At 73.9% G+C, this 53,851-nt stretch carries 59 protein-coding genes (2 of these 59 cut by a window edge); 34 read left to right on the top strand and 25 right to left on the bottom strand.

Translation table 11 applies throughout. The features are described from left to right. From ABEB00_RS08695 to ABEB00_RS08680, 4 genes are all read right to left on the bottom strand, one after another. Positions 1-746: the 5' portion of a DUF1206 domain-containing protein gene (locus ABEB00_RS08695; protein WP_345618479.1), read on the bottom strand. 94 nt of this gene lie to the left of the window's left edge; 746 of the gene's 840 nt are visible here — the first part of the coding sequence; its start codon is at positions 744-746; the stop codon falls past the left edge of the window. A 248-nt stretch (positions 747-994) separates the two neighbouring features. Next, the gene (locus tag ABEB00_RS08690) at positions 995-1,303 is read right to left on the bottom strand and encodes a DUF5133 domain-containing protein (protein WP_345618478.1); all 309 of its coding nucleotides are present in this window, start codon (positions 1,301-1,303) and stop codon (positions 995-997) included. Positions 1,304-1,323: 20 nt separating this feature from the next. Beyond that, a complete protein-coding gene (locus ABEB00_RS08685) occupies positions 1,324-2,232 on the bottom strand; it encodes an RNA polymerase sigma factor SigF (RefSeq protein ID WP_345618477.1) in 909 nt (302 codons plus the stop codon). A 173-nt stretch (positions 2,233-2,405) separates the two neighbouring features. Next, positions 2,406-2,849: an ATP-binding protein gene (locus ABEB00_RS08680; protein ID WP_345618476.1), complete on the bottom strand. Its 444-nt coding sequence runs from the start codon at positions 2,847-2,849 to the stop codon at positions 2,406-2,408. Positions 2,850-3,017: 168 nt separating this feature from the next. Between ABEB00_RS08680 and ABEB00_RS08675 the strand changes: the two genes are divergently transcribed. Both ABEB00_RS08675 and ABEB00_RS08670 read left to right on the top strand, forming a co-directional pair. After that, on the top strand, positions 3,018-3,260 hold the full coding sequence (locus ABEB00_RS08675) for a hypothetical protein (RefSeq protein ID WP_345618474.1): 243 nt from the start codon (positions 3,018-3,020) through the stop codon (positions 3,258-3,260). A 308-nt stretch (positions 3,261-3,568) separates the two neighbouring features. Continuing rightward, the gene (locus ABEB00_RS08670; protein WP_345618472.1) at positions 3,569-4,024 is read left to right on the top strand and encodes a cyclic nucleotide-binding domain-containing protein; all 456 of its coding nucleotides are present in this window, start codon (positions 3,569-3,571) and stop codon (positions 4,022-4,024) included. 65 nt (positions 4,025-4,089) lie between these two features. Here ABEB00_RS08670 and ABEB00_RS08665 read toward each other — a convergent pair whose 3' ends face one another. After that, complete coding sequence (locus ABEB00_RS08665; protein ID WP_345618471.1) at positions 4,090-5,391, bottom strand: MFS transporter; 1,302 nt, start codon at positions 5,389-5,391, stop codon at positions 4,090-4,092. Positions 5,392-5,494: 103 nt separating this feature from the next. Then, positions 5,495-6,118, bottom strand: coding sequence for a LysE/ArgO family amino acid transporter (locus ABEB00_RS08660; protein ID WP_345618470.1), 624 nt, complete (start codon positions 6,116-6,118; stop codon positions 5,495-5,497). Positions 6,119-6,187: 69 nt separating this feature from the next. On the opposite strand from ABEB00_RS08660, the gene ABEB00_RS08655 reads away from it, so the two are divergent. Together ABEB00_RS08655 and ABEB00_RS08650 are read left to right on the top strand one after the other, a co-directional pair. Then, complete coding sequence (locus ABEB00_RS08655; protein ID WP_345618515.1) at positions 6,188-7,096, top strand: LysR family transcriptional regulator ArgP; 909 nt, start codon at positions 6,188-6,190, stop codon at positions 7,094-7,096. A gap of 189 nt (positions 7,097-7,285) precedes the next feature. Beyond that, positions 7,286-7,537 (top strand): WhiB family transcriptional regulator, encoded by a 252-nt coding sequence (locus ABEB00_RS08650; RefSeq protein ID WP_345618468.1) that lies wholly within the window; start codon positions 7,286-7,288, stop codon positions 7,535-7,537. 116 nt (positions 7,538-7,653) lie between these two features. On the opposite strand, the gene ABEB00_RS08645 is transcribed toward ABEB00_RS08650, so the two are convergent. Beyond that, positions 7,654-9,327: an FAD-binding dehydrogenase gene (locus ABEB00_RS08645; RefSeq protein ID WP_345618466.1), complete on the bottom strand. Its 1,674-nt coding sequence runs from the start codon at positions 9,325-9,327 to the stop codon at positions 7,654-7,656. A gap of 16 nt (positions 9,328-9,343) precedes the next feature. Continuing rightward, positions 9,344-10,012, bottom strand: coding sequence for a TetR/AcrR family transcriptional regulator (locus ABEB00_RS08640; protein WP_345618514.1), 669 nt, complete (start codon positions 10,010-10,012; stop codon positions 9,344-9,346). Positions 10,013-10,215: 203 nt separating this feature from the next. Between ABEB00_RS08640 and ABEB00_RS08635 the strand changes: the two genes are divergently transcribed. The 3 genes from ABEB00_RS08635 (at position 10,216) to ABEB00_RS08625 (ending at position 12,933) form a co-directional block, all read left to right on the top strand. Beyond that, complete coding sequence (locus tag ABEB00_RS08635; RefSeq protein WP_345618465.1) at positions 10,216-10,842, top strand: alpha-ketoglutarate-dependent dioxygenase AlkB; 627 nt, start codon at positions 10,216-10,218, stop codon at positions 10,840-10,842. A gap of 114 nt (positions 10,843-10,956) precedes the next feature. After that, positions 10,957-11,703 carry an MBL fold metallo-hydrolase gene (locus ABEB00_RS08630; RefSeq protein ID WP_345618464.1) on the top strand — a complete coding sequence of 249 codons (747 nt, stop codon included), beginning with the start codon at positions 10,957-10,959 and terminating at the stop codon, positions 11,701-11,703. 9 nt (positions 11,704-11,712) lie between these two features. Further along, on the top strand, positions 11,713-12,933 hold the full coding sequence (locus ABEB00_RS08625; RefSeq protein ID WP_345618462.1) for a DUF4032 domain-containing protein: 1,221 nt from the start codon (positions 11,713-11,715) through the stop codon (positions 12,931-12,933). A 13-nt stretch (positions 12,934-12,946) separates the two neighbouring features. Here ABEB00_RS08625 and ABEB00_RS08620 read toward each other — a convergent pair whose 3' ends face one another. After that, positions 12,947-13,819: a universal stress protein gene (locus ABEB00_RS08620; RefSeq protein WP_345618460.1), complete on the bottom strand. Its 873-nt coding sequence runs from the start codon at positions 13,817-13,819 to the stop codon at positions 12,947-12,949. A 194-nt stretch (positions 13,820-14,013) separates the two neighbouring features. Between ABEB00_RS08620 and ABEB00_RS08615 the strand changes: the two genes are divergently transcribed. The 7 genes from ABEB00_RS08615 (at position 14,014) to ABEB00_RS08585 (ending at position 20,910) form a co-directional block, all read left to right on the top strand. Further along, the gene (locus tag ABEB00_RS08615) at positions 14,014-15,690 is read left to right on the top strand and encodes an NAD(P)/FAD-dependent oxidoreductase (protein ID WP_345618458.1); all 1,677 of its coding nucleotides are present in this window, start codon (positions 14,014-14,016) and stop codon (positions 15,688-15,690) included. After that, positions 15,687-17,141, top strand: coding sequence for an ATP-binding protein (locus ABEB00_RS08610; protein ID WP_345618456.1), 1,455 nt, complete (start codon positions 15,687-15,689; stop codon positions 17,139-17,141). Before ABEB00_RS08615 ends, ABEB00_RS08610 begins: the two co-directional genes overlap by 4 nt. Then, positions 17,138-17,491 carry a UBP-type zinc finger domain-containing protein gene (locus ABEB00_RS08605; protein WP_345618454.1) on the top strand — a complete coding sequence of 118 codons (354 nt, stop codon included), beginning with the start codon at positions 17,138-17,140 and terminating at the stop codon, positions 17,489-17,491. The genes ABEB00_RS08610 and ABEB00_RS08605 overlap by 4 nt, the downstream gene beginning before the upstream one ends. A gap of 88 nt (positions 17,492-17,579) precedes the next feature. After that, entirely contained in the window at positions 17,580-18,257 is a 678-nt protein-coding gene (locus ABEB00_RS08600) for an AIM24 family protein (RefSeq protein ID WP_345618453.1), read from the top strand. A gap of 102 nt (positions 18,258-18,359) precedes the next feature. Beyond that, positions 18,360-19,319 (top strand): threonine/serine dehydratase family protein, encoded by a 960-nt coding sequence (locus tag ABEB00_RS08595; protein WP_345618451.1) that lies wholly within the window; start codon positions 18,360-18,362, stop codon positions 19,317-19,319. 57 nt (positions 19,320-19,376) lie between these two features. Then, the gene (locus tag ABEB00_RS08590; protein ID WP_345618450.1) at positions 19,377-20,354 is read left to right on the top strand and encodes an LLM class F420-dependent oxidoreductase; all 978 of its coding nucleotides are present in this window, start codon (positions 19,377-19,379) and stop codon (positions 20,352-20,354) included. Positions 20,355-20,487: 133 nt separating this feature from the next. Further along, positions 20,488-20,910, top strand: coding sequence for an SsgA family sporulation/cell division regulator (locus ABEB00_RS08585; protein WP_345618448.1), 423 nt, complete (start codon positions 20,488-20,490; stop codon positions 20,908-20,910). Between the two features lie 56 nt (positions 20,911-20,966). Here ABEB00_RS08585 and ABEB00_RS08580 read toward each other — a convergent pair whose 3' ends face one another. Next, positions 20,967-21,467: a hypothetical protein gene (locus ABEB00_RS08580; protein ID WP_345618447.1), complete on the bottom strand. Its 501-nt coding sequence runs from the start codon at positions 21,465-21,467 to the stop codon at positions 20,967-20,969. Between ABEB00_RS08580 and ABEB00_RS08575 the strand changes: the two genes are divergently transcribed. Then, positions 21,457-21,804: a hypothetical protein gene (locus tag ABEB00_RS08575; protein ID WP_345618446.1), complete on the top strand. Its 348-nt coding sequence runs from the start codon at positions 21,457-21,459 to the stop codon at positions 21,802-21,804. The genes ABEB00_RS08580 and ABEB00_RS08575 overlap by 11 nt on opposite strands. 33 nt (positions 21,805-21,837) lie before the next feature. Here ABEB00_RS08575 and ABEB00_RS08570 read toward each other — a convergent pair whose 3' ends face one another. From ABEB00_RS08570 to ABEB00_RS08560, 3 genes are all read right to left on the bottom strand, one after another. Beyond that, on the bottom strand, positions 21,838-22,821 hold the full coding sequence (locus ABEB00_RS08570) for an aldo/keto reductase (protein WP_345618444.1): 984 nt from the start codon (positions 22,819-22,821) through the stop codon (positions 21,838-21,840). A 32-nt stretch (positions 22,822-22,853) separates the two neighbouring features. Then, positions 22,854-24,053: an FAD-dependent monooxygenase gene (locus ABEB00_RS08565; RefSeq protein ID WP_345618443.1), complete on the bottom strand. Its 1,200-nt coding sequence runs from the start codon at positions 24,051-24,053 to the stop codon at positions 22,854-22,856. 86 nt (positions 24,054-24,139) lie between these two features. Further along, positions 24,140-24,841, bottom strand: a complete 702-nt coding sequence (locus ABEB00_RS08560) for a ribonuclease H family protein (RefSeq protein WP_345618442.1) — start codon at positions 24,839-24,841, stop codon at positions 24,140-24,142. A 371-nt stretch (positions 24,842-25,212) separates the two neighbouring features. Between ABEB00_RS08560 and ABEB00_RS08555 the strand changes: the two genes are divergently transcribed. The 3 genes from ABEB00_RS08555 to ABEB00_RS08545 are packed head-to-tail and all read left to right on the top strand — an operon-like array spanning position 25,213 to position 28,668. Next, the gene (locus tag ABEB00_RS08555) at positions 25,213-26,676 is read left to right on the top strand and encodes a family 2B encapsulin nanocompartment shell protein (RefSeq protein ID WP_345618441.1); all 1,464 of its coding nucleotides are present in this window, start codon (positions 25,213-25,215) and stop codon (positions 26,674-26,676) included. A gap of 19 nt (positions 26,677-26,695) precedes the next feature. Continuing rightward, entirely contained in the window at positions 26,696-27,751 is a 1,056-nt protein-coding gene (locus tag ABEB00_RS08550) for a family 2 encapsulin nanocompartment cargo protein terpene cyclase (RefSeq protein ID WP_345618440.1), read from the top strand. A 47-nt stretch (positions 27,752-27,798) separates the two neighbouring features. Next, positions 27,799-28,668: a geranyl diphosphate 2-C-methyltransferase gene (locus ABEB00_RS08545; RefSeq protein WP_345618439.1), complete on the top strand. Its 870-nt coding sequence runs from the start codon at positions 27,799-27,801 to the stop codon at positions 28,666-28,668. 27 nt (positions 28,669-28,695) lie between these two features. On the opposite strand, the gene ABEB00_RS08540 is transcribed toward ABEB00_RS08545, so the two are convergent. Continuing rightward, positions 28,696-29,178 carry a VOC family protein gene (locus ABEB00_RS08540; protein WP_345618438.1) on the bottom strand — a complete coding sequence of 161 codons (483 nt, stop codon included), beginning with the start codon at positions 29,176-29,178 and terminating at the stop codon, positions 28,696-28,698. Positions 29,179-29,404: 226 nt separating this feature from the next. Between ABEB00_RS08540 and ABEB00_RS08535 the strand changes: the two genes are divergently transcribed. After that, positions 29,405-30,058 carry an ATP-dependent Clp protease proteolytic subunit gene (locus ABEB00_RS08535; RefSeq protein WP_345618436.1) on the top strand — a complete coding sequence of 218 codons (654 nt, stop codon included), beginning with the start codon at positions 29,405-29,407 and terminating at the stop codon, positions 30,056-30,058. Between the two features lies 1 nt (position 30,059). Then, complete coding sequence (locus ABEB00_RS08530) at positions 30,060-30,662, top strand: ClpP family protease (protein WP_345618435.1); 603 nt, start codon at positions 30,060-30,062, stop codon at positions 30,660-30,662. A gap of 69 nt (positions 30,663-30,731) precedes the next feature. On the opposite strand, the gene ABEB00_RS08525 is transcribed toward ABEB00_RS08530, so the two are convergent. Next, positions 30,732-31,145, bottom strand: a complete 414-nt coding sequence (locus ABEB00_RS08525) for a helix-turn-helix domain-containing protein (protein WP_345618434.1) — start codon at positions 31,143-31,145, stop codon at positions 30,732-30,734. A gap of 257 nt (positions 31,146-31,402) precedes the next feature. Here ABEB00_RS08525 and ABEB00_RS08520 point away from each other — a divergent pair, with 257 nt between their 5' ends. Further along, positions 31,403-32,257, top strand: coding sequence for a SigB/SigF/SigG family RNA polymerase sigma factor (locus tag ABEB00_RS08520; RefSeq protein WP_345618433.1), 855 nt, complete (start codon positions 31,403-31,405; stop codon positions 32,255-32,257). A gap of 48 nt (positions 32,258-32,305) precedes the next feature. Here ABEB00_RS08520 and ABEB00_RS08515 read toward each other — a convergent pair whose 3' ends face one another. Then, on the bottom strand, positions 32,306-32,761 hold the full coding sequence (locus ABEB00_RS08515; RefSeq protein WP_345618432.1) for an ATP-binding protein: 456 nt from the start codon (positions 32,759-32,761) through the stop codon (positions 32,306-32,308). A 177-nt stretch (positions 32,762-32,938) separates the two neighbouring features. Between ABEB00_RS08515 and ABEB00_RS08510 the strand changes: the two genes are divergently transcribed. Genes ABEB00_RS08510 through ABEB00_RS08500 form a run of 3 tightly spaced genes read left to right on the top strand, consistent with a single transcriptional unit; the run spans position 32,939 to position 34,080 of the window. Then, the gene (locus ABEB00_RS08510; RefSeq protein WP_345618431.1) at positions 32,939-33,085 is read left to right on the top strand and encodes a hypothetical protein; all 147 of its coding nucleotides are present in this window, start codon (positions 32,939-32,941) and stop codon (positions 33,083-33,085) included. Then, positions 33,082-33,660, top strand: coding sequence for a PRC-barrel domain-containing protein (locus ABEB00_RS08505; RefSeq protein ID WP_345618430.1), 579 nt, complete (start codon positions 33,082-33,084; stop codon positions 33,658-33,660). Before ABEB00_RS08510 ends, ABEB00_RS08505 begins: the two co-directional genes overlap by 4 nt. 3 nt (positions 33,661-33,663) lie before the next feature. Then, positions 33,664-34,080: a PRC-barrel domain-containing protein gene (locus ABEB00_RS08500; protein ID WP_345618429.1), complete on the top strand. Its 417-nt coding sequence runs from the start codon at positions 33,664-33,666 to the stop codon at positions 34,078-34,080. Positions 34,081-34,145: 65 nt separating this feature from the next. Here the strand turns inward: ABEB00_RS08500 and ABEB00_RS08495 are convergent, their stop codons facing one another. After that, the gene (locus tag ABEB00_RS08495) at positions 34,146-34,556 is read right to left on the bottom strand and encodes a hypothetical protein (protein WP_345618428.1); all 411 of its coding nucleotides are present in this window, start codon (positions 34,554-34,556) and stop codon (positions 34,146-34,148) included. A 307-nt stretch (positions 34,557-34,863) separates the two neighbouring features. Then, entirely contained in the window at positions 34,864-35,856 is a 993-nt protein-coding gene (mgrA, locus tag ABEB00_RS08490) for an L-glyceraldehyde 3-phosphate reductase (RefSeq protein ID WP_345618427.1), read from the bottom strand. 140 nt (positions 35,857-35,996) lie between these two features. On the opposite strand from mgrA, the gene ABEB00_RS08485 reads away from it, so the two are divergent. After that, the gene (locus ABEB00_RS08485; protein ID WP_345618426.1) at positions 35,997-36,881 is read left to right on the top strand and encodes a LysR family transcriptional regulator; all 885 of its coding nucleotides are present in this window, start codon (positions 35,997-35,999) and stop codon (positions 36,879-36,881) included. A gap of 25 nt (positions 36,882-36,906) precedes the next feature. Next, entirely contained in the window at positions 36,907-37,422 is a 516-nt protein-coding gene (locus ABEB00_RS08480; protein ID WP_345618425.1) for a mycothiol transferase, read from the top strand. On the opposite strand, the gene ABEB00_RS08475 is transcribed toward ABEB00_RS08480, so the two are convergent. The 4 genes from ABEB00_RS08475 to ABEB00_RS08460 all read right to left on the bottom strand — a co-directional run bounded on the left by ABEB00_RS08475 (position 37,404) and on the right by ABEB00_RS08460 (position 40,719). Further along, positions 37,404-38,498: an adenosine deaminase gene (locus ABEB00_RS08475; protein ID WP_345618424.1), complete on the bottom strand. Its 1,095-nt coding sequence runs from the start codon at positions 38,496-38,498 to the stop codon at positions 37,404-37,406. The genes ABEB00_RS08480 and ABEB00_RS08475 overlap by 19 nt on opposite strands. Positions 38,499-38,535: 37 nt before the next feature. Next, complete coding sequence (locus ABEB00_RS08470; RefSeq protein ID WP_345618422.1) at positions 38,536-38,931, bottom strand: VOC family protein; 396 nt, start codon at positions 38,929-38,931, stop codon at positions 38,536-38,538. 158 nt (positions 38,932-39,089) lie between these two features. Next, positions 39,090-39,977, bottom strand: a complete 888-nt coding sequence (locus tag ABEB00_RS08465; protein ID WP_345618421.1) for a glycoside hydrolase family 19 protein — start codon at positions 39,975-39,977, stop codon at positions 39,090-39,092. Positions 39,978-40,551: 574 nt separating this feature from the next. Further along, a complete protein-coding gene (locus tag ABEB00_RS08460) occupies positions 40,552-40,719 on the bottom strand; it encodes a hypothetical protein (protein ID WP_345618420.1) in 168 nt (55 codons plus the stop codon). A gap of 227 nt (positions 40,720-40,946) precedes the next feature. Between ABEB00_RS08460 and ABEB00_RS08455 the strand changes: the two genes are divergently transcribed. Both ABEB00_RS08455 and ABEB00_RS08450 read left to right on the top strand, forming a co-directional pair. Further along, positions 40,947-42,494 (top strand): SDR family oxidoreductase, encoded by a 1,548-nt coding sequence (locus ABEB00_RS08455; protein ID WP_345618418.1) that lies wholly within the window; start codon positions 40,947-40,949, stop codon positions 42,492-42,494. A 194-nt stretch (positions 42,495-42,688) separates the two neighbouring features. Beyond that, complete coding sequence (locus ABEB00_RS08450) at positions 42,689-44,062, top strand: cryptochrome/photolyase family protein (RefSeq protein ID WP_345618417.1); 1,374 nt, start codon at positions 42,689-42,691, stop codon at positions 44,060-44,062. A gap of 43 nt (positions 44,063-44,105) precedes the next feature. On the opposite strand, the gene ABEB00_RS08445 is transcribed toward ABEB00_RS08450, so the two are convergent. Further along, positions 44,106-45,080: a MerR family transcriptional regulator gene (locus ABEB00_RS08445; protein WP_345618416.1), complete on the bottom strand. Its 975-nt coding sequence runs from the start codon at positions 45,078-45,080 to the stop codon at positions 44,106-44,108. 195 nt (positions 45,081-45,275) lie between these two features. Between ABEB00_RS08445 and ABEB00_RS08440 the strand changes: the two genes are divergently transcribed. Together ABEB00_RS08440 and ABEB00_RS08435 are read left to right on the top strand one after the other, a co-directional pair. Beyond that, a complete protein-coding gene (locus ABEB00_RS08440; RefSeq protein ID WP_345618415.1) occupies positions 45,276-45,716 on the top strand; it encodes an SPW repeat protein in 441 nt (146 codons plus the stop codon). A gap of 102 nt (positions 45,717-45,818) precedes the next feature. Continuing rightward, positions 45,819-46,310 carry a nucleoside deaminase gene (locus tag ABEB00_RS08435; protein WP_345618414.1) on the top strand — a complete coding sequence of 164 codons (492 nt, stop codon included), beginning with the start codon at positions 45,819-45,821 and terminating at the stop codon, positions 46,308-46,310. 154 nt (positions 46,311-46,464) lie between these two features. On the opposite strand, the gene ABEB00_RS08430 is transcribed toward ABEB00_RS08435, so the two are convergent. Beyond that, complete coding sequence (locus ABEB00_RS08430; protein ID WP_345618412.1) at positions 46,465-47,172, bottom strand: chaplin; 708 nt, start codon at positions 47,170-47,172, stop codon at positions 46,465-46,467. A gap of 340 nt (positions 47,173-47,512) precedes the next feature. Between ABEB00_RS08430 and ABEB00_RS08425 the strand changes: the two genes are divergently transcribed. The 4 genes from ABEB00_RS08425 to ABEB00_RS08410 all read left to right on the top strand — a co-directional run bounded on the left by ABEB00_RS08425 (position 47,513) and on the right by ABEB00_RS08410 (position 53,118). Beyond that, on the top strand, positions 47,513-49,099 hold the full coding sequence (locus tag ABEB00_RS08425; RefSeq protein ID WP_345618410.1) for an alpha/beta hydrolase: 1,587 nt from the start codon (positions 47,513-47,515) through the stop codon (positions 49,097-49,099). Between the two features lie 104 nt (positions 49,100-49,203). After that, the gene (locus tag ABEB00_RS08420) at positions 49,204-50,298 is read left to right on the top strand and encodes a baeRF3 domain-containing protein (protein WP_345618409.1); all 1,095 of its coding nucleotides are present in this window, start codon (positions 49,204-49,206) and stop codon (positions 50,296-50,298) included. Positions 50,299-50,450: 152 nt separating this feature from the next. Beyond that, on the top strand, positions 50,451-51,482 hold the full coding sequence (locus ABEB00_RS08415) for a Gfo/Idh/MocA family protein (protein WP_345618408.1): 1,032 nt from the start codon (positions 50,451-50,453) through the stop codon (positions 51,480-51,482). Between the two features lie 271 nt (positions 51,483-51,753). Next, the gene (locus ABEB00_RS08410) at positions 51,754-53,118 is read left to right on the top strand and encodes a SpoIIE family protein phosphatase (protein WP_345618406.1); all 1,365 of its coding nucleotides are present in this window, start codon (positions 51,754-51,756) and stop codon (positions 53,116-53,118) included. A gap of 8 nt (positions 53,119-53,126) precedes the next feature. Here the strand turns inward: ABEB00_RS08410 and ABEB00_RS08405 are convergent, their stop codons facing one another. Continuing rightward, a protein-coding gene (locus ABEB00_RS08405) for a DNA-binding protein NsdB (RefSeq protein ID WP_345618405.1) crosses the window boundary here: on the bottom strand, positions 53,127-53,851 show its end. Its footprint extends 760 nt past the window's final position; 725 of the gene's 1,485 nt are visible here — the last part of the coding sequence; the start codon falls outside the window, past its right edge — the gene reads right to left on this strand; its stop codon occupies positions 53,127-53,129.

The following is a 53,851-nucleotide window of genomic DNA, read 5'->3' as shown; positions in this document are numbered from 1 at the left end:
GTGTCGGCGAAGGAGCGGAGCGTGTCGTCGAGGCCCTTGGCCTGGTCCGGCCGGTAGTCGACGGCGGCCCGCACGGCGAAGGCGCCGGCGGTGGCGAAGACCAGCCCGCGGGCGACTCCTCCGGCGACGCCGGTGACGTCCACCAGCCGCCGGGACCACGGGGCCAGCTCGCCCATCTTCAGCTTCTTGTGGTACTTGCGGCGGGCCGCCTGCACGCCCATCACCACGCCGGCGACGACGATGCCGACCCCCACGGCGCCGACGAGCCACCGGCCGGCGGGGACATCCATGACGCGGGCGGTGACGTCGCGGGACTGCTGGTCGCTCGATCCGCCCGATCCGTTCGCCGGGCTCACCGCGAAGGCGAGCACGGTGTAGGCGACGAAGGCGTAGAACACGCAGCGGGCCGCGGACGGCAGCCGCTTCTTCGCCTTGTGGCCGTCCTCGCCCACGGCGCCGAACAGCGCCTCCGACAGCCGCCACAGGGCCATGCCCACCAGGCCGATGCCCAGGGCCCACAGCAGGACGGCGCCGAACGGCTGGTCGGCCAGTTCCTGGAGCGCGCCGGACCGGTCGGCCTCCCGGTGCCCGGCACCGAAGGCGATCTGCAGCGCCAGTACTCCGACCAGCAGGTAGATCACACCCCGGGCGGTCAGCCCGGCCCGTGCGGCGCCCTCACGGGCCGATCCGCCTGCCGCCGCGCGGGCCCGGCCGCGGCCGGCTCCCGCAAAAACTCGCGTGGTCATCTCTGCCTCCCCTTCGCGACACCGGATGCCCCTGCTCGCCCGGCGCACACCCGGCGAGCGGACCCGGCCGGGAGCACTCCTCCGGGCCGCCCGGCAGGCCGGAGCAGGCAGGCCACGCACGGCGCCACCCCGGCACCTGCCACCGCCCCGGGCGCGCGCCGTGCGAGGGGCGGTGCCGTACGGGTGGGTCAGGTGCCGGGGTGGCGGCGGGCCAGGTGCGGGCGGGGCGTCCCGCGGCGGCGGACCGGTCAGTCGGCGACCGCCAGGGCCTCGGGGGCGGGAGCGGCCGTCACGGCCTCGGAGGCGGGGGCGGCCGGGGGACGGGGCGTGGGGACGGGGACGGCGGTGGGAGGCGGCACCGCGGCCGGCGTGAGCCAGTCGCGGGCCGCTTGCAGGGCCAGCCGTATGTCACGGGTTCCGGTGGACACGCAGAGGGTGTACGCCAGGTCCCGGGCCCGCGGATCGGGATCGGCCGTGCCGTCGGCCGGCCGGCGGGCCGCGGCCGCTTCGTACTCCTCCACGAGTCTGCGCAGTTCGGCGGGGTGGGGCCTGAGCATGGGGGTCCGTTCCTCTTCCGTCATGCCGCGTGCCGGCCGGGTCCCCGACGGCCCGTCCGCCGCCCCAGCGCCTCGTCGCGCACCCGGGCGCAACTGCGGCTGATGAGACGCGAGACGTGCATCTGCGAGATACCCAGTTGGTCCGCTATGCGGCTCTGTGTCATGTCCTCGAAAAACCGCATGTAGAGGATGGTGCGCTCGCGCTCGGGGAGCCGGCGCAGTCCCTCCTTGGCGGACTCGCGGTCCACCACGATGTCGAACGAGCCGTCCGAGGTGCCGAGCGTGTCCGCGAGGCTGTACCCGTCGTCGCCGGCCGAGAGTTCGGCGTCCAGCGAGAGGGTGCTGAAGCTCTCCAGCGCCTCCATGCCGGCCGTGACCTCCTCCTCGGTCAGCCCGGTGTGGGCGGCGAGGTCGGCCACGGACGGTTCCGGGCTGCCCGGGTTCTGGGTGAGGTCGCGGCGCGCCACGCGCACCTTGTTGCGCAGTTCCTGGACCCGGCGCGGGACCCTGAGGGCCCACATCCGGTCGCGGAAGTGCCGCTTGACCTCACCGGTGATGGTGGGGACGGCGTAACTCTCGAAGGCACCGCGCTCGGGGTCGAAGCGGTCGATGGCCTTCACCAGGCCGAGCGCCGCCACCTGGCGCAGGTCCTCGATGGACTCGCCGCGGTCGCGGAAGCGTCCGGCGATGCGGTGGGCCATGGGCAGCCAGGCGGTGACGAGTTCGTCCCGCAGCGCGTCGCGCTCGGGCCCGTCCGCCAGCTCGGCCAGCCGGGTGAACCGGCTCAGGGTGTCGGGGGCGTCGTCGTGCCGGCGCCGGGTGGCCGCGGCCACGGGGTCGGCGGTGGCCACCGGGTCGGTGGCCGGGTTCTCGGCGGTGGTCGTGGACTCGGTCGCTGCGGGACGGCCGGTGGGCGTGTCGATGAGCATGCGGATCCGCTCCTGAACGGTGGATACAGGGGACATTCCACGGGAACGGTGCCGTCCGGATCACCTGGAGTCCGAAGCAGCCGTACCGCTCCCGCTGCTGCGCCTCCGGTCCGAAGCACGAAACTGCGACTGCCCTCGCCCGGGGGGAACAAACTCCGCTTTTCGAAAAGTACTCAGGACAGCGGTATGAGAACGCTGATGCGCTTGCCTCCGGTGGGCAGACACGCCACGCTCACGTCGCGGGCCAGCCGGCAGATGATCGACCAGCCGTGGCCGCCCACCCGCCGGCGGCCCTTGGGGTCGGCGGGCGGCGCGGGCGCGGGCAGTTCGTCGCTGCGGTCGCTCACCGAGAGGCGCACCCCGGGGCCGACCACGTCGACCCGGAAGTCGGTGACACCGCCGCCGTGCAGGATGGCGTTGGTGGTCAGCTCGGAGGCGACCAGCACCGCGTCCGACAGCGCGTGCGTGTCGCAGACGGCGCGGCCGTCGCCGTAGCCCTCGGTGACCGCGCGTTCCACGGCCCGGCGCGCCTCGGCGGGTTTGCTGGGCCGGTCCTGAGCGGCCCGGCCGGCGCCGGGTCGCTCGACGGGGAAGGGGGTTTCGTGCCTCTCACGCATCCGTCGGCTCCCTGATCGATCGGTCGGTACGGACGAACCGGTCCGGGCCCGCGCCCACGGCCCCGGCCGTTCTCCCCTTCCGGCTGACCACTGCGCGCACCCTGAAACCTCGCGCCCTCCGTACGGACGAACGGTCATTCGGGCGGCGTCGCGGGGTACGCGGTGCGCATGACGGATGTGGTGGACGCGGACGAGCTGCTGCGGCGGATGCGACGGGCGAGGGCCCGGGCGGCCGAGGAGGAACGGTCGTGGCGGACGCGGCGGGGGGAACTGACACCGACCGATCCGGAGGCGGCCCGGGAGGCGGCGGTACGGGCGGTCGCCTACGAGGCGGTCCTGCACGTACTGGACGAGGTCCTGACGCCCGGCCGCCGGGGCGACCGGACCGGTGACCGGGGGCCGGCCGGGTGAAGCGGGCGGCCCGGTGCCGTCGCCGACGGGTGAGACGGGTCACGCGGGCCGCGTCCGGTGCCCGGGAACCTCCGCTGATGGTTTAGCGTTCAGGCATACGTGGTGACGGAGTCGAACCTCCGAGTCCTCCGCCGCCACCGCACAACGGCCCTGGCTGGTCTCCCCCGTCCAGCCAGGGCTTTTTCACGCTCTCACGGAAATCCACCCCGGATCCGGCGCTCCGTCGAGGTGCCCCGGGTGGCGGCAGCCGCTGAAATGGACGTAGGGAACGTGCCCAGGGCCGAATCGCCGGTGAGGAGCCCCGTGCCATGACCAAAGCGATCAAACTGCTGACCGCCCTGCCGCCGCCGCAGCGGGAACGGCTCACCGCCCTGGCCCGGGAGGTCTCCTTCCCCGAGGACACCCGCATCTTCGAGGCGGGCGACACCGCCGACCGCTTCTGGGTGGTCCGCTCCGGCGCGGTGTCGCTGACCCAGGAGGTCACGCCCCAGCAGCGGGTGACCGTCGCGAGCCTCGGCGCCGGTGACCTGCTCGGCTGGTCCTGGCTCTTCCCGCCGTACCGGTGGGACTTCGGCGCGGAGGCGTTCAGCCCGGTGCGCGCCCACGAGTTCGACGCGGCGGAGGTGCTCCGGCTGTGCGAGGAGGACGCGCGGCTCGGCGTGGTGCTGGTGCGGTCGGTGGCCGAGATCCTCGCCCACCGGCTGGAGACGACCCGGGGCAAGCTGCTGGACCAGTACACGCTGCACCGGGGCAGCGCGATCTGAACTCCGGCGGCGGGACCCCCCGGTGCGCCGCCGCCGTCGGCCGACGCGGCGGGGCCGGGCGCCGTTCAGACGCGGTAGCGGCGCAGGGCCGGCACCGTGCAGGCCAGGGTCAGCATCACCACGACGACCAGCAGGCCGCCCCCGGTGACTGCCGTGCGGGCGCCGAACGCCGAGCCCGCCGTGCCGTGCAGCACATCGGCCAGTCGCGGGCCGCCCGCGACGACGACCGTGAAGACGCCCTGCATCCGGCCGCGCATCTCGTCGGTCGCGGCGGAGAGCAGGATCGCGCCGCGGAACACCATGGAGACCATGTCGGCGACGCCCGCGAGGGCGAGGAAGAGCACCCCGAGCCAGAGGTTGCCGCTCAGCCCGAACGCCGCGACGGCCGCGCCCCAGGCGGTGACCGAGCCGATCACCATCCAGCCGTGCCGCCGGGCCCGGGAGAAGGTGCCCGAGAACAGCCCGCCGGCCACCGCCCCGATGGGGATCGCCGCGAAGAGCAGGCCGAGCGCGAGACCCTCGCCCCAGGGGGCGTACGTCTCGGCGGCGAGCTGGGGGAAGAGGGCGCGGGGCATGCCGAACACCATCGCGACGATGTCGGCGAGGAAGGACAGCAGCAGCACCGCGTGCCCGGCGATGTAGCGGAAGCCCGCGACCACCTCGCGCAGACCCGCGAGCCGTTTCGCCCCCGCGGTCAGCGGCAGCAGCGCGGGCAGCTTGTACACCGCCCACACGGTGACGCACAGGGCTACGGCGTCGATGAGGTATAGCTCGGGCAGGCCGATGACCGGGATGAGCACACCGGCGAGCAGCGGCCCCACCACCTGGCCCGTCTGCATGACGGTGGAGCCCAGGGCGTTGGCGGCGGGCAGTTCCTCCTCGGGGACCAGCCGGGCGATGGAGGCGCTGCGGGCGGGCGAGTTCAGACCCCAGAACGCCTGCTGGAGGGCGAGCAGCACCATCAGCGCGGCCACCGACTCCAGGCCGGCGGCGGCCTGGAGCCAGAAGAGCAGCGAGGTCACGGCTATGCCGACGTTGGTGATCAGCAGCAGCTTGCGGCGGTCCATGCTGTCGGCGACCGCGCCGCCCCACAGGGCGAACACGATCAGCGGCAGCAGTCCGGCGAGGCTGGCCGCGCCCACCCAGGCCGAGGAGCCGGTGATGTCGTAGATCTGCTTGGGCACGGCGACGGCCGTGAGCTGGCTGCCGACGGCCGTGACGATGGTGGAGGACCACAGCCTGCGGTAGGCGGGATGCTGCAGGGGGCGGGTGTCCATCGCCCAGCGGCGCCGGCCGGGCGGCGGCTCCGTGGCGCCGGCGCCGAGGGTCTTCGCCGGGGGTTCGGTACTGCTGTCGTTCGTGTCCACGCGTTCCTACTTGGTCGCTACATCTTTCGAGTCCGGGCCTCACTATGGCAGGACGGCGTGAGAACGCGGTGTGACCGGCTTCGGGATACCCGCGAGGTAGCCCCTAGGCACCCTGGCCTCCGGTGAGGAGGGTCACACCGAGGGCGATCATGGTGGCGGCGACCAGGCCGTCCAGGACCCGCCAGGCCGCCGGACGGGCCAGGAAGCGGCCGAGGAAGCGGGCGCCGAAGCCGAGCGCGGCGAACCAGACCAGGCTCGCCAGCGCCGCGCCCAGGCCGAAGGTCCAGCGCAGCGAGCCGCGGTCGGCGGCGACGGAGCCGAGCAGGAAGACCGTGTCCAGGTAGACGTGCGGGTTGAGCCAGGTCAGCGCGAGGCAGGTGAGCACCGCGCGGCGCCGCGACCCGGTGGTGTCGCCCTCGGTCCGCAGCGCGCCGGCCGGCCGCAGCACCCGGCGCGCGGCCAGGGCGCCGTAGCCCAGCAGGAAGAGGCCGCCGATCCAGCCGACCGCGGTGAGCGCGCCCGGCCAGGCCACCACCAGGGCGCCGACCCCGCCGACGCCCAGCGCTATCAGCAGGGCGTCGGAGAGCGCGCAGATGCCGACCACGGCGAGGACCGCGTCGCGTCGGATGCCCTGCCGCAGGACGAAGGCGTTCTGGGCGCCGATGGCGACGATGAGTGAGAGGCCGGTGCCGAATCCGGCGGCCGCGGCGGTCAGGGAGTGGGTCATGGAGTCGACGCTAAACGGGCGGTCTCCGCGGGTACAGCTAAAGATTCTTACGTATCCTTAGCGGCTGTGATGACGGACGTGATGGGTGATCTCCCGCTGGACCAGGTGCGCACGCTGCTGGCGGTGGTGGACGAGGGGACGTTCGACGCCGCCGCGGCGGCGCTCCATGTGACGCCGTCGGCGGTGAGCCAGCGGGTGAAGGCCCTGGAGCAGCGCACCGGACGGGTTCTGCTGCTGCGCACCAAGCCGGTGCGGCCGACCGGGTCCGGCGCGGTGCTGGTCCGGCTGGCCCGGCAGGTGGCGCGGCTGGAGCGGGACGCCCACGCCGAACTCGGGCTGAGCGACGCGGGCGAGCCGACCCAGGTCTCCGTCGCCGTGAACGCCGACTCGCTGGCCACCTGGTTCCTCGACGCGCTCACGCGCGTGCCGCGCGATCCGCCGCTCTGCTTCGACCTGCGCCGCGAGGACGAGGGCCACACCGCGGCCCTGCTGCGAGAGGGCGCGGTGATGGCCGCGGTGACCTCGTCGCCGGAAGCGGTGCCGGGCTGCTCGGTGCGGCGGTTGGGCCGGATGCGGTACCTGCCCGTGGCCGGACCCGGTTTCGCCGCCCGGTACCTGGCCGGGCCGCTGCGCGAGGTGCTGGCCGGGGCGCCGGTGGTGGTCTTCGACCGGCTGGACGACTTCCAGGACGGCTACGTCCGCCGGCTCGGCGGCCCGCACGGCGCCGCGAGCCCGGCGCGGCACCACATCCCCACCTCGGAGGGTTTCGTCGCGGCCGTCGCCGCGGGCCTGGGCTGGGGGATGGTGCCCGAACCGCAGGCCGAGCCGCTGCTGCGCACCGGCCGGCTCACCGCGCTCGCCCCCGACCTGCCGGTCGACGTACCGCTGTACTGGCAGCAGTGGAAGCTCGACTCCCCGGCGCTGGCGGCGGTCGCGGCGGCGGTGACCGAGGGCGCGGCCCGGGCGCTGCGCCAGTAGCTCCCCGCGGGTGCGCACGAGAGCATCCCGCGCGTGCGCACCCGCCGCAGAGGGACCGGGGAACGTCCTCGGCTGCTGCCGTCCGTTTCGACGATTCCGTGTTTCGCCGTTTCGCCTTGGATCAACAGGTCACCCGGGATCGCGTAAGCCATTCTCGAGGGCGCGATACGACGATCGCAGGTGACTTTCATGGACAACTGGCGTGAACACGCGGCCTGCCGCGAAGAGGACCCCGATCTGTTCTTCCCGATCGGCACCACCGGCCCGGCCCTGTTGCAGACCCGGCAGGCGAAGGCGGTGTGCGGGCGGTGCCCGGTGCGGGAGCAGTGCCTGGAGTGGGCGCTCGACACGGGGCAGTCCCTCGGCGTCTGGGGCGGGACCGACGAGAACGAGCGGCGCTCGCTGAAGCGGCGCCTCGCCTCCCGCCGGCGCACGGGCTGAGGCCGCGCGGCGGCCTCACCAGGCGCCCCAGACGTCCCGGGGCGCCCTCGTAAGCGCGGGTTGTGCGCGGGTGGTGCGCGAGGCAGCGCTCGGACGGTCCGGCCCAGGCGGTCCGCTCAGGCGGTCTGCCGGGCCGCCGCCCGGCCCGCCGCGCGGCCGGAGAAGAGGCAGCCGCCGAGGAAGGTGCCCTCCAGCGCGTTGTACCCGTGCACTCCCCCGCCGCCGAAGCCGGCCACCTCGCCCGCCGCGTACAGCCCGTCGACGGCAGAGCCGTCGGCGCCGAGGGCGCGGGAGTCCAGGTCGGTCTGGATGCCGCCGAGCGTCTTGCGGGTGAGGACGTGCAGCTTGACCCCGATCAGGGGGCCCGCCGCCGGGTCGAGGACGCGGTGCGGGGAGGCCACCCTGCCCAGCTTGTCGCCGAGGTAGCGGCGCGCGTTGCGGATGCCCTGGACCTGGGCGTCCTTGGCGAACGGGTTGGCCATCTGCAGGTCGCGGGCCTCGATCTGGCGGCGGATCGCGGCGGCGTCCAGGAGCGGTCTGTCGGTCAGCGCGTTCATCCGGTCCACGAGCTGTTCCAGGCCGGGGGCGGTGACGAAGTCCGCGCCCTCGCGCAGGAAGGCGTCGACCGGCCCCGGAGCGCCCTTGCCGAGGACGCGCTCGCGCAAGAACGCCTTGCGGTCCTTGGCGGTGATGTCGGGGTTCTGCTCGGAGCCGGAGAGCGCGAACTCCTTCTCGACGATCTTCCTGGTGAGGATGAACCAGGAGTGGTCGTGCCCGGCGAGGTCCTCGGCGGTGCGCAGGTGCCTGAGCGTGCCGAGAGTGTCGTAGCCGGGCAGGTAGGGGCTGGGCAGGCGACGGCCGAGGGCGTCGAACCACATCGAGGACGGGCCGGGCAGGATGCGGATGCCGTGGCCGGGCCAGACGGGGTCCCAGTTGCGCACGCCCTCGGTGTAGTGCCACATCCGGTCGCGGTTGACCAGGCGGGCGCCGGCGGCGGCGCTGATGTCCAGCATCCGTCCGTCGACGTAGGCGGGGACGCCGGTGACCATCCTGGCGGGCGGGGTGCCCAGGCGGGCCGGCCAGTGGCGGCGGACGATGTCGTGGTCGGCGCCGATGCCGCCGGAGGTGACGATCACGGCCTGGGCGGTCAGTTCGAACTCGCCGACCGCGTCGCGGCTGGAGGCGACGCCCCGGGCCGAGTGGTCCTCGGCGAGCACCGTGCCGCGCACCCCGCGCACGGCTCCGTCCTCGACGACCAGGGCGTCGACGCGGCGGCGGTGGTGGAAGGTGAGCAGCCCGTCGCGCACGGCCTGCCGGGCATACCGTACGAAGGGCTCCACGACGCCGGTCCCGGTGCCCCACGCGATGTGGAACCGGGGTACGGAGTTGCCGTGGCCGCCGGCGGTGAGGTCGCCGCGCTCGGCCCAGCCGACGGTGGGCAGCAGTTTGATGCCGTGTCCCTCCAGCCAGGACCGCTTCTCCCCGGCCGCGAACTCCACGTACGCCCGCGCCCAGCGCACCGCCCAGGAGTCCTCGTCCTCGGTCCGGTCGAAACCGGCGCTGCCCTGCCAGTCGTTCCAGGCGAGGTCGAGGGAGTCCTTGACGCCGAGGCGCCGCTGCTCGGGCGAGTCGACGAGGAAGAGCCCGCCGAACGACCAGAAGGCCTGGCCGCCGAGGTTGGCGGCGTTCTCCTGGTCGACGAGGGCGACCCGGCGGCCCCGGGCGGTCAGTTCGTGCGCGGCGACCAGTCCCGCGAGGCCCGCTCCGACGACGATGACGTCGGCGTCCATGGCGATCGTCCCCTTCTCATTCCGGTGTGCGGCTGCCGTCGGTGAGCAGCGCGGTGAGCAGTTGTCCCAGCCAGGCGCGGGCGTGCTCCACGTCCCGGTCCAGGAGCAATTGGACGGTGACCCCGTCGTACGCGGCGACGACCGCGTGGGCCGCGCCGTCGGCGTCACGCAGGACGGCGGGCAGCGCGGGGTGCCCCGGGGCCCGGGAGAGCCGGTCCGCGATCGCCCGCCGCAGCCGTGCGCGGTGCTCCAGCAAGGTCCGGGCGACCTCGGGGGCGCGGGCCGCGTACACCAGGAAGTCGGTCTTGACCAGCAGCCAGTCCCGGTCGAGGAGGAGCACGGCGGCGACCCGGTCCACGGCGGCGGACACGTCGGGCCCGGCTCCGTCGGGGGTCGGGCCGCCGGGGCCCGGCCCGTCCCGGGCGAGCGCCGCCGTGACCTGCTCGGCGATCAGGTCGGCCCGTCGGCGGTAGAGGGCGAAGAACAACTCCTCCAGGCTGGCGAAGTTCGAGTAGAAGGCGCCCCGGCTGTAGCCGGCCGCCGCGCAGACCTCCTCGATCGAGACCCGTCCGAACCCCTTGGCGGCGAAGACCGCGAAGGCGGCGTCGAGCAGGTCGGCCCGGGTGCGGGCCCGGCGCCTGGTCACCCGCCCCTCCGTCACCGCCGCCGTCGCCTCCACCCCCATGCCGCCGCCCCGTCCGTTCTCCGTCACGCCTGATGCGTTCGATGCGTTCGATGCGTTCGATGCGTTCGATGCGTTCGATGCGTTCGATGCGTGAACGTATCCGATACGGCGGTGTATCGGAAGACGTCCGGCCGGGCGGCGGTTCCCGGCCGGAACAGAGATCCAATACGAACGCATTTTCGAATACGGAGTACGCTGGTCCCATGACCACGCACCTCCAGGGCTCTCTCTTCGACCAGACCGACGAGCTGCGCCTGCGCCCCCTCGACGGGATCCGCCGCACCGGTCTCGGAGCCGGGGCCTGGATCGACGTACTGCCCGGGTGGCTGACCGGTGCGGACGCGCTGTTCGAGCGGCTGGCCGCCGAGGTCCCCTGGCGGGCGGAGCGGCGCACCATGTACGAGCAGGTGGTCGACGTACCCCGGCTGCTCGCCTTCTACGGCGCCGCCGACCCGCTCCCCCACCCGGTGCTGGCCGAGGCGCGCGACGCGCTCACCGCCCACTACGGCGAGGAGCTGGGCGAGCCGTTCACCACCGCCGGGCTGTGCCACTACCGCGACGGCCGGGACAGCGTCGCCTGGCACGGCGACCGGATCGGCCGGGGCGCGCGGGAGGACACCATGGTCGCGATCCTCTCCGTGGGCACGCCCCGCGACCTGCTGCTGCGTCCGGTGGGCGGCGGGGACACCGTGCGCCGGGCGCTCGGCCACGGCGACCTGATCGTCATGGGCGGGTCCTGCCAGCGCACCTGGGAGCACTGCGTGCCCAAGTCCGCGCGCGCCGCGGGGCCGCGCGTCAGCGTCCAGTTCCGGCCGCACGGCGTGCGCTGAGGCGCGCGGGCGGCGGCTTCACCCCACCTTCACCGGCCCGGACGTCCGCACCGGCCGGCCGTCTGGTTGGCTGGGCCCGACCGGCAGGGCGACCTCGAGAAGGCGTGAACAGCGATGCGGGCGGACGTACGGCAAGTCGCCGACGGCACCTACCTGGTGCACGGCGGCCACACCAACTGGGTGATCCTCACCGACGGCGACGCGGTGACCCTGGTCGACACCGGCTACCCGGGGGACCGGCAGACGGTACTGGACTCCCTGGCCCAGGTGGGCGGTTCACCGGAGGCGGTGGCGGCCGTGCTGATCACCCACGCCCACAACGATCACCTGGGTTCGGCCCAGTACCTGCGCTCCACGTACGGCACACCGGTGTATCTGCACGAGGCCGAAGTGCCGCACGCGCGGCGCGACTTCCTCCAGCAGGTGTCCGTCCCCACGGTGCTGCGCCACGCCTGGCGGCCGGGGGTGCTGCCGTGGATGGCGCACGTGGTCCGCTCGGGCGGCACCCGGCAGCACCCGGTCGCCTCACCCCGGCCGTTCCCGGGGACGGGAGCGCTGGACCTGCCGGGCCGGCCCGTGCCCGTGCACACCCCGGGGCACACCGACGGGCACTGCGCCTACCACCTGCCGGACGCCGGGGTGGTGATCTCCGGCGACGCACTGGTGAGCGGTCACGCGATCTCATCGATCGCGGGGCCGCAGTTGCTGCCGGACATGTTCCACCACGAGCGCGCGCGGGCGGTGGCCGCCCTGGACGTGTTCGAGGGACTCGTCGGCGACGTCCTGCTGCCCGGTCACGGACCCGTCCACCACGGCCCGGTGGCAGTGGCCGCGCGTCAGGCGCGGGAACGGGCGATCTAGAGTCGGGCCATGGCCTTGCAGATCAGCGCCACCAACCCGGAGCACCCCGCGCTCCTGCTCGCACTCCCCTGGCATCTGCCGCTGGAGCGGTGGCCCGAGGAGTACCTCGTGCCGCTGCCGCGCGGCATCTCCCGGCACGTCGTGCGCTACGCCCGCGCCGGCGACGAGGTGATAGCCGTCAAGGAGCTGGCCGAGCGGCCCGCGCTGCGCGAGTACGGGCTGCTGCGCGACCTGGACCGGCTGGGCATCCCCGCGGTGGACGCCCTCGGCGTGGTCACCGGCCGCGCCGACCCGGCGGGCCGGCCGCTGGAGCCGGTCCTGATCACCCGGCACCTCGGTGGCTCCATGCCGTACCGGTCGATGTTCGAGACGACGCTGCGGCCGGCCACCATGCACCGGCTGATGGACGCTCTCGCCGTACTGCTGGTCCGGCTGCACCTGGCCGGGTTCGCCTGGGGGGACTGCTCGCTGTCCAACACGCTCTTCCGGCGCGACGCGGGCGCCTACGCCGCCTATCTGGTGGACGCCGAGACCGGCGAGCTGCACCCCCGGCTGAGCCCCGGGCAGCGCGACTACGACCTCGACCTCGCGCGGGTCAACATCAGCGGCGAACTGCTCGACCTGGAGGCGTCGGGCGCGCTGCACCCGTCCGTGGACCCCGTCGACTTCGGCACCGAGATCTGCGCTCGCTACGGCTCCCTGTGGCAGGAGCTGACCCGCACCTCCGTCTATCCGGCGGGCAAGTACCACTACATCGAACGCCGCATCCGGCGGCTGAACGACCTCGGTTTCGACGTCGCCGAGATGCAGATCGAACACGCCTCCAACGGCGACACGGTGACCTTCGTGCCCAAGGTGGTCGACGCCGGCCACCACCAGCGCCAGTTGCTGCGGCTGACGGGCCTGGACGCCGAGGAGAACCAGGCCCGCCGGCTGCTGAACGACCTGGAGTCGTGGATGGCGACCCAGGAGGACTACGCCGACGGCGCCCGTCCGGAGGTCCTCGCCCACCGCTGGGTGCGCGAGGTGTTCCGGCCGACCGTGCGGGCGGTGCCGCGCGAGCTGCGCGGCACCATGGACATGGCGGAGATCTACCACGAGCTGCTGGAGCACCGCTGGTACCTGTCCGAGCGGGCCCAGCACGACATCGGCCTGGACACGGCGACGGAGGACTACGTCACCCACGTCCTGCCCAGGGCCGGCGGAACGCCACGGCCCCTCCCGGAGTGAACCGGCGGGCGGCTCAGGTGTGCGGGACCACCGCCACCGGGCAGCCCGCGTGGTGCAGCACCCCGTGGGCCACCGAGCCGATCCGGGCGCCGACCGCGGTGCGGCGGGCGCGGCGGCCGACGACCATGAGCTGGGCGCGGGCGGCCACCGACAGCAGGACCTGACCGGCGCTGCCCATCTCCACGTGCTCGATCACGTGCACGTCGGGGAAGTCCGCCCGCAGCGGTGCGAGCGCCGCGCCCAGGGCCTCGCGCTCGTAGGGCTCCAGGCCCCCGGCGTCGTCCAGCAGTTTCAGCGAGCCCGGGCTGTAGGCGAACAGCGGCGGCAGGGTCCAGGCGCGCACCGCGCGGACGGACGCCCCGCGCACCGCCGCCGCCTCGAACGCGAACCGCAGCACCTCGGCGCTGTCGTCCGGCTCGCCCTGCTGGCCGACGACGATCTCGTGCCCGGCCACCTCGTCGGCGGGCCGGTCGCCGGCCCGGACCAGGACGACGGGCCGGGGCGACTCGGCGATCACCTGCTGGCCCACCGAGCCGAGGAGGAAGCCGACCACGGCGCCGTGTCCGCGCGAGCCGAGCACCAGCGACTCGGCGTCGACGGCGGCGGAGAGCAGCGCGGCGACATGGTCGCCCTCCACCACGTCGGTGGCGACCTCCAGGCGGCGGTGGTGGCGGACGACGGTGTCCACCGCCGCCGCGAGGCGCTCGCGCGTGCGGGCCTCCCGCTCCGCGCGCTCGCCGGCGCCGGGCGCCTCGCGCTCCTCGGACCGCCAGGCGTGCAGCACGCGCAGCGCCGTCCCGCGCCGGACGGCCTCCCGGGCCGCCCAGGCGAGTGCCGCCAGGCTCTCCTCCGATCCGTCCACCCCTGCCGTGATCGGGCGCGTCATCTGCGGTTCCTCCCTGTGTCGCGGTGATCGCGGTGACCTCCTGCGGGGCCAGTCTTCCGCACGTACCCCGCGTCCCATGACCCCGGGACCACTCGCTGGGCACGTCACCGGCGTCGAACATACGATGGGACGCAGGCCGGTGCGGTCACGGAATCCGCCGTGCCCCCAACCCGGCCGTTCGACATGGGGGACGTATGACTCAGGCGGCCGAGACGGCGCGCACCGTCATCATGACAGTCGACGACGATCCCGGGGTGTCCCGGGCGGTCGCCCGCGACCTGCGGCGGCGCTACGGGGCCGCGCACCGCATCGTGCGCGCGGAGTCCGGCGAGTCCGCGCTCCAGGCGCTGCGCGAGCTGAAACTCCGCGGCGACCTGGTGGCCGTGATACTCGCCGACTACCGGATGCCGCAGATGAACGGCATCGAGTTCCTGGAACAGGCGATGGACGTCCATCCGGGGGCGCGGCGGGTGCTGCTGACCGCGTACGCGGACACCGACGCGGCCATCGACGCGATCAACGTGGTCGACCTCGACCACTACCTCCTCAAGCCGTGGGACCCGCCGGAGGAGAAGCTCTACCCGGTCCTGGACGACCTGCTGGCGTCCTGGCGGGCCGGTGACCACAAGTCGGTGCCCAGCACGAAGGTGGTCGGGCACCGCTTCTCGGCGCGCTCCTCGGAGGTCCGGGAGTTCCTGGCCCGCAACCAGGTGCCGTACCGCTGGTACTCCTCCGACGAGCCCGAGGGCCGGCGGCTGCTGGACGCGGCCGGCCAGGACGGGCGGCGGCTGCCCGTGGTGATCACCCCGGACGGGACGCCGCTGGTGGAGCCGGACGCCCCCGGCCTCGCCGCCCATGTGGGCCTGGCGACGACACCGACGGCCGACTTCTACGACCTGGTGGTGATCGGCGGCGGCCCGGCCGGGCTCGGCGCGGCCGTCTACGGGGCCTCCGAGGGGCTGCGCACGGTGCTGGTGGAGCGGTCGGCGACCGGCGGCCAGGCCGGGCAGAGTTCCCGCATCGAGAACTACCTCGGCTTCCCCGACGGTGTCTCCGGGGCGCAGCTCACCGACCGGGCCCGGCGCCAGGCGGCGAAGTTCGGCGCCGAGATACTCAGCGCCCGCGAGGTGAGCGGCCTGGAGGTGAACGGGTCGGCGCGGACGGTGCGGTTCACGGACGGTTCGGCCGTCGCCGCGCACAGCGTGATCCTGGCGACCGGCGTCTCCTACCGCGAGCTGACCGCGCCCGGCACGGACGACCTGACCGGCTGCGGCGTGTTCTACGGCTCCGCGCTGACGGAGGCCGCCTCCTGCGAGGGCCACGACGTGTACATCGTCGGCGGCGCCAACTCGGCCGGACAGGCCGCGATGTACCTGGCCCGGGGCGCGAAGACGGTGACGCTGCTGGTGCGCGGGCGGTCCCTGGCGGCGTCCATGTCGCACTATCTGATCCAGCAGATCGAGGAGACGCCGAACATCGTCGTGCGCTGCGGCACGGTCGTGGAGTCCGCGCACGGCGAGGGCCGCCTGGAGGGGCTGACCCTGCGCGACGCGGCCGCAGGGCAGAGCGAGCTGGTCGACGCGCAGTGGCTGTTCGTGTTCATCGGCGCGGCCCCGCTCACCGACTGGCTGGAGGGCACGGTGGCACGGGACGCGCGCGGGTTCATCCTGGCCGGACCCGACCTGAGTGCCGACGGCAGCCCGCCGGCCGGCTGGGAGCTGGACCGGCCGCCGTACCACCTGGAGACCAGCGTCCCGGGCGTGTTCGTGGCGGGCGACGCCCGCGCCGAGTCCGCCAAGCGGGTCGCGTCCGCCGTCGGAGAGGGAGCCATGGCCGTGATGCTCGTCCACCGGTACCTGGAGCAGTCGTGAGCGGCCTGCCGATGCCCTGCAGCCCGGGCGAGATCGGGTCGCTGTTCCTGTTCGAGAAGCTGACGCCCGAGCAGGTGGGGCGGCTCTGCGCCGCGGGGCGGGTGGAACTGTTCGAGCCCGGCCCGGTGTACGCCGAGGGCGAGCCCGCCACCTGCTTCTACGTGCTCCTCGAAGGCTCGGTGGTGCTCTCCCGCCGGGTCGGCGGCGACGACGTGGAGGTCAACCGGACCTCGCAGCGCGGGGTGTACGGCGGGGCGATGCAGGCGTACCTCGGGGAGCGGGTGCCGCAGGTCTACAACAACTCCATGCGCGTCACCGGGCCGACGCGGTTCTTCGTGCTGCCCGCGGACACCTTCGCGAGCATCATGCAGGAGTGGTTCCCGATGGCGGTGCACCTGCTGGAGGGGCTGTTCTTCGGGTCGAAGAACACCCAGCGGGCGGTCGGGCAGCGCGAACGGCTGCTGGCGCTCGGCTCGCTCTCCGCCGGGCTGACGCACGAGCTGAACAACCCGGCCGCCGCGGCCGTACGGGCCACCGCCTCGCTGCGGGAGCGGGTGGCGAAGATGCGGCACAAGCTGGCCGTCATCGCCGAGGGGCCGTTCTCCCGGGACGCGCTGGCCGGTCTCATCGACATCCAGGAGCGCACGGCCGAGCGGGTCGCCAAGGCGCCCGTGCTCTCTCCGATGGAGGCGTCCGACCGGGAGGACGCGCTCACCGACTGGCTGGAGGACCACGGCATCGAGAACGGCTGGCAGCTCGCGCCGACGTTCGTGCAGGCGGGCCTGGACAGCGAGTGGCTGGAGCAGGTCGCGGCGGCCGTGGACGAGGAGATCCTCCCCGGGGCGGTGGGCTGGCTCAACTACACGGTCGAGACCGAGCTGCTGATGGACGAGATCGCCGACTCCACGGCCCGGATCACGCACCTGGTGAACGCCGCCAAGCAGTACTCCCAGCTCGACCGGGCGCCCTACCGGATCGCCGACGTCCACGAACTCCTCGACAGCACCCTGGTGATGCTCTCGGGCAAGATCGGCCCGCGGATCGAGGTCGTCAAGGAGTACGACCTCACCCTCCCCGGCGTCCCCGCCTACCCGGCGGAGCTGAACCAGGTATGGACCAACCTGGTCGACAACGCGGTGGCGGCGATGCGCGGCGGGGACGGGACGCTGACCGTGCGCACCGCGCGTGAGAACGACCGGCTGCTGGTGGAGTTCCGGGACACCGGCACCGGTGTCCCGCCGGAGATCCGCGACCGCATCTTCGACCCGTTCTTCACCACCAAGCCGGTGGGTGAGGGCACCGGCCTCGGCCTGGACATCTCCTGGCGGATCGTGGTCAACAAGCACCACGGCACCCTCCAGGTCGACTCCCGGCCCGGCGACACCCGATTCCAGGTGCTCCTGCCGCTCACCGCGGCGGAGCCCGACCCGACCATGGAGGAACAGGCATGAGCGAGAACAACGGCATCGACCCCACCGCGGCGCCGAGCGGCGCGGGCTGCGCCGACTGCGAGGCGACCGGCGGCTGGTGGTTCCATCTGCGGCGCTGCGCGGCCTGCGGCCACGTGGGCTGCTGCGACAGCTCGCCGGGTCAGCACGCCACCGCTCACTTCGAGGCCGCCGGGCATCCGCTGGTGCAGAGTTACGAGCCCGGCGAGGACTGGTTCTGGGACTACGCGACCGACGAGCTGTACGAGCGGGGCCCGGAGCTGGCGCCGCCGGTCAGCCATCCCCAGGACCAGCCGGCGCCGGGACCGGCGGGACGGGTACCGGCCGACTGGGCGGGCGCCCTGCACCGCTGAGCGGAACGCCCGCGCCCGGCGCCGGTCCGGCAGCGCAGCGCCCGGCACGATCTTGGCGGAAGGGCCCCCTCCGGGTGAGGATGCCCCCATGAAGGGTGACCTCTTTTCCAGTGAGCACATGGTGCGGCCGGCCCAGGCGCCGGGGATGACCGTCGAGAACTCCAAATGCATCCGGTACGCGGTGAACGGCGAGATGCTCGCCCGCCAGGGCGCCATGATCGCCTACCGGGGCAGTCTCCAGTTCGAGCGCAAGGGCCAGGGCGTGGGCGGCATGCTCAAGCGCGCGGTGACCGGCGAGGGTTTGCCGCTGATGGCGGTGCGCGGGCAGGGCGAGGCGTGGTTCGCCCACGAGGCGCAGAACTGCTTCGTCGTCGAGGTCGATCCGGGCGACGAGTTCACCGTCAACGGCCGCAACGTCCTCTGCTTCGACGCCTCGCTGTCGTACCGCATCGCGACCGTGAAGGGCGCCGGCATCAGCGGCGGCGGCCTGTTCAACAGCGTCTTCACCGGGCAGGGCAGGCTGGGGCTGGTGTGCGAGGGCACCCCGCTGGTCATCCCGGTCTCCCCGCAGTATCCGGTCTACGTGGACACGGACGCGGTCGTCGGCTGGACGGCGGGGCTGGGGACCTCCCTGCACCGCTCGCAGTCCGTCGGCTCGATGCTGCGCGGCGGTTCCGGTGAGGCGGTGCAGCTCATGCTCCAGGGCCAGGGCCACGTCGTGGTGCGGCCGAGCGAGGCGACCCCGCAGAAGGCGCAGCAGCACTGACCCGTCCGCCGGGGGCGCCGCGGGTGCGTTGACCTCGGCCGGATCACGGGGAAGAGTGCGAGGTGGCGCGGGTGTACGTCCCGCGCCGGAAGGAAGACCGTCTTGATCGGGATCACCGATGTCGAAGCCGCCGCCGGGCGGATCGCCGGGCATGTCGTGCGCACCCCGACGGTGCCGAGCCCCGGGCTGACCGCGCTGCTCGGCGTCCCGGTCACCGCCAAGCTGGAGCTGCTGCAGCGCACCGGCTCGTTCAAGGCCCGCGGCGCGGTGGCGAAGCTGCTGTCGCTGGACGCGGACGAGCGGGCCGCCGGAGTGGTGGCGGTCAGCGGCGGCAACCACGGCGTCGCCCTGGCGGCCATGGCCGCCGCCCTGGACGTGAAGGCCACGGTGGTGATGCCGCGGTCCGCGCCCGCCCGGTCGGTGCGCGGCGCCGAGGACGCCGGGGCGGTGGTACGGCTGACGGACGGCATGCCCGAGGCGTTCGCCCTCATGGAACGGCTGCGGGACGAGGGGCTGACGGCGGTCCACCCGTTCGACGACCCCGTGGTGATCGCGGGCCAGGGCACCGTGGGCCTGGAGTTCGCCGAGGACGCCGGCGAACTGACCGACGTCCTGGTGAGCATCGGGGGCGGCGGACTGATCGCCGGGGTGGCCGCGGCGCTGCGGGCCCGCCGGCCCGGTGTGCGGATCTGGGGGGTGGAGACCGAGGGCGCCGAGGCGATGTCCCAGGCCCTGGCCGCGGGCGGGCCGGTGCCGGTGGCGCTGTCCTCGATCGTCAGCACGCTGAGCGCCCCGTCGGTCTCGCGGCTCACCTACGACCATGTGTCCGCGCTGGTCGACGAGGTGCTCGTGGTGTCGGACGCGGAGGCCGTGCGCGGCTCGCTGGACCTCGCCGAGCACGCGAAGGTGTGGACCGAGCCGGCCGCCGGCTGTCTGCTGCCCGCCGCCCGCCGGGTGGTGGAGCGGGTGGGCGACGGGACCCGGCTGGGGCTGGTGGTGTGCGGCGGCAACGCCTCGATCGCCGACATGACGGCCTGGGCGGCCCGCTTCGGGCCGCGCTGACGGCCGTACCCGCGTGGGCGGCGGTTTTCGTCCGGCCAGGCCGGGGACTCGCTCGTTATGGTGCAAATCGGATACACGATGATGACCGAGCAGGCCGGCCCCCGGGAGCTGGTCGGCCATGTGGTGCGGGCCGAGGAAGTGGGTTTCGACTTCTCCGTCACCTCGGACCACTACTTCCCGTGGCTGCGCTCGATGGGTCACTCGCCGTACGCGTGGAGCGTGCTTGGCGCGGCGGCCCAGGCCACGTCCCGCATCCCGCTGATGACGTACGTGACCTGCCCGACGTTCCGCTACCACCCGGCGGTGGTGGCCCAGAAGGCGGCGACGACGCAGTTGCTGGCCGAGGGACGGTTCCGGCTGGGGCTGGGCTCGGGCGAGAACCTCAACGAGCATGTGGTGGGCGGCGGCTGGCCCGCCGTCGACGTGCGGCACGAGATGTTCGAGGAGGCCGTGGAGATCATCCGGGCGCTCTTCGAGGGCCGTCATGTCAACCGGCACGGCACCCACTTCGACGTGGAGTCGGCCAAGTTGTGGGACCTGCCGGACAGCCCGCCGCCGATCGGCATCGCGGTCTCCGGCGAGCGCTCGTGCGAGCTGGCGGGGCGCCTCGGTGACCTGGTGATCGCCACGGAGCCCAAGGCGGACCTGCTGGACTCCTTCGACCGGCACGGCGGCACGGGCAAGCCGCGGGTGGGCCAGCTCCCGGTGTCGTACGACCCCGACCGGGAGACGGCCGTGCGCCGCGCCCACGAGCTGTTCCGCTGGTTCGGCAACGGCTGGAAGGTGAACTCCGAACTGCCGCACCCCGACTCGTTCGAGGCGGCGACCCAGTTCGTCAGGCCCGACGACGTCGCCGCGTCGATTCCCTGCGGCGACGACCCGGACGCCTTCGTGGAGGCGGTGCGCCCCTACGCCGAGGCCGGTTTCACCGAGGTCGCGCTGGTGCAGATCGGCGGCGAGTCGCAGCACGCCTTCCTGGACTGGTCGGAGAAGACGCTGCTGCCCGCCCTGCGCGAGGCGTTCGGCGGCTCCTGACCCCGTCCCGGCCGGTTCCCCGTCCGGGCGCGCCGCCCCGTCTCCCGGAGAATCACCCGGGCGAGGGGGGCATTCCGCGCCGGGGCGGGGTACCCGCATGCCTCAGGCAGGTCCGTCCTCCGGAGGCCCCTTCGTGAACTCCCACGTGCACAAGACGCTCGTCGTTCAGCTCCAGGCCGGTGCCACGGAGCGCTTCCCCGTCCTCGCCCACCTGGGGTACGACGCCGCGGACCCGTTCGCGCTGACCGTGGTCTTCGGCCACGACGGACGGGTGCTGGCACGGTGGGCGCTGGACCGGGAGATGGTCGCCGAGGGGCTGGAGCGCGCGGTCGGCGTCGGTGACGTACGGCTGCGTCCCGCGTCGCGGGGCCGGTGGGACGAACTGCGGATGGAGTTCCTGGGCGATCCCCGGGTCGACGGGGAGCGGCACCACGCCGTCGTGTACGCCTGGGCCCCGGCGATCGCGGCCTTCCTGCGGGAGACGTACGCCGTCGTGCCCAGGGGCGAGGAGGAGGTACGCGTCGACGACTTCCTGGCGGAGGTCATCGGGAGCTGAGCGGGACGACCACCACGACCACCGCCCGCCCGGCTCCCGGCGGCGCCGGCGCCCGGTCAACGCGCGGTGTGGCGGTGCCGGGTCCACAGCGGGAGCACGAACCAGCACGGCAGGTACCAGGCGACGACCCAGGCGACGACCCAGGCGACGAGCCAGGCGACGAGCCAGGCGACGAGCCAGGGGACGAGCCAGGGGACGAAACCGTCGGAGGTGGCGACCCGGAGGATCAGCGGCAGTGACGCGGCCGTCGTGGCGAGCGGCAGCACCAGGCCGAGCCCGGTCAGCCGGGTGGCCCGGCGCACGGCCTGCGGCTTGACGCGGCGTCCACGGTCCGTGCGCTCCTCCTCGGACTCGTCGCGGCCCCGGCGCCCGGCCGGTCCCTCGTTCGCGTCCGTCCGTGCCGCTGTTCCTCCCGGTCGCCGCGGGCTGTCCGTCCAGCTTCCCGGGTCCGCCGCGCGCGGGCGCCGTGCGGGGCCGACCGTTTGGGAGATCGCGCAAGGGTTACCCGGTCGGCGTACCACGCACAGACCGAGGAGGTCGCCAAGGATGTCCGACACGCAGCTCACCGTAACGCTCAGCGGCGGAAAGCCCGACGACGCGCGGGCGGTCGTGAACGCGCTCCAGGACGTCTTCGGGGCGCCGGACCAGGCCCCGACCGACGACCGGGCCACGGTCCGCACCGCCACGTTCGACTCGCCGACCGAACCGCAGGTCCCCGACACCCCCCGGGCGGAGGGCGCGCGGCTGTCCGCGCCGGTGTCGGTCACCGTGCAGGGCGCCCCGCACGCCGTGGCGGCGGCGAGCGAGACGCTGTCCCGGGCCTTCAGCGCCCGCGACCAGGGAGCGTCCTCCGGCGACCAGGAGCAGGAGCGGCAGCTCCTCCTGGAGCCCTGACCCGGACGGGCCGGTCCGGCCCGTCCGGACCGGCTACCAGCGGCCTTCCACCTGGTCCTTGATCCGCCGCTCGTACAGCTCACCGATGGCCGTGAGCGTCGGGCCGGACAGTTCCGGCAGGAGGGCCGCTTCGGCGTTGGCGCGGGCCTGTTCGGGTGAGCGGGCGCCGGGGATCACGGTGGTCACCCCCGGCTGCTGGACGATCCAGCGCAGCGCGAGCTGGGCCGGGGTGTATCCCTCGGGAGCGAGCGCGGCGAAGTCGGCGGCGGCCTCGACGCCGGTGGCGAAGTCGACGCCGGAGAAGGTCTCGCCCTGGTCGAACGCCTCGCCGTGCCGGTTGAAGGTGCGGTGGTCGTTGGCGGCGAAGACGGTGTCCCGGGTGTACTTCCCGGTCAGCAGTCCGGAGGCGAGCGGCACCCGGGCGATGATGCCGACGCCCGCCGCACGGGCCGCCGGGAGGACCTCCAGCAGGGGTTTCATCCGGAACGGGTTGAGAATGATCTGCACGCTCGCCACGTTCGGCCGGGCGAGGGCGGCGAGCGCCTCCGCGCAGGTCTCCACGCTGACGCCGTACGCCTCGACGCGCTCCTCGGCCACCAGCGTGTCCAGGGCGTCGAAGACCTCGTCCGTCGAGTAGACGGGGGTGGGCGGGCAGTGCAACTGGACCAGGTCGATGCGGTCGAGGCCGAGGTTGCGCCGGGAACGGTCGTTCCAGGCGCGGAAGTTGTCCAGGACGTAGTTCCGCGGGATCTGCTCGACGCGGCGGCCCATCTTGGTCGCCACCATCACGGGCAGGTCGGGCCGGCCGGCGAGGAACGCGGCGATGGTCTCCTCGCTGCGTCCGTCGCCGTAGACGTCGGCGGTGTCGAAGAAGGTCACCCCGGCCTCGGCCGCCGCCTCCAGTACCGCCCGCGCCTCCTTGTCGTCGACGTCTCCCCAGTCGGCGCCGAGCTGCCATGTGCCCAGGCCGATGACGGAGGCGTGCCGGCCCGACCTGTCGAATGCGCGTTCTTCCATGGACGGCAGTCTGTCACCCGGCCCGCCCCGCCTCACGCCGGGCGCCGCCGGTACGCGGTGCGGGCCACCTTCGGCCCCAGCCAGCGCTTGAACCTGCGCAGCGCCTCCGACTGCCCGGCCGCCCGGTCCAGCCGGTAGTACCAGTGCGGCGGGAGGTACGGCAGCAGCGGCGAGTGGCGCTGGCCGAGCAGGGCGAACATCCGCTCGGGGGGCAGGTGGATGTAGCGCGGCAGGTTCTCGTACCACTGGGCGCTGTAGCGGGCGGCGCTCTGCACGGGCAGGAGGGCGGGTCTGCGGTCCTGTTCGTAGTGGGCGAGCGCGTCCGGGACGGCGGGGTGCGCGCGCAGGGCGGCGGCCAGGGACATGGCGTCCTCCAGGGCGAGGGTGGTGCCCGCGCCGACGGAGTAGTGCGTGGTGTGCGCGGCGTCGCCGAGGAGCACCAGGTTGCCCCGGGACCAGGTGCGGTTGGTCAGGGTGCGGAAGGGGGCCCAGGGGGCGGCACCGCCCACGGCCGCGGGGCGGCCGGTCAGGGGACGGCCGTCCAGGACGTCGGCGAAGAGGTCCTCCAGCAGGGCGCGCCCGTCGGCCTCGGGTGCCCGGTCCAGGCCGAGGCCGGTCCAGGTCCCGGGCGCGCACTCGACGACGAAGGTGCTGCGCTCGGGGCTGAAGCGGTAGCCGTACGCCCAGATCCAGCCGTGTCCGGTGGACACGAAGGAGAAGGTGAAGGCGTCGAAGACCTTGGTGGTGCCGAGCCACACATAGCGGTTGCGGCCGGGACGCACCTCGGTGCCGAAGTGGCCGGGGTACCGGGAGCGCAGCGCGCTGCCGGCGCCGTCGGCGGCGACGACCAGGTCGGCGGCGGGCGGGGCGGTGACCTCGTGGCCGAACCGCAGATCCACACCGAGTGCGCGGGCCCGGCCGGCCAGGATCTCCAGCAGCCGGTGCCGGCCGATGCCGAATCCCTCGTCGCCGCGGTGCCGGGTGGTCAGTTCTCCCACCCGGGCGAGGCCGTCGCGCCAGCCCACGGAGGCGTCCTCGATCGCGCGCGCGGACTCGGGGTCGTGCTCCCGCAGCCGGTCGAGCAGGGGGCGCCAGTAGGTGACGCCCCAGCCGTAGGTGGCGCCCTCGGGGTTGCGTTCGTGGACGGTGACCTCGTGGCCGGGGTGGAGCCGCTTGAGCAGGATCGACAGATACAGGCCGGCGGGTCCGCCGCCGACGCAGGCGACCTTCACACAACCTCCCGATAAGCACGCAAAGCGGACATGGGTCCGCGCAGCGTAGCAGGGAGGCGGCGCGGGTGGCTGTCCGCGCGGGCCGGCTACCCGGCCACCGTCGTGCGGCACTCCGGGTGGCCCCAGCCCTGGTCGTTCCTGGCGATGGACTCGCCTGCCGCGTAGGAGCGTCCGCAGACGCAGCGGCCGGGGAACTTCGCCTTGAGCGTCCGCGTGGACGACCCGCCGCCGCCCTTCGGGCCGGAGGCGGATTTCCCGCGTGCGGCGCGGGCCGGCGGGACGGCCGGCGCGGGCGGCGGCTGCGGTGAGCCCAGGGCGCTGCCCGCGGCCTCCTGGACGACGGCGGCCTGGCTGGCGGCGCGGTCCGCGAAGTCGTTGAGCCGGTCTCCGTCGACCTGGTGGGCGGGGACGTAGCGGAACTCGACCGAGCGGCCGGTGAGCAGTTCGTCGATGCGCGCCACCAGCTCCTGGTTGGCGACCGGCTTGCCGGCGGCGGTCTTCCAGCCGTTGCGCTTCCAGCCGGGCAGCCAGGTGGTGACGGCCTTCATCGCGTACTGGGAGTCCATCCGGACCTCCAGCGGTGTGTCCGGGTCGGTCGCGGCCAGCAGCCGTTCCAGTGCCGTGAGTTCGGCGACGTTGTTGGTGTTGCGGCCCAGGGCGCCGGCCGCCCAGCGGGCCGGCGTCCCGGTCTCGTCGGCGACGACCCACGCCCAGCCCGCCGGGCCGGGATTTCCCTTCGAGGCCCCGTCGCAGGCGGCCACCACACGTTCACGCATGGGCTCGATCATGCCATGGCCGGACAGGGCCTCCGGGAGGGGCCCGGGGGACTCGGGAGGGGCCCGGGGGACTCCCGAGTCGGCCGCCGGCCGGGGCGTGACGCGCGCGGCACCCGGCAGGCGCCGCCGTCGCGCGCCCCGTGCGCCGGGCGGGCCGGGGACGCGAGACGGCGCCCGGATCTCCGTCCCGCCCCCCGGCGCCTCGACCGGTGGGTTTACGCCTCGCCGCGGCGAAGCCGCCCCCTCGCACGCCGTTCCCCTCCGGCCCCACCACTGTTTGCCTGGTACCTGCGGCGCACCCGGCACTCCCGCGCCGCGCGGCCGCCGTCCCGACCCCTCGTCGCCTCCCCCGCACCCACCCTGTCCGCCCGCAAGGAGGGAATGTGTCCGTACCCGGCAGCGCCGGCGGGCCCGCCACCGACGAGTCCGCCCCAGGCCCGGCCGCCCGGGCCGATCCGTCGTCCGCCGCCGAGCGGTCCACCAGCCTCGGCACCCGGGCGGCCCGGCAGCTCGCCACCACCACCAAGTCCGCACCGCAGATGCGGGCCATCAGCTCCCGGTGGCTGCTGCGGACACTGCCCTGGGTCGACGTGCGCGGCGCCACCTACCGGGTCAACCGGCGCCTCACCCTGCGGCCGGGCCGCGGCCGGGTGCGGTTCGAGCAGAACGGCGCCGACGACATCCGGGTCGTCCCGGCCACCCTCACCGAGCTGCCCGCCCTGCGCGGCTATCGGGACACCGCTGTCCTGAAGGAGATCGCCTCCCGGTTCCGGGTGCGCGAGGTGCGGGCCGGCGAGGTCCTCTTCGAGGCCGGCCGGCCCGTCACCGAGACGTACCTCGTGGTCCACGGCCGCTTCACCCGCTACGCCACCGGCAGGTACGGCGAGGAGGAGGTCGTCGGCGTCGTCACCGACGGCGAGGGCCTAGGCGACGAGGCCGTGCACCGGACCGGCCCCCGCTGGCCCACCTCGGCACGGGCCGGGACCGCCGCGGTGGTACTGGTCCTGCGGCGGGACGACCTCACCGAACTGGCCGGCCGCGCCCCCTCCCTCGCCGGGCACCTGGCGGCCCACGCCGAGCGACAGCGCCGGCCGGTCAACCGCGAGGGCGAGGCCGGCCTCCCCGTACAGGCGGGCCACACCGGCGAGCCGGAGCTGACCGGCGGCTTCGTCGACTACGAACTGAGCCCGCGCGAGTACGAGCTGTCCCTGACCCAGACCGTGCTGGGCGTGCACACCCGGATCTCCGACCTCTACAGCGACCCGATGGACCAGACCCGGGAGCAGTTGCGGCTCACCGTCGAGGAGATCCGCGAGCGCCAGGAGTGGGAGCTGGTCAACAACCGCGAGTTCGGCCTGCTGCACAACATCGACCACGGGCAGCGGATCAGCACCTCCACCGGTCCGCCGACCCCTGCCGACCTCGACGAACTGCTGTCGATGCGCCGCGGGACCCGGCTGCTGCTCGCCCACCCCAAGGCGATCACCGCCTTCTTCCGGCAGTGCAACCGGCGTGGCCTGGTGCCCGGCACGGCGCGGGCCGGCGGCCACCAGGTGCCCGCCTGGCGCGGGGTGCCGATCTTCCCCTGTGGCAAGATCCCGGTCGGCGAGCGGCACACCAGCAGCATCATCGCGCTGCGCACCGGTGAGGCCGACCAGGGGGTGGTGGGCCTGTACCAGACCGGTATCCCCGAGGAGTTCGAGCCCGGACTCAACGTCCGCTTCATGGGCATCGACACCGCGGCGATCGTCCGCTACCTCGTCACCGCCTACTACTCCCTGGCCATCCTGGTGCCGGACGCGGCCGGGGCCCTGGAGAACGTCCAGATCGGCCGGAGTGCCGACTGACCGGAGGTATGTCACGACCATGAGCGCTCCCCCTGTCTCCGGCGTCCCCTTCCGGGCGCCGGGCCCCCCGAAGTACGCCGGTACCGTCCGCGCCGCGCCGGGCCGGCCGGTGCCGGGACTGCGGTTCCGGCCCGCCGTGCCCGCCGACCCCGGGAAGGTCGCGGAGGTCGACCGCAGACTGGAGGAGTGGGCCCGCGGCCTCGACCTGTTCCCGAAGGCGTGGTCGGACGACTTCGCGGGGTTCGGGTTCGGCCGGGCCGTGGTGCTCCAGCACCCGGGCGCGGTCGGCCTCGACCGGCTCACCGTCGCCGGTGAACTGCTGCTCGCCGAGAACCTCGTCGACAGCCTCTACTGCTCCGAGGACGAGGACCGCGGCGGCAGCGCGCGCGGGCTGGGCGGCCGTCTCGTGCTGGCCCAGTCGGCGGTCGACCCGTACCACGGCACCGCCGACACGGAGGCCGCCTGGGAGCGGGGCATGCGGGCCGACAGCCCGCTGCGCTCCTACCACTGGGCCGTCAAGGACTACGCCGCCTTCGCCACGCCCAGCCAGCGCGACCGGTTCGTGCACGCCCTGTCCCGGCTGCACCTGGGCTATCTCGGCGAGGCCGCCTGGTCGCAGATCCGGTACACGCCCACCGTCTGGGAGTACCTGGTGATGCGGCAGTTCAACAACTTCCGTCCCTGTCTGTCGATCGTCGACGCGGTCGACGGCTACGAACTGCCCGAGGCCCTGCACGCCCGTCCCGAGATCCAGCGGGTGACGGCACTGGCCTGCAACGCCACCACGATCGTCAACGACCTCTACTCCTTCACCAAGGAGCTGGCCGAGCCGGGGCACCTCAATCTGCCGCAGGTCGTCGCCGCCAACGAGCGGTGCGGGCTGAAGGCCGGCTATCTCAGGGCCGTGGAGATCCACAACGAGATCATGGACTCCTTCGAGGAGGAGTCCGCCGCGCTCAGCGCCGGCTCCCCGCTCGTCGAGCGCTACACCCGCTCCCTGGCGGCCTGGGTCTCCGGCAACCACGAGTGGCACGCCACCAACACCCACCGCTACCACCTGCCGGACTACTGGTGAGCGAAACCCCCCTGACGTCGCGTCAGGCAGATCACGAGGAGACACCGTTGACCACCTCCGACCTCACGAGCGCGCCGGTCCCGACCCAGTCCACGTACCAGCGCCGGGTCGCGGAGTACTGGAACGCCGAGGAGAACCCGGTCAACCTCGAACTCGGGAAGATCGACGACCTGTACCACCACCACTACGGTGTCGGGGACGCCGACCGGTCGGTGCTGGACGAGCCCGACCCGGCCCGGCGCCGGGAGCGGATCACCTCGGAGCTGCACCGCCTGGAGCAGGCCCAGGCCGAACTGCTCGCCTCCCGGCTCGGCCCGCTGACCCCCGCCGACCGGGTCTTCGACGCCGGCTGCGGACGCGGCGGCGGCAGCGTGGTGGCCAACCTGCGCTACGGCTGCCGCGCCGACGGCGTCACCCTCTCCGCCAAACAGGCCGACTTCGCCAACGCCCAGGCCCGTAAACGCGGCATCGGCGACCGGGTGCGCTACCAGGTCCGGAACATGCTGGACACGGGCCTGCCGTCCGGTGAGTTCGCGGCCTCGTGGAACAACGAGTCCACCATGTACGTCGAGCTGGAGCTGCTCTTCGCCGAGCACGCCCGGCTGCTGCGCCGCGGCGGACGCTATGTGGTGATCACGGGCTGCTACAACGACACCTACGGGCGGGCCTCCCGCGAGGTCTCGCTCATCAACGCCCACTACATCTGCGACATCCATCCCCGGTCGGCGTACTTCCGGGCCATGGCCCGCAACCGCCTGGTCCCCGTCCATGTGGAGGACCTGACGGAGGCGGCCCTGCCCTACTGGGAGCTGCGCAGCCGCGCCGAGCACCTCGTCACCGGCATCGAGGAGACGTTCCTGACCGCCTACCGCAACGGCAGCTTCCAGTACCTGCTGATCGCGGCGGACCGCGTCTGACGCCTCCTCCGCACACCCCGGGGGGGCTCACTCCCCGGCGAACGCCTTCTCCAGGGCGGCGATGTCGAGCTTGCGCATCGACATCATCGCCTCGTTGGCGCCCGCCACCCTCACCGGGTCGGGGTCGGCGAACATCTCGTTGAGCCGGACCGGGACGACCTGCCAGGAGAGCCCGTAGCGGTCCTTGAGCCACCCGCAGGGGCCGTCCTGTCCGCCGCCCGCCTGAAGGGCGGCCCAGTAGTGGTCGACCTCCCGCTGGTCCTCGCACAGCACCTGGAAGGAGACCGCCTCGTCGAAGGTGAACTGCGGTCCGCCGTTCAGCGCGACGAACCGCTGTCCGTTGGCGGTGAACTCGACCGTCAGGACGCTGCCGGCCCGGCCCATCGAGCCCTCGGGGTAGCGGGTGACGTCGCCGAGCCCGGAGTTCTCGAACACCGAGACGTAGAAGTGGGCGGCCTCCTCCGCCTCGCCGTCGAACCACAGGCAGGTGGTGAATCCGTCGGTGACCATGGGTTCCTCCTGGGGTGAACGGACGCGATCCGGTGGGTAGACCGGTCCGGGCCCCGGAACTCATCGCTCGGGCGCGGTCGCGCGTTCCCGGTCCGCCCCGCTCTGCCCTCGGCGAATCTGCCCCGGGCAGAGAATCCGCCGGTGGGAGCGGTGCCGGGCCGACAGTGGGGACGGCGGCACACCCGCCGCGCAACGACCAGCCCCACCACTCGACGAAGGAGCGCCGATGTCTCCATTCACGGCCGGCCCGGCCGCAGCCCTGATGCCCCGGGCGGAGGAGACCGGGACCCCCGCGACCCGCTTCGACGACCACCTGGCCGCCCAGTTGCTCGCGCAGCGCATCGTGCTGCTGGGCACGCAGGTCGACGAGGTCTCCGCGAACCGCGTCTGCGCCCAGTTGCTGATCCTCTCCGCGGAGGACCAGCACACCGACATCAGCCTGTACGTCAACAGCCCCGGCGGCTCCGTGCACGCCGGGCTCGCCATCTACGACACGATGCGGCTGATCCCCAACGACGTCTCCACGCTCGCCATGGGCTTCGCCGCCAGCATGGGGCAGTTCCTGCTCAGCGTCGGCACCCGGGGCAAGCGGTACGCGCTGCCGCACGCGCGGGTCATGATGCACCAGCCGTCGGCGGGCATCGGCGGTACCACCGCCGACATCGAGATCCAGGCCGACAATCTGGAGTTCACCAAGCGGACCATCGAGCGGATCACCGCCGAGCACACGGGGCAGTCCCCCGAGACCATCTCGCGCGACGGCGACCGGGACCGCTGGTTCACCGCCGAGGAGGCCAAGGAGTACGGCATGGTGGATCACGTCGTGGAGTCCCTCGCGGACGTCCGCCCGACCGCCACCCGGCGCCGGACGGGGCTGTGACATGGGGAGCTACTCGATTCCGAACGTCGTCGAGCGCACCCCGCGGGGCGAGCGGTCCTACGACGTGTTCAGCCGGCTGCTGTCGGAGCGGATCATCTTCCTCGGCACCGAGATCGACGACGGGGTGGCCAATGTCGTGATCGCCCAGCTCCTCCACCTGGAGTCGGCGGCCCCGGAGAGCGAGATCTCGATCTACCTCAACTCCCCCGGCGGCTCGTACACCTCGCTGATGGCGATCTACGACACGATGACGTTCGTGCGGGCGCCGGTCTCGACGTTCTGCGTCGGCCAGGCGGCCTCCACGGCGGCGGTGCTGCTGGCCGGCGGGGACGCCGGGCGGCGGTTCGTGCTGGAGCACGCGCGGGTGCTGCTCGGGCAGCCGGCCAGCGGCGGCCGGCAGGGCACCGTCTCCGACCTGGCGCTCCAGGCCAAGGAGATGGTGCGGATCCGCGCGCAGGTCGAGGAGGTGCTCGTGCGGCACACCGGTCACGAGGCCGCCGCGCTGCGCGCGGACATGGACCGCGACAAGGTGTTCACCGCCCGGGAGGCGGTGGCGTACGGGCTGGCCGACGAGGTGCTCTGCCGGCGGTCGCGGGCGGTCTGAGCGGACGGACGGGCAGGTGCGCCCCCGCGCGGGGAGGGGCGGCACCTGCCTTTCGCGTGCCGCGGGGTGTCAGGCGGCGAGGCAGAGTCCGTCGGCGCGGCCCACCGAGGTGGCGCGCCGGCCGCGTGTCTCATGGCGGGCGGTGACGCGGACGAGTTCGCCGTGGACGCGCGACAGCAGATCGCCGAGGCCGAGGCCGAGGGCCCGCGCGGCGGCCGCGAGCACCTCCGAGGAGGCCTCCTTGCGGCCGCGCTCGACCTCCGAGAGATACGGCATGGAGATCCGTGCCGTCTCGGCCACGTCCTTCAGCGTGCGCTCCTGCGCGAGGCGTTCACGCCGCAGGACGTCACCGACCAGGTCGCGCCAGAGGGGTTCCCGGGGCGCGGGGCCGGTCGTGGGCCCGGTCGTGGGGCCGGTCGTGGGAGGCGCGGCGGGCGGGCGCAGCGCGATGACGCGGGCTTCGTTCGGCGCTTGGTTCGTCACCTTCCCAGCCTAGGTTCGCCCGCCGCCGGGGGAAGGGGGCGGCGTTCCGCCCAGAGAGAAGCCGGCGCCGCGCCGACCGGCCCACCGAGGTGTGCGCCACCGGGCCCGCCGATATCCTGTGGGAGTGCCACGCCGCAGGGTGCCGCCCGGCCGGCGGATCGGCGGCGCGTCCGGTGGCACACAAGCGTTCGACCTGGGCGACCGCGAGCCGGATGTACTCAGGGAGGCGTCGGACCGTGACTTTCGTGGGAGAGGCAATGAAGACCGCCACCGCCGGGACCAGGACGGGTGAAGGGGCGTTCCGGGCAGACCTGGACGCGCGGTCGGTGGCTCCGCGTGACGCGCGGGAGCTGTCCCGGCAGTTCTTCCAGCGGCTCGCCGCACTCGACGAGGGCACGCCCGAGTACCAGTACGCGCGCAACACCCTCGTGGAGATGAACATGTCGCTCGTGCGGTTCGCCGCCGGCCGGTTCCGCGGTCGCGGCGACGACATGGAGGACATGGTCCAGACCGGCATGATCGGCCTTATCAAGGCCATCGACCGGTTCGAGCTGTCGCGCGAGGTCGAGTTCACCTCCTTCGCCCTGCCGTACATCGTCGGTGAGATCAAGCGCTTCTTCCGTGACACCACCTGGGCCGTGCATGTGCCCAGGCGCCTTCAGGAGCTGCGGGTCGAGCTGGCCAGGGCCCGTGAGGAGCTGTCCAGCCGCCTGGACCGCGAGCCCACCGCGGCCGAGCTGGCCACGCTGATGAACATCGGCGAGAACGAGGTGATCGAGGGCCAGATCGCCGCCAACGGCTACACCTCATCCTCCCTGGACGCCGTGCTCACCGGCGACGGCACCGAGGCCGGCGAGTCGGTCCTCGCCGACTTCATCGGCGTGGAGGAGGCCGGGCTGCGGCTCGTGGAGGACTTCCACTCGCTGGCGCCGCTGCTGGCGGAGCTGAGCGAGCGCGACCGGCGGATCATCCACCTGCGGTTCGTGGAGGAGGCCACTCAGGCCGAGATCGGCGAGGAGCTGGGCTGCACGCAGATGCACGTCTCCCGGATGATCAAACGGATCATCCACCGGCTGCGCGAGGGCATGCTGGGCGAGCTCGACCGCGTCTGACCCCCGTCTCGACCGCGTCTGACCCCCGTAGGGCTCCGCGCGGGGGCGTCACTCGCCGGTGAGTCCCACGACGGCACGGACCCGCTTGCCCACCGGGACCCGCTCGACGGCGAGTTCCTCCGTCAGGGCGTGCACGATCTCCAGCCCGTGCCGGCCGATCCGCTCCGGGTCCCGCGGGAACCGCCTGGGCACCGCCGCGCTGCTGTCGTAGACGGAGACCGTGACCGACGCGTCCGTGCCTTCCAGCTCCAGGATGTAGGGGCCCTGGCTGTGCCGGTCGGCGTTGGTGACCAGTTCGCTCACCACCAGCAGGACGGCGCCGTCGGCCCGGCCGCCGATGGCGGCGCACCACTCCGTGCGGAGCTGCTGGAGGAAGAGCGTGGCGAAGGACCGTGCCTCGGCGATACATCCCGGCTCGCCCGTGTAGTGCGCCGCCCGCCGTAGCGGTTCCACGGGCACGTCGAAACCAGTCGGTATCACTGCCCCGTCCAGGTGGTCGATCATGCGTTTCTCTCTCGAAGAGCCGGACTGGCCGGACGCTGCTGCACCCGCCCCCTACCCCGATCACGGCTGTGCAGTCCCCGTGGTTCCCACTGCGGGCATTGTCACAGTCTCACGGGGCACCCGGAAGGTTTCCTGGACCGGTCGAAGGCGGCCGGCGCGGAGCACCGGAGGTGCGCGGTGGCCTGGTGGACATGGCTGGTCGTAGTGGTCGCCGTGGTGGTGGCCCTGTTCCTGCTGACCCTGGCCGTGCAGGCCGGACGGCGGTCGGGCACGGTCGTCGCGGTCCGGCGTGGGCGCCGGACCGGTGGAAAGGACGTGCGATGAACGAGCTGATGGCCGCGCGGAGCCTGACGACCCGGCCCGTGGTGACGCTCGGCGGCGACGCGGTGGCCCAGGTGAAGGACACCGTCTTCGACGCCGAGGCCGGGCGGATCCTGGGGTTCACCCTCAACGGCCGGGGGCTGTTGTCGGGGCCGCTGCGGCAGAGCCTGCCCTGGTCGGCGGTGCGGGCGCTGGGCCATGACGCGGTGATGATCCGCGCCGGGGAGGACCTGGCGGAGACGGCCGCCGTGGTGGCCCGCCGGGAGGCGGCGCAGGGCCGGGTGCTCGGCGCCAAGGTGCTGACGGACGCGGGCACCGAGGTCGGCACGGTGCTCGACGTGGTCGTGCGGGGCGGCACGGCGGGCCGGGTCGTCGGCTTCCGGGTGGCCGCGAGCAAGGAGTTCGCCGGTGGCTCCGGGCGCCGTCGGCGCAAGGTCTACGTCCCGCGCGGGGAGACCCTCGCCGTCTCCGGCCGGGCGCTCGTCCTGCCCGCCGACGCCGTCCGGCACGTCGCCGACGACCTCGACGATCTCGCCGCTTTGGCGGCGGGCGCACCCGGCCACCGCAAGGAGGTGTGAACGATGATGCTCTTCTCCGACGTCCAGGGCCTGCCCGTGGTGACGCTGGCCGAGGCGGCCGAACTGGGGACCGTGGCCTCCCTCGCCGTCGACGCCGCTTCGGGCACCGTCACCCACCTGCGGATCCGGGGCGGGCGGCGGCGCGGGCGGACGGTGCTGCCCTGGTCGGCGGTGCACGCCGTCGGGCCGGACGCCGTGCTGGTCCGCCCGGCCGACGCCGCCGACCCCGCTCCGCCCCCGCACGACCTGCTGGCCAGCCGGGTGCTGACGGAGGGCGGCGACGAGCGGGGGCAGGTGCGGGACGCGGCCTTCGACCCGGACACGGGCCGGCTGGTGACGGTGGTCACCGGGCTCGATGAGCTGCCGGCGGACCGGCTGCTGGGACTCGGCGACTACGCCCTGGTCGTACGGTCCGCCTGAGTCGCCCGGCGGGCGGCCCGCCGGGCGGTCCGGTCCCGGGGAGGAGTTCCGGGCCCGGTGGGTGGCTAGGCCACCGGTACGACCAGGGGTGAGACGGTCCGCTGCATGCGCAGCGCGTCCACCGACTCGGCGAGCAGCTCGTACTCGGTGGTCTCGTCACTGGTGGCGACGCGCACCAGCCGTCCGGCGGCCAGCTCGTCGGCGACCAGTTCCTGCTGCATGTCGTCGGCGCACCAGGAGCGCAGCACCCGGGGGACGTCGGGGGCGTCGTCGGCGACGGGGGTGAGGGCGCCGCGCGGCAGGTGCGGGGAGTCGGGCTGCGGATCGAGGCGCTCGGCCATCCAGGCGGCGCGGTCGCGCAGCCACCACAGGGCGAGGGCGAGGGTGGGGGCCCGGTAGGTGCCGAGCGGGACGCCGATGCGCCGCCCGTCGCAGACTCCGTACGCGGTGACATGGCACAGGAACTCGTCGTGCACGTCTCCCCTCCCCCGTCGCATAACTCGCCTGCCGGGTCCGTGCGGCTCGTGTGCTGTGCGTGAGGACGACGTCGCGTGAAGTGAGGCGTCCTAGGAGTCGAGTATGTTCACTGCTGAATCACTGTCACCATGGCTTTTTGGCCACTCTCCTGGCATATTCAGGACGGCCGCTGGCCGAAAGGGTGCGGGTCCCTCCGAGCGCCCCGTGTACGCCCCCCGAACACTCCCGAGCGCCCCCGGGAACCCCTCCGGAAAGCACCGAGGGCCGCGTCCGGACGCTCCGGACGCGGCCCTCGTGACGGGGGTGCTACGCCGTGACGAGCTTGTCGATGCGGGCCAGTTCGTCGGCGTCGAAGTCCAGGTTGCCGATGGCCGCGACGCTGTCCTCCAACTGCCGCGGGCTGCTGGCGCCGACCAGCGCGGAGGTGACCCGGCCGCCGCGCAGCACCCACGCCAGCGCCATCTGCGCCAGGGACTGGCCGCGGGTCCCGGCGATCTCGTCCAGCGCGCGGAGTTTGGCGACCAGGTCCTCGGTGACCGCCTCGGAGTTGAGGAAGGGGCTGTCGCTCGCGGCCCGCGAGTCCTCCGGGATCCCGTCGAGGTAGCGGCCGGTCAGCAGGCCCTGCTCCAGCGGCGAGTAGGCGATGGAGCCGACGCTCAGCTCGTCGAGGGCGTCCAGCAGCCCCTCGTGCTCCGGGCGCCGGTCGAGCATCGAGTAGCGCGGCTGGTGGATCAGGAGCGGGGTGCCGAGGTCGGCCAGGATGCGCGCGGCCTCCCGGGTCTGCTCCGCGGAGTAGTTGGAGACACCGACGTACAGCGCCTTGCCCTGCCGCACCGCCGTGTGCAGGGCGCCCATCGTCTCCTCCAGTGGAGTCTCCGGGTCGGGGCGGTGGGAGTAGAAGATGTCGACGTACTCCAGGCCCATCCGTCCCAGGCTCTGGTCGAGGGAGGAGAGCAGGGACTTGCGCGAGCCCCACTCGCCGTACGGGCCGGGCCACATCAGATAGCCGGCCTTGGTGGAGATCACCAGTTCGTCGCGGTACGGCGCGAAGTCGGCCCGGAGCGCCTCGCCGAGCGCGGACTCGGCGGCGCCGGGGGGCGGGCCGTAGTTGTTGGCCAGGTCGAAGTGGGTGACGCCGAGGTCGAAGGCGCGGCGCAGGATGGCGCGCTGCGTCTCGACCGGCCGGTCCGGGCCGAAGTTGTGCCACAGGCCGAGCGAGAGCGCCGGGAGCATCAGGCCGCTGCGTCCGGTGCGCCGGTAGGGCATGTCCGCGTAGCGGTCGGGGTGTGCGGTGTACAACGCGACTCCTGGAGGGTTCTGCACGCGGGTTCCCGGTCGGGGGGAGAACCGGGTCTTGACCGGGTCCCACTCTGGCCCGACCTGCGGGCAGTGGTCCAACAGAAGAATCCGATCGGATTCAGCGACTACGCTTCTCAGTCATGGAACTGCGCCAGCTCCAGCACTTCGTCGCGGTCGCCGAGGACCAGCACTTCACCCGGGCGGCCGAACGGCTGCTGGTCTCCCAGTCCGGCCTGTCGGCGTCCATCCGTGCCCTGGAGCGGGAGCTGCAGACGCCGCTGTTCGTGCGGACCACGCGCCGGGTGACGCTGACGGAGGCCGGGCGGGCGCTGCTGACCGAGGCGCAGCGGATCGTCGCACAGGTGCGGGCGGCGCACGAGGCGGTCGCCGCGGTGCAGGGCGTGCTGCGCGGCACGCTGGCGCTGGGCACCGAGCAGTGCATCGCCGGGGTGCCGGTGGCGGCGCTGCTCGCCGCGTTCCGCAGGCGCCATCCGGACGTGGAGATCCGGCTGCGGCAGGCGGGCTCGGGCGAACTGGCGGAGGAGGTGGCGGCGGGCCGTCTTGACCTGGCGTTCGCCTACCGGACGCAGGCGGACACCGATCGGCTGCGCTCGGCCTCGCTGACCAGCGAGCCGATGACCGTGCTCTGCCACCCCGACCACCGCCTCGCGGCCGACGGGGCGGTGCTGACCCCCACCGATCTGGCCGACGAGGTCTTCGTCGACTTCCATCCGGACTGGGGGCCGCGACGCGTCACCGACACCGCGTTCGCCGCGGCGGGTGTGCGGCGTACGGTCGCGCTGGAGGTCAACGACGTGCACGGGCTGCTGGACCTGATCGACGAGAACCTCGGCATCGCGGTCGTGCCCCGGCACTTCCGGCACAAACGGGCCTCCCTGGCCTCGCTGCCGCTGAAGGAGACGGGCGAGGCCGCGTACGAGACCATCGCCCTGCTGCCGCCGCCGCAGGCCACCAGCCCGGCGGCGCGGGCGCTGATGGCGCTGCTGGAGACGGGGAGCGGCTGAGCGCCGGATGCGCGAAGGTGGCCGTATGCACGCAAAGGACATCCTCATCGAGGGCTACGGCCGCGTCCGGGAAGAGGTCCACTCGGTGGTCGAGGGCCTCGGCCCCGGCGACCTCGCCGCCCGGCCCTCCCCCGAAGCCAACTCCGTCGCCTGGCTGATCTGGCATCTCACCCGTGTCCAGGACGACCATGTCGCCGGCGCCTTCGGGCTCGACCAGGTCTGGCCGGCGCAGGGCTGGGAGCGGCGGTTCGGGCTGGAGCTGCCCCGCGAGGACACCGGGTTCGGGCACGGCGCCGCCGAGGTGGCGAAGGTCCGGGTCGACTCGGGCGAGTTGCTCACCGGCTACTACGACGCCGTGCACGAGCAGACCCTCACCGCCCTGCGCGCACTCGCCGCCGGGGACCTGGAACGGGTCGTGGACGAGCGGTGGGACCCGCCGGTCACGCTGGCCGTGCGCCTGGTCAGCGTCCTGTCCGACGATCTCCAGCACGTCGGACAGGCCGCATACGCGCGCGGGCTGCTTCAGACCACCGCGGCGTAGCCGGGCAGGATCACGTCCTCGATCAGGGCCCGGCCCTCGTCGAACGGCAGGAACGCGCTCTTGACCGCGTTCACCGTGACCGTGCGCAGGTCCTCGGCCGTCCAGCCCGCCTCCTCGACCAGCAGGGACATCTCCCGGGTCATGGTGGTACCCGAGACGAGCCGGTTGTCGGTGTTGAGGGTGACGCGGAAGCCGAGGTCCTTCAGGGCCGTGATCGGGTGGTCCGCGATCGAGGTGGCCGCGCCGGTCTGGAGGTTGGAGGTGGGGCACATCTCCAGGGCGATCCGGCGGTCGCGCACCCAGCTCGCGAGGCGGCCCAGCTTGCCGGCGGCGAGGTCGGGGATGTCGTCGGTGATCCGTACGCCGTGGCCGATGCGCTGGGCGCCGCACACCTGGATCGCCTGGTGGATGCTGGGCAGGCCGTGCGCCTCACCGGCGTGGATGGTGAAGGGCACGTTCTCGCGCCGCAGGTGGGTGAAGGCGTCGAGGTGGTCGGCGGGCGGGAAGCCGTCCTCGGCGCCCGCGATGTCGAAGCCGACGACCCCGGCGTCCCGGAAGGCGACCGCGAGGTCGGCGGCCTCGCGGACCCGGTCGAACATGCGCATCCCGCACAGCAGGGTGCCGACCCGGACCGGGGTGCCGGCCGCCGCCGCCTTCGCCATGCCGGCGGCCAGCCCCTCCTGGACCGTCTCGACGACCTCGGACAGGGTCAGTCCGCCCTTCAGCAGCAGCTCGGGGGCGTAGCGGACCTCGCCGTACACCACACCGTCGGCGGCCAGGTCGAGGACGTACTCCTCGGCGGTGCGCAGCAGGCCCTCGCGGGTCTGCATGACGGCGAGGGTGTGCTCGAAGGTGGCTATGTAGCGCACCAGGTCACCGGAGTTGGCGGCGTCGTAGTACCAGGCGGCCAGTTCGCCGGGGTGGGTGGTGGGCAGGGTGTGGCCCACCGCCGCGGCGAGTTCGACCACGGTGGCGGGGCGCAGACCGCCGTCGAGGTGGTCGTGGAGCACCGCCTTGGGCAGCCGGCGGAGGGTGTCGAGGTCGAGGCGGGGTGCGGCGGGCGCGGAGACGGTCATCTGCGGGGGGTTCCTCGGGGTGAGCGGTTCTGGTGGGTCACCGGGCCGGCTGGAGCAGGTCCCAGCGGTTGCCGTACAGGTCCTGGAAGACCGCGACCGTGCCGTAGGGCTCGTGGCGGGGGTCCTCCAGGAAGGTCACACCGGCGGCGGTCAGGCGGGCGTGGTCGCCGGCGAAGTCGTCGGTGTGCAGGAAGAAGCCGACGCGTCCGCCGGTCTGGTCGCCGACCCGGGCGCGCTGCTCGCCGTCCTTGGCGCGGGCCAGCAGCAGGCCGGTGCCCGTACCCGGGGCGCCGGGCGGCTCCACGACCACCCAGCGGGAGCCGTCGGGCCGGGGCGCGTCCTCGGCGAGGCGGAAACCGAGGGCCTCGGTGTAGAAGCGGACGGCCTCGTCGTAGTCGTCGACGACGAGGGTGACCAGGGCGAGGCGGGACATCGGGACCTTTCGGGACGGGCGGTTGACCGGAGAGGTTATACGTAAAACTTTCCGTGCGCCAGTCACCCCCCGCCGGACCGCCTGGCCGTGCCACGGCCGCCGGGCCGTGACACGGGGGCGCCGTACCGCGCGCGGGCGGTACGGCGCGCCGGGGCGGGTCAGCAGGACAGGTTGCCGCCCGGGGAGACCCCGAGGATCTGGGCGAACTGCTGGTACTTGGTCACCCGGCTCTGCACCTGCGCGGGGTTCTTGCCGTCGCACTCCAGGGAGCCGTTGATGGAGCGGATCGTCTGGCCGAAGCCGGCGCCGTTCACCATGGCGTTGTGCGGGGTCATGGTGCCGGGGCCGGACTGGGTGTTCCAGTACCACAGGCCCGTCTTCCAGGCCACGGCCGCGTCGTTCTGCACCAGCCAGGGGTTGTTCAGCAGGTCGATGCCGAGGGAGTCGCCGGCCGCCTTGTAGTTGAAGTTCCAGCTCAACTGGATCGGGCCGCGCCCGTAGTAGGCGGCCTGGCCGGCCGGGCAGCCGTAGGGCTGGCTCCAGTCGCAGTAGTGCGGGTAGTTGGCGGTGTTCTGCTCGACGATGTGCACCAGACCGCCGGTCTCGTGGCTGACGTTGGCGAGGAAGGCGGCGGCCTCCTGCTTCTTGGTGGTGTCGCTGCCGGTGGTGGCGAAACCCGGGTAGGCGCTGAGCGCGGCGGTGAGACCGCTGTAGGTGTAGAAGCCGTTGCGGCCCGGGAACATCTGGTTGAACTGGGCCTCGGTCACCACGAAGTTCCCGACCGGGGTCTGGCCGCTGTCGCAGGCGTACGGCTCCCAGTACCAGGTGCTGATGAGGGGGTCGTAGCCCGGGTTGGCGTGCTCGGCGATGTACGCCTTGCCGTCGGTGTAGCGGACGATGTCGCCGGCGTTGTAGGACTTGCCGGCGACCCAGCTCGGATAGCTCGAACAGGAGGCCGCGGCCGCGGTCGTGGCGGGCAGCACGGCCGGTACGGCACCGGCGAGCGCGAGGACGGCGACGGCGGCGGAGATACGGCGTCGGGACACGGGATCAACTCCTTCGCGGAGCACGGCCGCTCCCGTACAAGGGCAGCGCGGAGCGGGGCCTCGTGCGCACGGGCCGGTCGGACCGGTCACGGCGTGGGGGCGGCCGTGGTGGGGGGGGTGGTCGCACACTCGACGGGGAGTGTGCGGCACACTCAACCGCATTGGTATGTACCAGTCAAGGGTGTAGACCAGTCCAACACCGTTCGGCGCGTGGGAGGTTGCCGGGCGCACCGGACGCGGTGGCCCGTCGGGCGGGCCTCAGGAGAGGGGGTTCGTCGCGGAGGCGTACGGCTCGACCTGCGGCCCCTGGCCCACGGGCCTACGGCCCGCCGCGCGCGGCCATGCCGACCGTGGCGGGCGCCCCGGGCGCTCCGGGCATGGCGGACGCGACGGGCGCTCCGGGCATGGCGGACGCGACGGGGGCGCTGACCTGTCCGCCACCGGGCGACGGCTCACCCGGGAGGGAATGTTCCCGCGGGTGCGGGGGGGGGAAGCGGCGCTGGTCGGCGCTCACACCTCAGGGCCCTGGCCGCACGCTCGCGTGGCCGGCAGGGCCCGGGTGGGGGTGGTGCGGTCACTCGTCGTCGGACCGGGGCACCACGACGAGGAACGCGTCCGACTTCAGATCCATCACGACCGTCGCGGGCTCGCCCGCGGCCCGGCGGGCGGCCGCGTACTCCTCCGCGGGCCAGGCCCCGCGCGGAGCTCCAGCGGGGAAACGCTCCAACACCTTCGCGCTCATAGCTGCAGCACCTCCAGCAATCGACCCTCGCTACCGACCACTCACTTGCGTACATTCCCCTTGCCCCCGTTCGGACCGGGCATGTGCCTTCTTGTCCGTCACCTCGCGGCGCACCCGGTCCAACCCCGCCCGGTGCGGCTCCCGCCGCCCGCGTCCGGTGGAGCCCCGCCCCGCGAAGTGCTCCCATGAAGGGGAGTGGGGGGCCGCCGACTGGAGGGCCGAGCACGATGCGGAACGACGACACCGGTACGGGGCCGCGCTGCCTGGTGACCGGCGCCACCGGATACATCGGCGGGCGGCTCGTCCCGGAACTGCTCGCCGCGGGCCACCGGGTGCGCTGCCTGGCCCGCTCCCCCGGCAAGCTGCGGGACCACCCGTGGGCGGGCGACGCCGAGGTGGTTCGCGGGGACGTCACGGACGCGGAGTCGGTGACGTCGGCCATGCGGGACGTGGACGTCGCCTACTACCTGGTGCACTCGCTCGGCACCGGCGCCGGCTTCGAGGACACCGACCGCCGGGCGGCCCGGCTGTTCGGCGAGGCGGCCCGCGCCGCCGGTGTGCGGCGCGTCGTCTACCTGGGCGGACTCACTCCGGCGGGCGTACCGGAGGAGTCCTTGTCGCCGCACCTGCGCTCGCGCGCCGAGGTGGGCCGCATCCTGCTGGCCTCGGGGGTGCCGACCGCCGTCCTGCGCGCCGCGGTGATCATCGGCTCCGGCTCCGCCTCCTTCGAGATGCTCCGCTACCTGACCGAGCGGCTGCCGGTGATGGTGACCCCGAACTGGGTGCACACCCGCATCCAGCCCATCGCGATCCGCGACGTGCTGCGCACCCTCGTCGGCAGCGCCCACCTGCCCGAGGACGTGAACCGGACCTTCGACATCGGCGGCCCGGACGTCCTGACGTACCGCGAGATGATGGACCGGTACACGAAGGTCGCCGCCCTGCCGCACCGGTTCGTCGTCCCCGTTCCGCTCCTCACCCCCCGCCTCTCCGGCTACTGGGTGGGTCTGGTGACGCCGGTTCCCGCCTCCATCGCCCGGCCGCTCACCGAGTCGCTCCGCCACGAGGTGGTCTGCCGGGAGCACGACATCAGGGGATACGTGCCCGATCCGCCGGGGGGCCTCGTCGGCTTCGACGACTCGCTCCGGCTGGCCCTGCAGCGCATCCGCGGGGCGCAGGTCTCCACCCGGTGGTCGTCCGCCTCGGTGCCCGGCGCCCCCAGCGACCCGCTGCCCACCGACCCCGCCTGGGCGGGCGGCAGCCTCTACACCGACCTGCGGTCCCTGCCGGTCACCGCCTCGCGCGAGACGCTCTGGCGGGTCATCGAGGGCATCGGCGGGGACAACGGCTGGTACTCCTTCCCGCTCGCCTGGGCCGTACGCGGCTGGCTGGACCGGCTGGTCGGCGGGGTCGGGCTGCGCCGGGGCCGACGGGACGCGGCGCATCTGCGGGCCGGGGACTCGCTGGACTTCTGGCGGGTGGAGGAGATCGAGCGCGGACACCTGCTGCGGCTGCGCGCGGAGATGCGGCTGCCGGGCCTGGCCTGGCTGGAGATGTACGCGGAGACGGACGACGACGGCGGCATCCGTTACCGGCAGCGCGCCCTGTTCCACCCCCACGGCCTCCTCGGTCACCTGTACTGGTGGAGCGTCTCCCCCTTCCACGCCGTGGTCTTCGGCGGCATGGCCCGCAACATCGCCCGGGCCGCCGCCGTGACCCCGGCCCGGGGCACCGAGACGGACGCGGCGCCGAAACGGCCGGCCCCGACCGGCTGAGCCGCCCGCGCGGCCGGAGGGGACCCGCCTGGTCCCGGCGTCCCCGCGTCTCCACGTCCTCGCGCACACCACCCACCGAGCGCATCCGCCCGCGCCACCGGAGCGGAAACACACGAGGGCGGGGGCTTCCGGCCCCCCACCGCCCCGGCCCCTCACCGCCCCGGCCCCTCACTCACCACCCCGGAGTCCGCGCCATGAACGTCTCGGTCGTCCTGTTCACCGCCGACCTGCGCCTGCACGACCATCCGCCGCTGCGCGCGGCCTGCGAGGGGCCGGGGCTGGTCGTACCGCTGTTCGTGCGGGACCGTGCGGTGGACGCCTCCGGTTTCGCCGTCCCGAACCGGCTGACCTTCCTCGCCGACTGCCTGCGGGACCTGGACGCCGGCCTGCGCGACCGCGGCGGCTCGCTCGTCGTCCGCTCGGGCGGTGTGGTCGAGCAGGTGTGCCGGGTGGTGGAGGAGACGGACGCCGACGAGGTGCACATGGCGTCCGACGTCAGCGCCTACGCCCAGGCACGCGAGCAGCGGCTCCGGCGCGCCCTGGAGGCGTTCGGCCGGCGGCTGCACGTGCACGACACGGTGACGACGGTCGTGCCGCCCGGGGCGGTGACGCCCGCCGGCTCGGACCACTTCGCCGTGTTCACCCCGTATTTTCGCCAGTGGTCGCCGCACCCGTCGCGGGACGTCCTCGCCGCGCCGCGCGCCGTGCGCCTGCCGGACGGCGTCGGCTCCGAGCCCCTGCCGTCCCGCGCGGACGCCTCGGACGTGTCGCCGGGCCTGGCCCCGGGCGGCGAGGCGGAGGGCCGCGCGCGGATGACGGCGTGGCTGCGCGAGGGCGTGGGCGGCTATGAAGACCAGCACGACGACCTGGCCGGCGACGGCACCTCCCGGCTCTCGCCCCACCTGCACTTCGGCACCCTCTCGCCGGTCGAACTCGTCCACCGCGCCCGGAAGGCGGGTGGGCCGGGCGCCGAGGCCTTCGTACGGCAGCTCGCCTGGCGCGACTTCCACCGGCAGGTCCTGGCCGCCCGCCCGCAGGCCTCGGCCGCCGACTACCGCACCCGGGGCGACCAGTGGCGGTCGGGGCCGGACGCGCACCGGGACACCGAGGCGTGGAAGGCGGGCCGCACCGGCTTCCCGCTGGTCGACGCGGCGATGCGGCAACTGCGCCACGAGGGCTGGATGCACAACCGGGGACGGCTGCTGGCCGCGAGTTTCCTCGCCAAGACGCTGTACGTGGACTGGCGCGTCGGCGCCCGGCACTACCTCGACCTGCTCGTCGACGGGGATGTCGCCAACAACCAGCTCAACTGGCAGTGGGCCGCCGGGACCGGCACCGACACCCGGCCCCAACGGGTCCTCAACCCGCTCGCTCAGGCCCGGCGTTACGATCCCGACGGCGCGTACGTACGGCGCTGGGTGCCGGAACTCGCGGCGGTGCGGGGGCACGCGGTGCACGAGCCGTGGCGGCTGTCCGGCCCGGAGCGGGCCGCGCTCGACTACCCGGAACCGATCGTCGACCTCGCCGAGAGCCTCGCCCGGTTCCGGCGGGCCCGCGGACTGGAGTGACGGGGGCGACGAGGGCGACGGGGCCGCAGGACGGCCGGGGCGTTCAGTGCGCCGGGGCGGCGCCGGAGAGCGTGTCGAGCGCCTCCCGCAGGGTCGACGGGCGGGCCATCCCGGTGACCGGCGGGCCGGCCCAGCCGGGGCCGCCGAGCACGACCAGGGGCCGGCGCCGCGCGCCGGTCACGCCCCACCGGACGCCGGCGAGGTGCCGGGCCAGCGGCAGGCTGGCCGTGGACCGCGCCTGCGCCCACAGCACCACGGCGGCCGGACCGACCCGGCGCACGGCCGCGGCGAGCGCCTCGGCGGGCACGGCCGCACCGAACATCCGGGTCCGCAGGCCCTGTTGGGTGAGCGCCGCGTTGAGGGCCTCGATGGGCAGCGAGTGCTGCTCGCCGGGGACGCAGGCCAGTACGACGGGCCCGGCGCCGGCCCTGTCGTCCGGGGCGGCGGGCGGGCGGGTGTGGTGGCGCAGCGTGGTGGAGACGTACCAGGAGAGCAGGTGCTCCACCTCGACATAGCGGTCTCCGGAGGTGGCCCACCTGCGTCCCACCGCGTGCAGGCTCGGCACCATCACCTCCTGCCACGCGGCGGTCAGGCCGTGCCGCGCGACGGCCGCGGCGAGCAGCGCCTGCACCGCCGGGGCGTCGAGCCGTACGGCGGCGCGGCAGAGCCCGCGGCACTCCTGGCGTATCTCCTCGGCGGACGGCGGGCCGTGGTCCTGTCCGCGGCCGGTGGGAGCCGGCTCCGCGCCCCGGCCGCCGGGGTCCGCCGCAGCGCCCCGCCGGGCCAGGCGGGCGGCCTCGGCGGGCGGCACCCCCGACGCCGTCAGCCGGCACATCGCCTCCAGCATCGACACGTCCCCGGGTGACCAGCGCCGGTGGCGGCCCTCGGCGCGGACGGCGGGGCCGATGCCGTACCGGTGGTCCCAGGAGCGCAGCGTGGTGGGTGACACTCCGAGCCGCCGGGCCAGCGCCCCCGTGGTCAGCCCCGCCCCGTCCGGCGGGCTCGTCGACTCGTCCATGGCCGGACGATACGACGCGGCGCCCCCGCGCGCCGGGGATCGCGCGAGTCGGCCCGGAACCTGACCGCCGCCGTGTATACGGCGTCCGGCCGCCCCCTACCCATGTGGGCGAAATGGAGGCAGAATGTACTTATGCGGCTTTTATCCGCATACCGCTTCAGACGCGGTTGACCCCGCCAGTCGAAGGAGACGACCATGGCCGACGTCTCGCACAGCAGAGGTGACATCACGAGCCACCCGGACGCCCCGGAGATGCGGGCCCGGTACGCCCGCATGCTCGGCGGCAGCGACGTGGCACTCGTGGACGGGCCGGTGTTCCTGCTGGGTCTGTACTGCGCCGTGTCCCCGTGGGTGCTCCACTTCACGGCGAACCAGCCCGCGCTCGTCCCGCACAACCTGATCGTGGGCGTCGCCATCGTCCTGCTGGCCCTCGGATTCACCCGGGCCCCCGAGCGCATGTACGGCCTCAGCGGGGCCATGTGCGCCATGGGCGCGTGGATGATCATCTCGCCCTGGATCGTGGGGCAGAGCCCGGACGCCGGGGTCATCTGGAACAACGTCGTCATCGGCGCCCTGACCCTGGCCCTGGGAACGGTCTGCGGCGTCACGGCGGCCCGCAGCGCCCCCAGGGCGTGACCGGTCGGACCGGGTGGCGGCGCGTCGGGGAGCACCCGGCGCGCCGCTTTGCGCGCGTACGTAGGGTGGAGCCCTGATCACCTACGAGAAGGGCCGTACGCCATGGTCGTCAAGGACACCGAACTGCCGTACCTGCGCCGGTGCGTGGAGTTGGCGGCCGAGGCCCTGCGCGCCGGGGACGAGCCGTTCGGCTCGGTCCTGGTGGGCGGGGACGGCACGGTGCTCGCGGAGGACCGCAACCGCGTGGCGTCCGGCGACCGCACCCGGCATCCCGAGTTCGCCCTCGCACGCTGGTCGACGACGCGTCTGACGCCCGGGGAGCGGGCCGCGGCGACCGTCTACACCTCGGGCGAGCACTGCCCCATGTGCGCCGCCGCGCACGCCTGGGCGGGCCTCGGGCGGATCGTCTACGTCGCCTCCTCGGAGCAGCTCGTGGACTGGCTCTCCGCCCTCGGCGTACCCGCGCCGCCCGTCCGGGCGCTCCCGGTCCGGGAGGTTGCCCCCGGCATCGCGGTGGAGGGCCCGGTCCCCGAACTGACGGAGCAGATCCGCGCGCTGCACCTGACCTTCCACGGCGACCGGACGACGGGGTGACGGGTGAGGAGTGAGGGGTGAAGGGTGACGGTAGGGGCGGGGCCGGCGTCCGGGGTGGCCGGTCGGCCGGACCGGACGTGGCTGTCGACCCGCTCCCCGCGTGCGGCGATTCCCCGGCCGGCGCCCCGCCGACGCCCCTCGGCCCTGCCCCGGGTCAGCCGCGGGCGGCCGGGCGGTAGCGGCGGTAGAGGACCGCTCCGCCCAGGACCAGTGCGGCGCCGCCCGCGAGGGCGGGCAGGGTCTGGTCCGCGCCGGTGCGGGCGAGGGACGCGGTGGCCACTCGCTGGGTGAGGTGCGGGGCGTGCCGCGGCGGGGTGGTCTTCTCGGGCGGGGCGACCGGCTTCGGCTCCGGCTTCGGTTCGGGGCGCGGTTCCGGCCGGGCGGGCGGCCGAGGGGGCTCGGGCCGGTCGTCCGACGTGTTCGAGGAAGCGTTGCCGAAGGCCGGGTTGCCGATGCCCACCACGTTCACCGAGTTGCCGGTGACATTGACGGGCAGTTCCACCGGCAACTGCACCCCGTTGCCGGAGACCAGCCCCGGGGAATCCGCCGTGCCGCCCCGCGCGGACGCCCCTGCGGAGCCGGCGGACGGACCGGCCCCCTCACCGAGGCCCCCGGCGCCGCCCGCGTTGGCGCACTTGTTGCCGGCGGCGGGGTTGAGCACTCCGACCACGCTCACGGTGTTCCCGCACACGTTGACCGGGACGTCCACCGGGAGCTGGACGAGGTTGCCGGAGATCACCCCGGGCGAGCCGGCCGCGGCGCCGTCCGCGTCGGCCGCGAGGGCCGAGTACGCCGGAACCGTCACCGCCATCGCGCCGGAGGCGGCCAGGACGAGCACACCGATTCGGGTGACCCTTCGCATACGGTTCCCTGCCTTCCAGAACTTGATCGCGGGCGCTCGCCCGCACCGGATAGAACGCGGACGGACCATCCGAGTTATGGCTCATCCGCCTTTCACCCCAATCGAGTGGCCTCCCCGCCTCCCCGTCGAACGAACGAACGGTGAAGGTCTTCGCGGGCCCGGGTCCGGGTCCGCTTTCGGGGCCGGACCCGCGGAGGCGCCGCGTGCCGCGCGCAGGGTAGGCGCCGCCGGGCCACCGCGCACCTCGGCCCGATCGTCCGCAGGCGGGTCCCCGGGGAGCCGCTTAGGGTGACCGAGGGCGCGGTGATCCGGTCCCCGACGGTGCGCCCTGGAGGCATCGATGCTGGTCAAGCTGTCGACTCGGCCCACCGTCCGGCGCTGGGCGGTCCCCGGTGTGCTGGGCCTGACCCTGCTGGGCGCGGGCCTGCCCGCCGCGGCGGTGGACGAGGCCGGGCCCGGCCTGTCCCGGTTCTACGACCAGCGGATCAAGTGGGCCGCCTGCCAGGCCATGGACGCGCCCGAGGACCTGCAGTGCGCGAAGGTCACCGTCCCCCTGGACTACGCCGCGCCCCGGCGCGGGACGCTCGACCTGGCCCTGGCCCGCTACCGGGCGACCGGCGACCGCAGAGGCTCGGTGCTGCTGAACTTCGGCGGCCCCGGCGGTTCGGGCGTCAGCGAGCTGGCCGCCGGCGGTGCGGACTTCATGCACCTCACCAACGGCTACGACGTGGTGACCTTCGATCCGCGCGGCGTCGGCCGCTCCTCCCCGGTGAGCTGCGGCCCGGGGTCGGTCGAGATCATGGAGGCGACCGACGGGGACGAGGAGATGAACGACCCCGAGGACGTGCTCCGGCGGCTGCGCGCGGCCGCGGCCCAGTGCACCGAGCACTCCGGCCCCGTCCTGCCCCACATAGGCACCGTCGACGCCGCCCGCGACCTGGACGTGATCCGCCGGGCACTCGGCGACGACAAGCTCAACTACCTCGGCTTCTCCTACGGCACCCGGCTCGGCGCGGTGTACGCCGCCCGGTTCCCCGACCGGGTGGGCCGGCTGGTCCTGGACGGCGTGGACACCCTGACCGAACCCCTGACCGAGCAGGGCGCGGCCGGCGCGGCGGGACAGCAGATCGCCCTGGAGCGCTTCCTCGACTGGTGTGTCGAGGACATCGCCTGCCCGTTCGGCCAGGACGCCCGCGAGGCCCGGCGCCAGGTGGTGCGGCTGGTGCAGTCGCTGGACGAGGACCCGGTGCCGTCGGCCTTCGCAGAGCCCTTCACCGGTCAGGATCTCGTCGGCGCGCTCGGACAGGCGCTGTACAGCCGGCAACTGTGGCCCTCGCTGGAGCGGGCGGTGGCGCAACTGGTCGAGGACGGCGACTCGCGGGGACTGGAGGGCTTCCTCTCCGGCGGTGTCGCCTTCCCCGTCCGCCAGGGCCGGGACGCAGGTCTCACCGACGAGGCGGACGTCCCCCTCGACAACCTCCCGGCGGCGCTGATGGCGATCAACTGCGCCGACGACCCCGACCGCCCCAGCGCCGAGCAGGTGACCGGGTCGCTCGCCCGGCTGCGGTCGGAGTACGAGCAGGCGTCACCGGTGTTCGGGCGGTACCGGCTGACCCAGGTGCTGATGTGCTACGGCCGTCCCCGGGGCACCGACTACATCCGTGACGAGGTCAAGAGCCTGGACACGCCCGAGCTGCTGCTGGTCGGCACGCGCGGCGACCCGGCGACGCCCTACCGCTGGACGCGGGAGACGGCGGCGCGGCTCGGCCCGTCGGCGGTGGTCCTCGACAACAAGGGCGACGGGCACACCGGGTACGCCTCCTCGGAGTGCGTGCACCGCAAGGTCGACGACTTCCTGCTCTACGGCTCCCTGCCGCCCAGCGGTTCCTCCTGCGGCCCGCCCGCGGCGCGGGGGACGGACGGCTGACAGGGGGCTGCGGCGGGCGCGATCGGCCGCTCCGGGCGCACCTTCCGCGACCCGCCCCCTTTGCTCCGAATGCCCGATACGCGTGGCGGCCCTATCGTGCTGACATGGAGCACGATCTGAGCCCAGACACCCTCGCCGGACTCCGGCGGCCCCGTCCCTATCCGGCCGTGACGGTGCTGACACCGACACACCGCCGCGAACCCGACAACGCCCAGGACCCGGTGCGGCTGCGCAACGTGGTCGCCGAGGCCAGGAAACAGCTCGAAGCCGATCCCGCGGTGACCCGGGAGCGGCGCACGGAGGTCGTCCGGGAACTCGAACGGGCCCTGGCCGAGGTCGATCTGGCGCACGCCGAGGAGGGGCTGGCCCTCTTCGCCGCGCCGGGCGAGCACCAGGTGTGGACACTCGCCCGTACGGTGCCCGAGCGGGTGGTCCTCTCGGACACCTTCCTGACCCGCAACCTGGTCGCCGCGCACACCGCCGAGCAGCCCTTCTGGGTGCTCTCGGTCTCCGCCGACCGCGCCACCCTGTGGAACGGCGGCACCGACCGCGTCGTCGAGGACCGCCTCCACGGCTTCCCCCTGGAGCGGCCGCCGGAGAACTTCGACCCCGAGCGCCAGGAGCGGATCGGGGACTCGCCGAGCACCTTCCGCGACGAGCGCACCCGCCAGTTCCTGCGCGACGCCGACACCGCGATGGGCAAGGTGCTGCGGACCAGCCCGCGCCCCCTGTACGTCACCGGGTCCGAGGCCGCGCTGGCTCTGCTGGAGGAGGCCGGCGGCGCGGCCCGGGACGCGGTGCACGTGCCGCACGGCGGGCTCGCCCAGGGCACCCCCGAGGCGGTGTGGCAGGCGGTGCGGCCGGTGCTCGACGCCGAGGCGCACCGGGCGGCCGACGCCGTCACCGGCGAGCTGGCGGACGCCCGCGGGCGCCGCGAGTACGCGGCCGGTCTGGACGAGCTGTGGCAGAGCGCCCGGGAGGGCCGGGTCCGGCTGCTGGCCGTCGAGGAGAACTACCGGGCGACGGTGGTCGACGCCGGGGACCACCTGGAACCGGCGCTCGACGGCGACCTCGACGCCCGCGAGGACATCGTGGACGAGATCGTCGAGCAGTGCCTGGAGACCGGCGCCGAGGTCCGTTTCGTCCCCGACGGCACGCTGCGGGACGCGGACGGCATCGCCGGGGTGCTGCGGTACTGAGCGCGCCGCCGCGCCGGGCGCCCCGCGTCCGGCCGGCCCCCGGCGCCAGGCGGTCGCCTCCGGCCGCTCTTGACGGCCGTGCCACCCTGTTCGCGGTAGCCGTGCCCGCCCCGCGCGGGTACGGGCCGAGCCGGGGAAGGAGCCGACGGAGCGTGAGTCAGGTACTGGGCGTGGCGGTGCTGGGAGCGGGACACATGGGCGCCGACCACATACGGCGCCTGGACCGGGTGGTGAGCGGCGCCCGGGTGGTCGCCGTCGCCGACCCGGACGCCGACCGGGCCCGGGAGGCGGTCGCCGGGCGGGCGGGGGTCGCGGTCCGCACGGAGGCCGCGGCCGCGCTCGACGTGCCCGGCGTCGGGGCGGTGCTGATCGCCTCGCCCGGTGAGGCGCACGAGGAGGCGCTGCTCGCGGCGTTCGCGCGGGGTCTGCCGGTGCTGTGCGAGAAGCCGATGGTGCCCGACTCGGCCGGTGCGCTGCGGATCGTGGAGGCCGAGGCCCGGCTGGGCCGGCGGCTGACGCAGATCGGGTTCATGCGGCGCCACGACACCGAGTACCGGCGGCTGAAGTCGGTGCTGGACAGCGGCAAGCTGGGCCGGCCGCTGATGCTGCACTGCGTGCACCGCAACGTCTCCTCGCCGCCCGGCTTCACCTCCGCGATGCTGGTGAACAGCTCCGTCTCGCACGAGATCGACGCGGCCCGCTGGCTGCTGGGCCACGAGCCGGCCGCGGTGACCGTGCTGCGTCCCCGGTCCTCCGCCGGCGCCCCCGAGGGGCTGCTCGACCCGCAGTTCGTGCTCCTGGAGACCGAGCGGGGCGTCCTGGTGGACGTGGAGGTCTTCGTCAACTCCGGCTTCGGCTACCAGGTCCGGTGCGAGGCCGTCTGCGAGGCGGGCAGCGCCCGTATCGGCGACGACCACGCCATGGTGGTGACGGCGGCGGGCGGGGCCCGCGAGGAGGTGCCGCAGGACTACCTCGTGCGGTTCGCGGACGCCTACGACCGCGAGGTGCGGGCCTGGGTCGACGCCACCCGGCGCGGCCTGGTCACCGGGGCGAGCGCCTGGGACGGCTACGCGGCCGCCGCGGTCGCCGAGGCCGGTGTCCGCGCCCTGGAGTCGGGAGCCCGCACCGCCGTCTCCCTGGCCCCGCGCCCCGGCTTGTACGCGGGGACCGCCGAAGCCGAATAGAACACAGAGACGCCGAACACCGGAACAAGCCTGGCGGCACGGCGGAACCTCGCACAACTCCCGTACCTCTTCTACGACTCGGCCCGCCTCGCAAGTACAGGTTCCGGCGGCGGCAGTCACGCTCCGGGGACTATGGCATATGCCGAAGGCACCGCCGTATCGTGTGTCGCCGAATGCCTTACAGGGCCTCACGCGCTGTGTCACAGTCGTAACGGTCCTTACGCCCGTCTCGTCCCGCCTTGGCCGTACCGTCTGCACACCGGAGTGCGTCATGTCGTCCCCTGTCTCCGCGGGCCACCCCGCCACCCCGCCGCCGGAACGCGGGTCGGTGGAGGCGTTGATATCGCAGACGAGGCGGCTCAAGGGTGACGTGGACGCCGTGCGGCGCCACTCCCGGGAGGAGAACGGATCGGAGCCCCGGCGACGCTGGCAGCGCGCCCTCTACGACCTCGCGCTGCACCAACTCGACGACGTGGACGGGCACTTGGCGCAGGTGCGGGACGGCCCGCGGCCCGTCCGGGCGCCGGCCGCCGGGCCCGCTTCCCGGTCCGGTACGCCGCTCAGCCCGGTCGGCAGCGCGGAGTGGAACCTGCTGACGGGCGAGGCCGACTGGTCCGGGGAGCTGTACCAGATCCTGGGCCGCGACCCGGCCGCCACCGCGCTCACCCTCGACGAGCTGCCCTCCCTGGCCCTGGCGGCGGACCGGTCGAAGCTGACGGCGATGGTCACGGACTGCCTGGTCGACGCCCGTCCCATCGACGGCGAGTTCCGCGTCGTCCGCCCCGACGGTGCCGTACGGACCGTGCACATGCGGGGCGAACCCGTCCTCGGCGCCGACGGCAGCACCGCCTCGATGTGGGCGGTGCTGCGGGACGTCAGTGAACTGCGCCGCGACCAGCGGGCGGTGAGCGAGACCCGTGACTCGCTCCCGGTCACCGGGCGGCGTGAGCGGCCCGATCGCCAGGCCGCGGCCGGGCCGCGGGAGGCCGGGCCGGCCTGGCCCGGTCCCCTGCGGCCCGTGCGGGGAACCGGCCTGGACCTGGCCGCCGCCCGCCTCCCCGGCTCCGCGCACCCGCCGGGCGGCCTGTGGTACGACGCCTGCGAGATCGCCGGCGGCGAGGCGCTGCTCAGCGTCGGCGCCCTCACCGCCCCCCCACCGGGGGGGACCCCGGACACGGCACTGCTGGTGGGCACCGTACGGGGCCTCGCGATGGCGGGCACCCGGCCCCGGCCGCTGCTCGGCCGGCTCGCCCACCTGCTCGACACCACCGCCCGGCCGCCCCTGGACGGCGCCGTGTGCTGCGCCTACCGCGGCGGCACCCGCACCCTGGCCTGGGCACACACCGGGCACCCCGCCCCGCTGCTGTTCCGCGACGGGACGGGGTGCAGACTCGACGGTCAGCGCGAGGGGACCCACGAGATCACCCTCGAAGCCGGCGACCTGCTGCTCCTGTACATCGGCTCACCACGGCCCGACCACGGCCCGACCGCCACCGTGAACCGGCTCCTCGCGCTGGCCCCCCGCCTGGCCGAGGCGCGCTCGGCACAGGAGGGGCTGCGGACCGTACGGGACCGGCTCACGGAGTACCGGCCCGGCGGCGACGCGTGTGTGCTGGCCGCACGGGTGACCGCGTGACGGCAGCCCTACGTCCGGGCGGTCCTCCCCTTCCCCCTGGGCTTGGGCAGGGCCAGCCTGATCTCCTCCCGCAGCTCCGCGATCTTCGGCTGGCCGGCGTACTCGGCGGTGAGCCGGTACATCTGGCGCAGCCGGTCCCAGGTGCGGTGGGAGGAGTTGGAACCCATCGCCATCAGGGCGAGGCGCGCGTAGCGGTCCGCCTGCTCCGGGTCGTCCGCGATGAAGCAGGCGGAGGCCATGGAGAGATGGTCGAAGATCTTCGACCGCTCCCGGCCGTCGACCCTGAGTTCCAGGGCCTTCTCGGCGTAGTACTGCGCGTGCCCGGCCGCGCCCGGCTCGAACTCGGCCAGGGTGCGGTAGGCGAGCGCCGTCATGCCGTACAGATCCTCGTCCTTGAAGGTCTGCATCCAGTCCGGCGGCTCCGTGTCCGCGCGGTCGGAGACGAACAGGTCCTCGGCCCGCCCGAGGGTGCGGCGCATGGCCTGGCCCTTGCCCATCGACGCCTGCGCCCACGCCTCGATGGTGTGGAACATCGCCTGGGTGCGGGGCAGCATCTGCTCGCCCGCACCGGAGGTGGCGAGCTTCATCAGGTGGAGCGCGTCGTCGGGCCGGCCGAGGTGCACCATCTGCCGGGCCGCCCGGGACAGCGCCTCGCCGGCCCGGGGCCGGTCACCGCCCTCGCGCGCGGCGTGGGCGGCGATGAGGAAGTACCTCTGGGCCGTGGGCTCCAGGC

The sequence above is a fragment of the Streptomyces ziwulingensis genome (genome assembly GCF_039542605.1).
Lineage (GTDB): Bacteria > Actinomycetota > Actinomycetes > Streptomycetales > Streptomycetaceae > Streptomyces > Streptomyces ziwulingensis.
Note: the sequence above shows the minus strand (reverse complement) of the source record. Positions and strands in the feature narration are given on the sequence as shown.

Excerpts from the sequence above, each read along its gene's own strand:
- ABEB00_RS08675 (WP_345618474.1), top strand. The coding sequence starts at position 3,018 with ATGACGGATGTGGTGGACGCGGACGAGCTGCTGCGGCGGATGCGACGG.
- ABEB00_RS08505 (WP_345618430.1), top strand. The coding sequence starts at position 33,082 with ATGAACGAGCTGATGGCCGCGCGGAGCCTGACGACCCGGCCCGTGGTG.
- ABEB00_RS08500 (WP_345618429.1), top strand. The coding sequence starts at position 33,664 with ATGATGCTCTTCTCCGACGTCCAGGGCCTGCCCGTGGTGACGCTGGCC.
- ABEB00_RS08575 (WP_345618446.1), top strand. The coding sequence starts at position 21,457 with ATGTCCGACACGCAGCTCACCGTAACGCTCAGCGGCGGAAAGCCCGAC.
- ABEB00_RS08600 (WP_345618453.1), top strand. The coding sequence starts at position 17,580 with ATGAAGGGTGACCTCTTTTCCAGTGAGCACATGGTGCGGCCGGCCCAG.
- ABEB00_RS08615 (WP_345618458.1), top strand. The coding sequence starts at position 14,014 with ATGACTCAGGCGGCCGAGACGGCGCGCACCGTCATCATGACAGTCGAC.
- ABEB00_RS08475 (WP_345618424.1), bottom strand. The coding sequence starts at position 38,498 with ATGACCGTCTCCGCGCCCGCCGCACCCCGCCTCGACCTCGACACCCTC.
- ABEB00_RS08530 (WP_345618435.1), top strand. The coding sequence starts at position 30,060 with ATGGGGAGCTACTCGATTCCGAACGTCGTCGAGCGCACCCCGCGGGGC.
- ABEB00_RS08435 (WP_345618414.1), top strand. The coding sequence starts at position 45,819 with ATGGTCGTCAAGGACACCGAACTGCCGTACCTGCGCCGGTGCGTGGAG.
- ABEB00_RS08450 (WP_345618417.1), top strand. The coding sequence starts at position 42,689 with ATGAACGTCTCGGTCGTCCTGTTCACCGCCGACCTGCGCCTGCACGAC.
- ABEB00_RS08650 (WP_345618468.1), top strand. The coding sequence starts at position 7,286 with ATGGACAACTGGCGTGAACACGCGGCCTGCCGCGAAGAGGACCCCGAT.
- ABEB00_RS08485 (WP_345618426.1), top strand. The coding sequence starts at position 35,997 with ATGGAACTGCGCCAGCTCCAGCACTTCGTCGCGGTCGCCGAGGACCAG.
- ABEB00_RS08430 (WP_345618412.1), bottom strand. The coding sequence starts at position 47,172 with ATGCGAAGGGTCACCCGAATCGGTGTGCTCGTCCTGGCCGCCTCCGGC.
- ABEB00_RS08590 (WP_345618450.1), top strand. The coding sequence starts at position 19,377 with ATGGTGCAAATCGGATACACGATGATGACCGAGCAGGCCGGCCCCCGG.
- ABEB00_RS08630 (WP_345618464.1), top strand. The coding sequence starts at position 10,957 with ATGCGGGCGGACGTACGGCAAGTCGCCGACGGCACCTACCTGGTGCAC.
- ABEB00_RS08550 (WP_345618440.1), top strand. The coding sequence starts at position 26,696 with ATGAGCGCTCCCCCTGTCTCCGGCGTCCCCTTCCGGGCGCCGGGCCCC.
- ABEB00_RS08680 (WP_345618476.1), bottom strand. The coding sequence starts at position 2,849 with ATGCGTGAGAGGCACGAAACCCCCTTCCCCGTCGAGCGACCCGGCGCC.
- ABEB00_RS08690 (WP_345618478.1), bottom strand. The coding sequence starts at position 1,303 with ATGCTCAGGCCCCACCCCGCCGAACTGCGCAGACTCGTGGAGGAGTAC.
- ABEB00_RS08605 (WP_345618454.1), top strand. The coding sequence starts at position 17,138 with ATGAGCGAGAACAACGGCATCGACCCCACCGCGGCGCCGAGCGGCGCG.
- ABEB00_RS08635 (WP_345618465.1), top strand. The coding sequence starts at position 10,216 with ATGACCACGCACCTCCAGGGCTCTCTCTTCGACCAGACCGACGAGCTG.
- ABEB00_RS08620 (WP_345618460.1), bottom strand. The coding sequence starts at position 13,819 with ATGACGCGCCCGATCACGGCAGGGGTGGACGGATCGGAGGAGAGCCTG.
- ABEB00_RS08455 (WP_345618418.1), top strand. The coding sequence starts at position 40,947 with ATGCGGAACGACGACACCGGTACGGGGCCGCGCTGCCTGGTGACCGGC.
- ABEB00_RS08470 (WP_345618422.1), bottom strand. The coding sequence starts at position 38,931 with ATGTCCCGCCTCGCCCTGGTCACCCTCGTCGTCGACGACTACGACGAG.
- ABEB00_RS08425 (WP_345618410.1), top strand. The coding sequence starts at position 47,513 with ATGCTGGTCAAGCTGTCGACTCGGCCCACCGTCCGGCGCTGGGCGGTC.
- ABEB00_RS08640 (WP_345618514.1), bottom strand. The coding sequence starts at position 10,012 with ATGGGGGTGGAGGCGACGGCGGCGGTGACGGAGGGGCGGGTGACCAGG.
- ABEB00_RS08660 (WP_345618470.1), bottom strand. The coding sequence starts at position 6,118 with ATGACCCACTCCCTGACCGCCGCGGCCGCCGGATTCGGCACCGGCCTC.
- ABEB00_RS08655 (WP_345618515.1), top strand. The coding sequence starts at position 6,188 with ATGACGGACGTGATGGGTGATCTCCCGCTGGACCAGGTGCGCACGCTG.
- ABEB00_RS08685 (WP_345618477.1), bottom strand. The coding sequence starts at position 2,232 with ATGCTCATCGACACGCCCACCGGCCGTCCCGCAGCGACCGAGTCCACG.
- ABEB00_RS08515 (WP_345618432.1), bottom strand. The coding sequence starts at position 32,761 with ATGATCGACCACCTGGACGGGGCAGTGATACCGACTGGTTTCGACGTG.
- ABEB00_RS08460 (WP_345618420.1), bottom strand. The coding sequence starts at position 40,719 with ATGAGCGCGAAGGTGTTGGAGCGTTTCCCCGCTGGAGCTCCGCGCGGG.
- ABEB00_RS08410 (WP_345618406.1), top strand. The coding sequence starts at position 51,754 with ATGTCGTCCCCTGTCTCCGCGGGCCACCCCGCCACCCCGCCGCCGGAA.
- ABEB00_RS08570 (WP_345618444.1), bottom strand. The coding sequence starts at position 22,821 with ATGGAAGAACGCGCATTCGACAGGTCGGGCCGGCACGCCTCCGTCATC.
- ABEB00_RS08535 (WP_345618436.1), top strand. The coding sequence starts at position 29,405 with ATGTCTCCATTCACGGCCGGCCCGGCCGCAGCCCTGATGCCCCGGGCG.
- ABEB00_RS08540 (WP_345618438.1), bottom strand. The coding sequence starts at position 29,178 with ATGGTCACCGACGGATTCACCACCTGCCTGTGGTTCGACGGCGAGGCG.
- ABEB00_RS08420 (WP_345618409.1), top strand. The coding sequence starts at position 49,204 with ATGGAGCACGATCTGAGCCCAGACACCCTCGCCGGACTCCGGCGGCCC.
- ABEB00_RS08625 (WP_345618462.1), top strand. The coding sequence starts at position 11,713 with ATGGCCTTGCAGATCAGCGCCACCAACCCGGAGCACCCCGCGCTCCTG.
- ABEB00_RS08520 (WP_345618433.1), top strand. The coding sequence starts at position 31,403 with ATGAAGACCGCCACCGCCGGGACCAGGACGGGTGAAGGGGCGTTCCGG.
- ABEB00_RS08560 (WP_345618442.1), bottom strand. The coding sequence starts at position 24,841 with ATGATCGAGCCCATGCGTGAACGTGTGGTGGCCGCCTGCGACGGGGCC.
- ABEB00_RS08645 (WP_345618466.1), bottom strand. The coding sequence starts at position 9,327 with ATGGACGCCGACGTCATCGTCGTCGGAGCGGGCCTCGCGGGACTGGTC.
- ABEB00_RS08480 (WP_345618425.1), top strand. The coding sequence starts at position 36,907 with ATGCACGCAAAGGACATCCTCATCGAGGGCTACGGCCGCGTCCGGGAA.
- ABEB00_RS08445 (WP_345618416.1), bottom strand. The coding sequence starts at position 45,080 with ATGGACGAGTCGACGAGCCCGCCGGACGGGGCGGGGCTGACCACGGGG.
- ABEB00_RS08440 (WP_345618415.1), top strand. The coding sequence starts at position 45,276 with ATGGCCGACGTCTCGCACAGCAGAGGTGACATCACGAGCCACCCGGAC.
- ABEB00_RS08670 (WP_345618472.1), top strand. The coding sequence starts at position 3,569 with ATGACCAAAGCGATCAAACTGCTGACCGCCCTGCCGCCGCCGCAGCGG.